The organism is Viridibacillus sp. NPDC096237 (genome assembly GCF_050278625.1).
In the GTDB taxonomy this organism is placed as follows: Bacteria; Bacillota; Bacilli; order Bacillales_A; family Planococcaceae; genus Viridibacillus.
This window is the reverse complement of sequence record NZ_JBNNTI010000009.1, coordinates 57,672-107,649: the sequence shown is the minus strand read 5'-3', so window position 1 is coordinate 107,649 and position 49,978 is coordinate 57,672. Positions and strand designations below refer to the sequence as shown.

Sequence of the window (49,978 nt, the reverse complement as noted above, 5' to 3'; positions counted from 1 at the left end):
AATATTCGAATTCATGGAACACTGGGCTATTTAACACCGGTGGAATTCAAGCAACAGTCCTTATAAAAGTTGTCCAGTTTAGTGTTGACACACCATATCACCGTCTACTAGAAGATATATATTGATGGAGATATTAATTTAGTACTAATCATCAAGGCTCTTGTTGATATACTAAACAACTAAATTAAAAGGAGAATGAAAACCAATGATAAATTTGTTTAAATTTTTTAATATAAAATCAGTTATTACTATTATTGTTTGCACGATTACATTAGGGGCTTTGAGTGGATGTTTTGGAAAACAAAAAACAGTTAGTAATCTTTCAACTGAAGAAATAGGAGAGCAAATTAAACATGTTACTAACTTAGAAGAAATGAAAGAAGGAGATCAAAAAAAACTTCAAAAGCTATATAACATTAGTGTTGATGAAGTCGAAGGTTTTATTCTTTATACCGCTCCTACAAATATCAAGGCTGATGAAGTGGCCGTGATTAAAGTTAAAGATACTAAGAATGTAGAAGGTATAAAGGGGGAGATTTCAAGTAGAGTTGAAAAGATGTCGAAAAGTTTTCAAGACTATCTTCCAGACGAACATTTCTTAATAAAAAAACACGTATTAAAAACGAAAGGTAATTATGTTCTTTTAGCAATATCAAAGGACTCTGATAAAATAGAAAAAACATTTGATGAAATTCTTAAGTAAAGAGGAATTAGTCATTTCCCTATAAACAGATAAGATATACAATAAAGGCATTTACATATTAATCATGTTTAACTTGTAAATGCTTTTATCTTTTAAGAATTTTTAGAAATCCGGTCTTGTTAATGTATGAAATTCCATTTTGTTGGCGGGAAGCCCTCTAAATTTTTCAAAGAGTGAAGATATTATTAGTATCTTCATATAACAACAAAAAAACTGCTACTAGCAAGCCAGTAAACAGTTTTTTTAAAGTTGAAAGGTAGATTATTTTATGCCAGTGTTTGCTTTAACTGTAACTTCAGCATATTTACGAGCGTCAGATTTAGCACCTACTACTGAACCAATCCATCCTGCAAGGAAACCAGCTGGAACAGAAATGATGGCTGGGTTTGTTAATGGGAATAGAGCAGTACCAGTGAAGATAGCAGTACCTTCTGGATTCCAAAGATTAGGACTTACTACTACAAGTACTAGAGCAGTAACTAGACCCGTAATCATTGCCGCCATTGCACCAGTTGTATTGAATTTTTTGTAGTAGATTGTGTAAATGATAACAGGTAAGTTCGCACTTGCTGCGATACAGAATGCTAAAGATACTAAGAACGCTACGTTCATTGTTTGTGCACCTAAAGCTAAAATGATAGAGAATACAGATACGCCGATAGAAGCAAGGCGAGCTGCTTTCATTTGCTCTTTTTCTGTTACTTTACCTTTTTTGATAATTTGTCCATAAATATCATGAGCGAAAGCAGATGCACCAGATAATACAAGACCTGCTACTACTGCTAAGATTGTTGCGAATGCAACTGCACAGATGAATGACATTAACATGTCGCCACCAAGTGCTTGAGCTAGAAGTGGTGCAGCCATGTTACCAGCTGCGTTGGCATCGATAATTTTCTCAGAACCAACGAATGCTGCAGCACCGAAGCCTAGAAGAATTGTTAAGATGTAGAAAATACCAACAATCCAAGTTGCGTAAACAACTGAACTACGAGCTGTTTTTGCATCTTTTACAGTAAAGAAGCGCATTAAGATATGTGGTAAACCAGCAGTACCAAGGACTAGGGCAATCATCATAGACATAGTATCTACGCCATTAGAATATTTTGCACCTGCAACTAAGTAATCTTCACCATGTGGAGTTGCTGTTTTCATTGTGTTGAACATTTCAATAATATTGAAGTTGAATTTCCATAAAACCATAACTGAAATAATAACTGTACCAATCATTAATAGAACAGCCTTAATGATTTGAACCCAACTTGTTGCAGCCATCCCGCCCCAAAGAACGTAGATCGTCATCATAACACCAACAAGAAGAACAGCAACCCAATAATCAATACCTAATAATAATTGAATAAGTCCGCCTGCACCAACAAGCTGTGCAATCATGTAGAATAATACAATTACAATTGTACTTACAGCAGCAGTTCCACGAACTTTCTTTTGATCAAAGCGAGCAGTAATCATATCTGCTAAAGTATAGCGACCAAGATTTCGTAATGGCTCAGCTACGATATATAAAACAACTAAGTAAGCTACTAAGTAACCAATACTATAGAAGAAACCGTCAAATCCAAATAGGGCAATTGCACCCGCGATACCTAAGAATGATGCTGCTGATAAGTAGTCACCAGCGATTGCGATACCATTTTGCCAGCCAGTTAAACCGCCACCCGCTGTATAGAATTCACTAGCTGAGTTTGTTTGCTTCGATGCAAGGTATGTAACGAATAGTGTTAAACCTACGATTGCTACGAAGAAAAAAATACCGATCATACTCATACCCATTAGTAATCACCATCCTTTACTTTCTCAATAATCGATTCTGCTTCTTTGTCAAATTTGTTTGCTTTGCTCACATATGTCATACATAAAATCCATGTCATAATAAATTGTGCTAAAGCAAAAATCCACACCAATGTGATTTCTCCAACTACTTTAACATTTAACACTGTTGTGAAAGAAGTTAAGACTGGTAGAGTGAAGTAGAAGAGTAAGAAAAAGATTGAGACCGGAACGATAAATGAATTCTTCTTTTTTACCAATGTCTTAAATTCTTGACTACCAGCAATTGCTACATAAGCATCCGAAGTAATCTCTTTGTTACGTTTTTCGGAAGATTTTTCAGAAGAATCTGAATTTTTCGCACCTTCGAGAACGCTTTCAATTTTGTGACCCATTGATTTTCCCCCTTTGTAAAAGTAAGAGCTAGCAGTGATTACCAAAACCCTTGAGATAATCATATTCAAATATGGCTAAAATAGCAATCTTTTTCTATGAAAAAATTAAAATAATTCTATATTGTGTTGTTTTTTTTCTGTATAAATCAAAAAAATCCTAATTTTAACATCGATTAAGATGAGAAAATTAGGATTTTTACTGAAAAAACACAAATTATTTATAAATAATAACGCAAAGTTATCATAAAAGTACATATGATAGTTCAATCGTAATGCTTAATTGGAAAATATATGTTTAAACGAGTAATTATATATATATATTCATGAAATAACAGGTTTTTCGCTTGCGTTTTTCGATGCTTTTTCTGGCGAAATATTATGAAAAAGTTTTTTTACAATTATTAGAGCGATTATTGTTAGACCTTCAGCTAAAGGAAAAGCCAACCAAATATATTGTGAACCAAAATAGTTAGGCAAAATCCAAAGTAAAGGTAAGAACAATACTAAACTTCTCGCCATGATGATAAACATAGATAATCGGATTCTCTTAATCGATTGATAATATTCAGCCATAATTAAGTTGAAACTTAAAAATAAGTAGCCGATGAAGAAATAGGAAATACCTTCTTTTGTAACCGCCATTACTTCTGGGTCCTTCACACCAAATAAAGCAACCATTGGATCTGCGAAAAACCACCCAATAAGTAAAATTGCTACGCCAAAGCCAATGCCTACCTTTAAACCTAGGTTTAAAAATAATTGTAAACGACTATATAGTTTGGCACCAAAATGAAAACTTACGATTGGTTGTAGGGCAGCACCTATTCCAAGGAAAACCATTAAAAAAACAACATGTAAGTAATTTACTATTGCGTAGGCTGTTACACCAATTTCTCCAACAAAATGACTGAATGTAATGTTATATGCCACGACAATAATTGCTGCGGAACCTTCAACAACAAAACTTGGAGAACCGATTTTCAGTATTTCTCCCATCGATTTATAATCAACTGAGAATTTAACAAATCGAAGTACACTTTCTTTACGAACAAAATGATACAATAATACAATTACACCAACTACTGTTGATAAAACAGTTGCATAAGCTGCTCCAGCTACACCCATATCCATCATGAAGATGAAAATATAGTTAAAAACAATGTTTAATACTGAAGTGGTAATTAAACCAATCATAGCTAATTTAGGATTTCCATCATTACGGATAAAAATACTTAGAATATTCTCCAATACGTAGACAATTCCAAATAGTAAAATGACATGTAAATAATCTTCCACATATGGAAGAATTTCATAACTAGCTCCAAATAAATATGCAATTTCTTGTTGTTTCCAAAGACTAAAAACAACTAAAATACCCACAATAGTTATAGCTAACACAAATGCCTGTGTAAAAATAGAACGTGCTCTAGCTATATTTCCTTGACCAATTGAAATGGAATAAAGTGTAGCTCCTCCCATGCCGATCCATAATGAAATCGACAAAAGAATGGAGAAAATAGGTACGGCAATGTTAACGCCTGCTAACGCTTTTGGACCTATACCATTACTAACAAATATACCATCCACTAAAATATTGATAGACATTAAAAGCATCCCTAAAAGAGAAGGGAACAAATAAGATGAAAAAACCTTTGGCACCGAATTATTTTGTAACTTAATAGTTGACTCTGACATCAAAAATACTCCTTAATAGCGAGAAGCACACATATCCGTTTATACTGTGGGGTTATATTATACAACTTTAACCATAATCTTCTCGTTGTGAACATCTAATTCACCATTAAATTCAAACCCAAATTTTTCATATAAATGAATTGCTCCTGGATTATCTTCATAAACACTCAAATATATTTTTTGACAATTAAATTCATTTATTAATTTACCGATTAATGCTTGAAGCATTATCTTACCGAAACCTTGCCCTTGGAATTTAGCATCAATAAGGAAACGATCTAACCATACTCGACCTTCATCCTCTTGGGAAATATGCATACATCGCAAAACCAACTAACTTGCTATTTGCGTATAATCCAACAGGGTGGTAATGTAAATCCTCTTTCGCTTCTTGTAAACATTCTAGAGGTGTTTTAATAAAACCTTCTTGCTCTTTTGCCACACTTAACTTTACTATGGCACTTTCATTTTCTTGCGTTACGTCATGAATCTCTATACTCATGACTATCAGTTCCCTTCAATAGAAAAAATTCTTTTTACTTACCATCTCGCGTGGTATATTAGCATAATAAGGTATATGGTAACCGTATAGTCAAGGGGGAAGACTTAAGTGAGCGAAAATTTACGTAAATACTTCACAACAGGTGAATTTGCAAAAATCTGTCACATTAAAAAACAAACGCTATTTCATTATGATGAAATTGGGTTATTAACACCTGAAATTAAAACAGCAAAAGGCTATCGATATTATTCTTACCAACAATATGAAGTTTTTGCTGTTATAGAGCTATTAAAAGAGCTAAAAATGCCGTTAAAAGAGATAAGAGCTTTTTTACAAAATAAGACGCCAATTGAATCAATTGAATTATTAGAACAACAAGCACAATTGATTGAAAAAAAAATTCAAAACCTAACACATCTAAGAGAAATACTTAATAAAAAGGTAGCTATTACAAAAAACGCATTGCAAACAGACTTTGAAAGCATTTCTTTAGTGCATTCGGAAGAAGAGCTTCTATTAATAAGTGAAAGTACTCTTGACACTACTGATAAAGAATTTCTTAATTCGGTTTCTAACTTTATCAACTATAGCGATAACTATGAGCTATATAGTGGCCATCCAATCGGAGCAATCCTTCACAAAGATAAAATGATTGCAAGAGATTTTGAAAATTATTCATTTTTGTACACTAAAATGAATAAAGATTGGCAGGGAGAGAACACTTGGACGAAACCATCAAGCTTTTATATCGTTGGATATCATATAGGCGATGAAGTCAACATTTTTGAAACTTATGATAAGTTGATTGCGTATAGTAAAGAGTATCAGTTACAATTAAATGGTTATTCATATGAAGAATATATTTTAGATGCAGTATCAGTTAATAATTTAGATAACTATGTCACTAAAATAATGATTGAGGTTAAAAAAAACTGATATCCATTGGCGCTATGGGGGATTCATCAATTGACAGTACAAATTCAACGACCAACGGACATACCCTTGCTAGCGGTATTTTTAGAAATGATGAATAATCGCAAGGAACATCATGTTGGCTTTTGTAGTTTAGAACGACATACTATTCATTCCAAACTTACTTATTATTTCTCTGACTTACCATTAAAAGAATCGTTTGTAGTGGCGTATGATAATGGAGAAATTGTCGGTGCACTTGGTTTCGATATTTATCTGAATTTGAACAAAGCAAAAGTTTGTGGCCCTTTTGTTAAATATCTTGACAAATATCCGTTTTTGGCAGAAGATATGTGGTTAGCACTAAATGAGGACATGCCAGCTGAGCTGGAAACATTTGAATTTCTCGTCAATGAAAATAATTTTAGTATTCGTCAATTATTATTAAAGCTACAGGCAAATGAAGTGAAACGAATGTTTTTTTCAAAAGCGATGAAAGATTCTATTGAAAACCTTTTTTATGAAGACACATCTGAAATACAATCGGATGTTCATCCATTTCATAAATCTTTTTGTAACTTCCTGCAAATAGAAGAGGATCAATGGCTTAATTTCACATCAACGTTAAATGAGGACCAAAAACTATTTTTCTACATAGATGAAGTACATAACATTTCGGGGTATGCATATATAAGAGTTGAACCCATTCACTATGTGGGCGAAATTCATCATTTTACATTTCAAAGCTTATCAAAAGAAAAGTGTACAAAGTTATTACGGAAATCATTGCAGCATATCTTTTCCTATCATCCATTTAAACAGACTGAACTGTTTCTTGACATAGATGAACAGTTGAATGTCTTTACAGATGCAGGTTTCAAAGTAACTGATGAAATGATCTATTATCAATTTATTAAAACGACTTAATAAGTCAGTTTAAGGTGGGCGTTTGTATTGTCAAAGAAAATAATCATATTAACAGGAGCACTATTAATTTTTGTCTTAGTAGGATATTATTTTTTAATTGTACATTCCAACATTACTAGGCATGCAGAACAAATGATTGAAGTGAAAATTCCCAAGGGTGCTGTACTTGTATCTAAAAGTGATAGACATAAGCAGTTCAAAACTAACGGAGAATTTTATGCTGAATATCATTTGAAAAGAAAGCAAATTAAGAAGTTTAAGGAATCAATTGCAGAGCATGACAAGTGGAAACCATTACCTGCTAATGAGGAGTTCCAACAATTAGTAGCTAAGCAAAATCAATACGTTCTACCAACAGATGAAAAGAAGGGCAACTACTACTTTAATAACAATGAGAATGATGATTCTATTCAGGACATTATAAAAAGTAAGAACTACGACTTTACAGTAGCTGTGTTAAATGAACAGTCTGGAAAGCTATATATTTTGAAAAAAGTAAGATGAAAAGGATAGCCATGAAGTTATACAATATCTCCACTATTTAACTATACTTAACTTAATTTCATACTACTAATGATATCTAAGTAAAAGCCAGTACTTTTCAAAACTATAAAAAAGACTGCTTAAATACTAAAGGGCACTAAAAAAGTCCATAAAATGAATGGCGGAAACGATTAATCGTTTCTGCCTTTTTTTCTTCGATGCCGTTAATTTCCGTTCCGGCAGACGCTTTCCTGGGGGCGAACCTTGAGCCTCCTCTTCGCTAACGCTCCTGCGGGGTCTCAAGATGTTCGCTAGTTCCCTAAGGAGTCGCCGCCTGCACTCCAATCAACTAGTTTTAAAGTTTTTCTGAGTTTTTCATTCTTTCCAATTCACACCTACCCCTTTATATAATAATAAAAGAAAAATTTCCATTAAAACCAACTTCAAATGAAATCACAGAGGAATTAGACTATTATCTTCAAGTCGTGGAAATTGTAGAAACAATCCAAAATCAGGTCCCTGCCGTAAAAGAGAAATAAACGTCCTCAAAGAAGTCATCGAAGATTATGACTTACAACTAAATTACTCCTACGATCCAGATGCTCGAATAGGACATAAATCAGCCGATTCTTCTTTCTTTGGATTCAAAACGCACATTGCGATGAGTGATGAACGAATTATTACAGCGGCAGTTGTGACAACAGGTGAAAAAAGTGACGGACATTACCTACAAGAATTAGTAGAGAAAAGTAAAGATACTGGCATGGAAATTGATACAGTTATTGGCGACACAGCCTATTCAGGAAAGGATAATTTATAGTATGCACAAACACGTAAGTTTTTCAGTGACCTCTAAATACTATAGCAATCTTTTTTGTTTTCATAATCATGAAATTTCTATACTATAAACGGTATAGTAAACATTCTTAGATAGGAAGTGACAGGTTTGATAAGTATACAGAAAAATTCTCGTTCAGTTTATCCAATCATTGTACCTACAAGGTATAGTAACGTAGGTACGATTAATAGCTATATATTAGATGACGGTGATTCACTATCATTAATAGATGCGGGAATTAATACAAAGAAGTATAAAGAAGCACTTACTTTAACATTATCAGAAAAAGGCTATCATATAAGTGATTTATCTCGCATTTTTTTAACGCATCACCATGAAGATCATGTCGGATTAGTCAATTGGATTCTACAGCAAAAAGACATCCCCGTTTATGCACATTATGAAGCCATTCCTCGTCTTATGGTGGACCAAGAATTTCTCTTAATGAGGAAGCAATTTTTTACTGAACTATACATATCAATGGGATGCATAGAAGAAGCGCAGCCCCGTCTTAAAAAACTGCAACAGACAATTGATTCTCAAAAAGAACAAGCTCTTCAAACGGTAATTCGACCATTAGGGGAAGGGGATAGCATCTTAGGCATGCAAGTTATAGAAACTCCCGGTCATTCTGCTGATTCTATTAGTTTTTATGACGAAGATAGGAAGTTGTTATTTGCTGGGGATGTTGTATTAAAAACTACTTCATCAAATGCAATTGTAGATCCAGATGTAAAAGGCAACCGTCTACATACTGTAAGTCAACTAAAGCATTCTTTAAAAAGAATACAGCATTTATATGTAGAATATCTTTTCGCGGGGCATCAAGAAATAATAGAAGATCATCAAAGTGTCATTTCAAATAAACTTGATAGGATGCAACATAAAGCGAACCGTTTATATTCAGTCATAAAAGAAGGAATACATCATCCGAAAGAAATTGCCCAAGATTTATATCGACACAAGTACAATTCAGAGTTTTCACTCGTCATGTCAGAAGTCATAGGCTACTTAGATTATTTAGAAGAAGAAGGACGTTTAAAGAAATCATTACAAAATGGCGTTTGGCACTATATAGCACTATAATTGTAAACCCCGCACTATTTTGTGTGGGGTTGTTTAGTATTACTCCCTCTTTTTGCATCTTTGTGTACAAAGGTTAAAATTTTCCTTCGCTTTGATCTCCACTCAAGATCCTTTTTTGGAAATTTCATCTCCATGATCATCGATTCAATTTCAATCTAGTCTGATCTTCCTATATTATTTGACTTGTCATTTATTTTTACATTTATAGTATTCATATATTTCTTTTAAAATAAAATTTCAGAATCCTTCATTCATAAATAACATTATTTATATTAAATTAAAATAAATTGTAAATATAGAAGTGAAATTCAATTATTATTTTTTATGTAAATTTAAGTATAATAATTACTAAAATATAAGTTATATTATTTTAACTTTTATAGAACATAAAATACACATATTGTTATAAAAGTTATTTATAACATTACGATCTTCTCCCTCTATTATCATCAATTATTGTAGTCAATTTTAGTTTATGAGCAACTTTAACTGCACCTATAAAATTCCCTTTTCCTAAATTAAATCGTATGTTTCTTGTGATTTTCTTGATACTTTCAAGCATGCCACAATCAACTTTCTTACGACTTTTCGAGAAAAACCTCATTTTGATACCTTTCTATTCTAAACACACATTCCAATTATTAACTAATATTAAATACTTTTTATATTTAACCTTAGTTAATACTAAAAGAGGGGAAAAAAACACGAAAATCTAATGCAATTCGAGACGGATAGTAATGTGGATTTTGTAATCTCGAATCGTCTGAGAGCAAATTTGAAGCAACCTAAATTTTGGGTATATTTGGTTGTTTTTGAAAGTAATATTCTTATAAAAAATGTTTTTTAAATAAGGTTCCCAAATACACATTTGGGAACCTTATTTGTGTTAAAATAGTAGTAAAAGAGGTGATGAATTTTGCCAATTACATACCCGAAAGTAATGAAAGATTTCTTAGTCTATTTAACAACTATTAAAGGTAAATCGAAAAGAACACGTGAAGAATACGAATATGACTTATTATTATTTTTTAGATTCTTAAAAGCAGTACAGAAAGATATGGATATAAAGTTTCTAAACCAAATTGATATATCAGATATAACAATTGATTTTATTAGAGAAATATCATTAGAGGACATGTACTTGTTTTTAGCATACTGTGAGGAGCAACGACATAATAGTGCTCATGCTAGAGCTCGAAAAGGAGCTACTTTAAAATCTTTTTTCAATTATTTAAAAACTAAACGTCATTTAATAGAAGAAAACCCTGCAAGTGAGCTAGAATCCCCCAAAATAGGGAAGCGACAACCGATATATATGACGATGGAGGAAGCTAGAGTTTTCATAGATGGTATAAAGGAATCCACACATTACTATCGTAATTATTGCATGATTACATTCTTTTTAAATCTAGGTATTCGTGTTACAGAGCTATGTAAATTGAATTTAACTTCTATTCAAGGTGACTATTTAACCGTTACTGGTAAAGGGGATAAGGAAAGGACGGTTTTCTTAAATGAAGCTTGTCTAAATGCCCTTTCTCGGTATATAAAGAAAGAACGCTATGCTATTAAAGGCGCTGATACCAATGAATCATTATTCCTTTCTCAAAAAGGAACACGCTTAACAAGACAACGTGTCGCGAAAATTGTAAAAGAGATTAACGAGCAATCGGGATTGAATAAAACAAAGTTAACACCACATAAATTACGACACACATCAGCGACGATGATGTATAAAAGCGGGGCAGATATACGTAGTCTGCAGCAAATTTTAGGCCATTCAAGCGTTTCTACAACGCAGATTTATACGCATGTAGAAGATAAAGAAATCCAGCAAGTGATTGAAAATAATCCGTTCAATCAGATTATTTAATGATAAAATACTGCAAAATCGGCACTTTAAACGACATTGTAGTTTTTGTATTTTATTACCATATAAATAGTTCTATAATATCACTATTACGTTTATATAGGAGGTTATTAATGTTTAGTATACAAATTGATGAGCAATTGCAACTTAAACTGTTGCAAGAGTATGATGCAGAAGAGCTTTTTACGGTTATGAAAGGGTCAAAAGAGAGTTTAAGAGAGTGGTTACCCTTCATAGATTCAAATGAAAGTGCAGAGGATACATTACAATTTATCCGATCAAGTCTAAAGCAATTTAGTGCTAATGATGGCTTCCAGACTGCCATCGTATATAAAGGTAAAATCGTAGGGGTTATTGGCTTTCACCATATAAATTGGCAAAACAAGTCTACCAGCTTAGGTTATTGGTTGTCAAAAGACTATGAAGGGCTAGGTTTTATGACCAAATCAGTTCGTAAGCTTCTAGATCATGCCTTTCACAATCTCAAGCTAAAACGAGTAGAAATTCGTGCTGCTATCGCAAACAACAAGAGTAGAGCCATTCCTGAGCGTTTAGGAATGACTTTAGAAGGTGTTAGTCGTCAATCAGAGTGGCTATACGATCACTTTGTAGATCATGCTGTTTATAGCATCCTTGTTGAAGAATGGAAAATACGTAGTTGAGACCATTGAAAATGGTCTTTTTTTCATTTAGTTTACATAATATTATTATGTAAACTAAATGAAATTATGATAGTTATTATTACCTAAAATTTTTGATTTTATATATATTAAGCTTAAATGAAATGGTTGTTAATTAAATGTTTTTTATAGGTAATAAAAAATTATAACTCACTAATTCTCTTTTCTACTTTTGCATTCTAGACAATGGAACTAGCTAAGTTTATTATTAATTTCATTTGATTTTTGTTGTTTTTGAATTATTTTACAGTTATAAACCTATATATTGTAGAAAATATACTTCTAAAATGCTACATATACTATAGTAAAGGTGTAAAAATTTGATAATAGAAATATTTTTCTTTAGCTCAATACACTTATGTTTTTTTACTTAGGACTTTTCGACTTTTGTTTTTATTTGGATAATAGCCTTATATTGGGTGTGGTAAAATAATACCAAGAGAGAAAGTACTCGAACAATGTCGAACTGATTAGGAGTGAGGTCATATGGACCAAAGTTATAGTCAAATGACAGGTCTAAGCCAACTTGATGATTCGTATACAGTCCAACAATTAATAGATATTCAACATGCATTAGACCACTCGATTATAGTCGCTATAACAGATAATCGAGGTATCATTACATTTGTAAATAATCATTTTTGTGCCATTTCTAAATACAGTAAAGGTGAGCTAATCGGGCAAGATCACCGTTTGTTGAACTCAGGGCATCATTCAAAAGCCTTTTTTAAAGAATTATGGTGTACAATTGGCAGCGGGGAAATATGGCGCGGTGATATTTGTAATCGTGCAAAAGACGGTAGTTTGTATTGGGTTCAGACTACGATTATACCGTTTTTAAACGATAAAGGTACACCTTACCAATATGTGTCGATTCGAACAGATGTAACAGAACAAAAAAATATTAAAAAGCTGAAATTCTTTGCTTATCATGACGATTTGACAGGCTTATATAACCGTCGGATGTTGAATATTCGATTGGCAGATTTATTTAAAAGCGCACATAAAGAAGATTTTTCATTGTCACTTTTAATGATGGATGTTAACCGTTTTAAGAGTATAAATGACGGATTAGGTTACTTAACGGGTGACTTATTTCTAATTGAAGTGGCGACTCGTCTAAAAAGACTCGGTATCGATGAAAAGTCACTGTTTCGATATAGTGGTGATAAATTCGTCATTATTATGAAGAATGAAAAGCATGCCATTTGGAAGGCGCATCAAATAATGGCTAACTTTGAAGACAGTTTTCTAATTGAACAATTTGAATTCTATTCTTCTGTCAGTATCGGCATATGCTCAAGCCCTTCTGATGCAAACACGCCAGAGGACTTAGTCAAAAGTGCGAACGTCGCATTGCTTGAAGCAAAAAAGCATAAATCTAGTTATTATATACAATATGAAAATACGATGAATAGTTCTCATTATCAATTTCTACTTTTAGAAACAAAATTGCGTCATGCAATAAAGCAAGATGAAATTCAATTGTATTATCAGCCGAAAATCGAGTTGGAAACTAATCAATTAATTGGTATGGAAGGTTTAATACGTTGGTATGATAATGATTATGGCTTCATCTCTCCAGCTATGTTTATCCCATTTGCAGAAGAATGTGGATTAATCAGTTCAATCGGTGTGTACACATTGAAAATAGCTTGTAAACAAATGAAGAAGTGGCTTGATGAATATGAACTAGATATTCGTATTTCAGTTAATATATCACCAATTCATTTGAAGGAAAGAAATTTTGTACATAATTTACGTAAAGTATTGCAAGAAACAGGTTTACCTGCTAGAAATTTAGAGTTGGAAATTACGGAAATGAGCTTAATGCATCAAACAGAGGAATTAATTGAAACGTTTAATCAAATAAAGGCGCTAGGTGTAATTATTGCAATTGATGATTTTGGTACAGGCTATTCCTCACTCAGCTATTTAAAACAATTCCCAATCGATATATTGAAGATAGACCAATCGTTCATACAAGGATTAAAAACAGGGCTTAGTAATGTTGCAATGGTGACAGCGATTATCAAATTAGCGCATGCTCTAAGTATGCAAGTGATTGCTGAAGGTGTAGAAACGGAAGAAGAATTGTGTATAGTTCGTGAAAATCTTTGTGACTTCGCCCAAGGATACTACTTCAGTAAACCATTACCAACAAATGAATTTTCAGCGAAATTACATGAATTGTATGTTTCTAGAATTTAATGAATTAACTTAAATAAGTTGAAAACAAAAAAATCACCTCTATACGATGAGGTGACCTCAGACTGTAGACAAACTCGAAAAAAACGAGTTTTCTACAGTCTTTATTTTTATACAGGATAGATCAGATTTTCCGAGGCTTATCGTTCATTTTCCGCAGGCGAGCGTACGCTACTCCAAACCAATAAAATACTACCTTCTACTTTTCTATCTACTCAATCATTTTTTGACCTTTTTGAACTACTTTTATTCGAAGTGAACTTTATAATCATCTGATTTAATAAGTTTAAATTTATGTTCAAACAGTCGAAGGAACATAACATTTAATACAATCGGCAATATGAAGAACATACTTAACATAACAGTAATATTGAATAGATTCCAACCGCCAGTAGCTAGGTTTATATAATTCAGAGGGCCAACTAAGCCAGCAAGGCCGAATCCTGCACTGATAGGGGTTCCAGCGACCTCTACAATACCTGCTAAGCCACCAAGGATAGCTGCTGTAATCATCATCGGTAAGGCAATTTTAGGCTTCATAAAAAAGTTGCGCATTTGAATCTTTGGAGAACCCATTACGTGGGCAAGAGCAGTGCCTAAAGAGTTTGCTTTATAGCTTGCAATACACATTCCTACACCAGAAGCTACAACACCAAGATTGGCAGCACCAGCACCGATACCTGAGAGCATAATAACAGTTGCAACTCCGATTGTCGATAATGGTGATAAAATTAAAATACTAAAGATTACAGCAATGGTTGAGCCCATTATCACGGGTTGTAAATGTGTAATATTATTAATAATAACACCAACATATCCTGACCCATTACGAACAAAAGGTAAAATAATAGTGCCTAATAACCCAGGGATGAAAATTGTTAATGCTGGTAGTAGTAAAATCGTGTAGTCCTTTAAACGTGTACCTACGTATTTAACAAATAACACAGCTAATCCTGCTGTAATTCCTGTATTTATCACAACGCCTATACCATTCAGTGTCATAACGCCGTCAGTTGATATTTGCACTACTCCGCTACCTACAATCGAAGCAAGACCAATACTAGCAGTCTGAATTGGCGTTAATTTAAATGACAGACCTACAGTTACACCGATAATGACAGGTAACATGCTCATAACGAGTACAGATATATCTAAAATATGTTGTAATATCGGAAAATATGGAATGATCAATTTTAATATTTCACCCACTAAAGCATTTGGAATGAGGGATACTACAATTCCCATACTCATACCAGTTAATAACTTGTTAAAAAAATCTTTCATACGACAAATCTCCAATCTCAAGTGAGTTAATGTTCTAAATTATATGAACAATTCAGACGGCGGTCAATGCAACCAATAGTAGCATTCTATTGAATAAACACATAAAAGAGTAAATATACAACATCAACTAGAATATTATTGATAAATTCGCACATTTATTTTATCTGACAATTCTATCATTTAAGTACTTTTTATAAGCTGATAGATGTGGACACAATAAATCAAAAAATAAATGAAGTAATTTATGAAGGAGAGATTACATGGATAATATGTTATTAATGTCTCACAGCATCTTCCCAACGGCCGATATATCCCGTACGTAGTCAAATGGACAAGAAGTTATACCAAATTAAGTTTTATATGGTTATGGGTATGATGCGTACTTTATAACAAACAATCATGCAATGCTTCAAGAGGAATTCATTAACTCTAGTGTGAAAATAGATCGCTCATTAAGTGATACCGATTACAACAATAAAGAGTTTGTTATCGAAGATATTGATGGTAGATGAATAGCATTTGGGATCAAACAAGGCTAAAAACGGAGCTTAAAGTTGTTTTTTTGTAATGAAAAGCTATCATAATTGCTAGTAAGAATCATATACTTAAAAGAATTTTCGAAATTTTATATTGACAATAGATTTCGAAAGTTGTAAATTTAGAAACAACAAAATAACTTTTTTCTTATCCAGAGAGGTGGAGGGACTGGCCCTGTGAAATCTCAGCAACGGACGCTGTACCGTGCTAATTCCAGAAGCGTATGCTTGAAGATAAGAAGAGTGCATGGACGTATCATCAACCTCTTCTTATCGAGAAGAGGTTTTTTGTTCAAAAAAATGATGAGGTGATGGATATGTCAACAGAATTAATCAATGCACTAAAAACGTTAAAAGAAAAGAAATGGATCGATTTAACACATACTTTTGGAGCAGATACACCACGATTTAATGCATTTAAAGGGTTAGAAAAGACAACGCTATTTTCACATGATGATGGCTTTTTTACTCAAAACTTTGCCTTTGCTGGTCAGTACGGTACACATTTAGATGCACCTATTCACTTTGTCCGTGATGCTCGCTATTTAGAAGAATTGGAGTTAAAAGAACTTGCATTGCCGCTCGTTGTAATAGATCATTCTAAAGATGTAGCCGAAAATCATGATTTCACGTTTTCAGTTCAAGATATTTTAAAATTTGAGGCTGAATACGGTGAAATTGAGGCAGATACATTTGTTGCACTCCGCACAGATTGGAGCAAACGTTGGCCTGATATTGAAGCATTTAATAACTTTGATGCTGAGGGTAATCCACATGCGCCAGGATGGTCAGTAGATGCATTGAAATTCTTATTTGAGGAGCGTCATATTAAAGCGGTAGGACATGAAACATTTGATACGGATTCTAGTGTATTATATCGTCAAAACAATGCTTTACTTGGTGAACTATATGTATTGGAACAAGATACTTATCAAGTAGAGTTGCTCACTAATCTAGACCTGCTACCTCCAAAAGGGGCTATCATTTTTAACATCGTACCAAAACCTGAGAAGGCTTCTGGCTTCCCAGTTCGATCATTTGCTATTCTACCTTAAATAATTTGTACCCACTCGTCTGAAACGGCATAGTAAGAAGTAATTTATGCTAGATACCGTTGGCTCCGGCCGTCATAGTATAGACGCAACTGAATAATAGAATCTAAGTCGTGATCCTTTTGGTTATTAAAATTGATGATTTGAATGGAATTGAAGTAGCGGAGTTATTGAATGAGCACCTTCAATGTATGGTACAAAATTCTCCTCCGGAAAGAATACATGCCTTAAATCTTGAGGAATTGAAAAAATCAGAAATCACATTCTGGAGTGCTTGGGAACAAGATACATTAGTTGGATGAGGTGCATTAAAAGAACTTAATGCTCACCATGGTGAATTAAAATCAATGCGTACTTCTTCATTACATTTAAGAAAAGGTGTTGCAAGATACATTCTTGAACATATCATTGAAGAAGCTAGGAATCGTGGTTATACGCGATTAAGTTTAGAAACAGGTTCAATGGAGGCTTTTGAACCTGCTAAGAGGCTATATTCTAAAATTGGGTTTCAATACTGTAAGTCATTTTCGAATTCTATTGAGGATTCAAATAGCGTGTTTATGACATTAGAATTATAAGTATACTGATTGAGCATTCTTTTAACAGATAGAAACGATAAAATACAAAAAGAGCATGTTTTGAATTTTTTTTTCAAAACATGCTCTTTCTCTTCGCCTAAATAGTAACTCGTTTAGTCTATTGCTCGCTCCTTTATTATTATTAAATGTTTGATGATAAGCGAACCGCTGTTGTAATGTTTTTGAGTTTTTGCTCTTTATCAATTAATGCTTGTTGAGCTTCTTCTAATGTTACGAGTTCGAATCGAATTTTAGCACCTGTTTGTAACTGTGCAAGACTTGCTAAATCAGCTGTGATGACTTGTATCATTTTCGGATAACCACCAGTCGTTTGACGGTCAGCCATTAAAATGATTGGTTTACCACTAGGCGGGATTTGCACTGTTCCAAATGTCACAGCCTCTGATAATAATTCGAATTTCTTTGTCAAAGATAACGCCGGTCCCTCAAAGCGATAGCCCATTCGATCAGCCTCTGTAGAAAGAGTATACTGATTGTTAGTTAAGCAATACTGACTTTCAGCGGTAAAACAACCCCACTCAGTTCCTTGCATTACACGAATTGTTTGCTGTTGTTTTAATGAGATTAATTCGTTGTAATTAACAGACCATGAAGTAGGACCTACCAGTTGAATTGCATATTGATGTATTTCTTTATTTTTTTTAGTATAAGGTCCGATATTTACTTCATCCAGCTTTTGTAATGCTCTACCTTCAAATCCACCCATGCCAGCTTTTAAATATGTACTTTTACTATTCATGATAGTAGGAACTTGAATCCCTCCAGCAAAGCTTACATAAGCGCGACAACCTTTTTGAGCTCGTTTAAACTTTAATACGTCTCCTTTTTTCACGATAAATGGACGCCAAAGTGGTACTGCTTCATTGTTAATGGTAGCTGTTAGATCCCCACCTGTAAGCGCAATGAGATGATCCTCATTAAATTGTAATATGGTCCCAAACAGTGAGATTTCAAGCACAGCTTCACCTTCTAAATTCCCTACAAGAATATTCGCAATTCTTAAGGAATAAGCATCCATTGCGCCACTCACGATGACCCCATATTTTTGTGAACCAAATCGCCCTAAATCTTGAATGGTAGTTAATAGCCCTGGTTTAATAACTGTAACTGTCATGATCTTGCCTCCTTTAATTGTTTGTATTCTTTTTCAGAAATTGGTTTAAAGCGAATACAATCACCTGCTTGCAAAAGGGAAGGAGGTGTTTCATTTGGTAAAAATAAATCGAGTGGCGTACGGCCAATAATCTGCCAACCACCAGGTGTTTCAAATGGGTAAATTCCTGTTTGTTTGCCTGCAATCCCAACTGAAAGTGCCGGAATAGCAAGTCTAGGTGTTTCTTTTCGAGGTGTTGCTATAGCTTCGTTCATGCCTCCCATAAAAGCAAATCCTGGTGCAAAACCTAGCATATAAACAAGACACTCATTAGCACTATGTAATTGAATGACTTCATCCTTAGTTAGGCCGTTGACTTTGGCCACATATTCTAAATCAGGACCATATTCACCACCATAAACAACTGGTATTTCAACAACTCTCTGAGAAGTTTGTTGAACTGTTGTCATTTGCGTAATAAGCTGTTGCACATACTGACATACAAAGCCAAATGATGTTACATTTTTGGACACCTTAAAAAGGGTATATGGATTATAGTAAATTGTAATATTTGTGTATGCTGGAACAGCTTCTATAAAACCAACAAACGGCTGTTCTTCAAGCATTGATGCTAAATTTTGTAAGATAGTACAGTTCGATGGATTTATTGTATTCCCGATCTGAACCATTACTGCTGAATCTCCTAAAGGTTTAAATTTTACATGTTTAAATTCTTCTCCCATAAATTACAACCCCTTATTTTGTGTTTTAAACATTATAATCATTATAGATATAGAATAGTAAATGACAAGTAAGATATTTACATTTGATATTTCATTATTGTGAGAAAGTTGAAAAGTAAATGTTTTCAGAATAATAATTTAGTGGTAGTATATGTTTTGTGTTAGAAAAACTGACATTACGCAACTAAAAAATTAAGGAGCTGAGAAAATGTTTCGAGTGGACTTGAATTGCGATTTAGGTGAAAGTTTTGGTCGATACAAACTAGGGGAACAAGAAGATATTTTAAATTATATAACTTCAGCTAATGTAGCGTGCGGTTTCCATGCTGGAGATCCTACGGTTATGAGAGAAACGGTTAAAATGGCTATTGCCAAAGGAGTAAAAATTGGCGCTCATCCAGGTTTACCAGATTTAAATGGTTTTGGACGTCGCCCAATGCAGATTACTCCGCAAGAAGGCTATGACATGGTCGTATATCAGATTGGTGCATTACAAGGTTTTTTAACTACATGTGGAGAAAAAATGCAACATGTAAAACCACACGGTGCATTATACAATATGGCCGCAAAAGACCAAGCGTTATCAGAAGCAATTGCTCAAGCAGTCTATGATGTTTCACCAAATCTTGTGTTATTCGGATTAGCTGGAAGTGAGTTAACGAAAGCAGGAGAAAAATTAGGACTTCAAACAGCACATGAAGTATTTGCTGACCGCACATATCAAGCTGATGGTTCACTTACTTCACGTACGCAATCAGATGCTTTAGTGACAGATGAGGAACAGGCTGTGAATCAAGTAGTAGCGATGGTTAAAGAAGGCTATATTCAGTCTCAACAACAAACGAAAGTATTATTACTAGCAGACACTGTTTGTATCCATGGGGATGGAGTACATGCTCTTGAATTTGCAAAATATATTCAAAACACATTGGAGAAAAATAACATTAACGTTCAAGCATTTCACATATAAAAAGGGGTTTTCATATGACAAAGCTTAGCTTAGATCAAGGGCAAGGTAGAAAGAAAGTAGGGCGTAGTGTCTTACTAGGAGCTGCCTTCCTAATGGCAACATCATCGATTGGACCAGGGTTTTTAACACAAACGACGGTCTTTACACAACAATTAGGCGCTAGTTTTGCCTTTGTTATTTTAGTTTCACTTATTTTAGATGTTTTCGCTCAAATGAATGTTTGGCGTATCATCGCAGTATCTGGCTTACGTGGACAAGAGATTGCCAATAAAGTCCTTCCTGGTTTAGGTCTTGTATTAGCAATCATGATTGTTATTGGCGGTCTTGCTTTTAATATCGGGAACGTCGCAGGAGCAGGTCTAGGATTAAATGCTATGCTCGGTTTAGACCCGATTACGGGCGCTGTTATAAGTGCAGTTTTTGCAATTTTCATATTCCTTGTTAAAGAAGCAGGTAAAGCGATGGACAAAGTTGCACAAGTGGCTGGCTTTGTCATGATTTTACTTATGATGTACGTTGCTTTTACAACATCTCCTCCAGTTGGTGATGCTTTAGCTAACACATTTATTCCGGAAAAAATTGACATCCTTTCAATTGTAACTTTAGTTGGTGGAACAGTTGGTGGATATATTGTTTTCGCTGGCGGACACCGCTTACTAGACGCTGGAGTTAAAGGTGTAGATTCTTTACCAGATGTAACAAAGAGTTCTGTAACAGGTATTGCTGCTACTGGTATTATGCGTGTGGCACTGTTTTTAGCTGTATTAGGTGTAGTGCACCAAGGTTTATCAATTGATCCTGCTAACCCACCAGCCTCTGTCTTTAAATTAGCTGCAGGTGAAATCGGTTACCGTATGTTTGGTGTTATTATGTGGGCTGCTGCAATTACTTCTGTAGTCGGTGCAGCATATACATCTGTATCATTTATTCGTTCATTCCACCCATTGATTGAAAAATATCATAACTGGGTTATTATCGCCTTTATCATTGTATCGACTATTACTTTTGCGTTCGTCGGTAAACCTGTTAATATTCTTATTTTAGTAGGAGCGATTAATGCAATAATCCTACCTCTTGCACTTGGTACTTTATTAATTGCAGCATATAAAAAAGATGTTGTTGGTAATTACAAACATCCAATGTGGTTAACAATACCTGGTATTTTTGTTGTAGTAGTTATGGGTGTACTTAGCGTTCGTACACTTATTGTCGAGTTACCAAAACTATTTAACTAATAGGGAAAGAGGCGACTAATATGACACAATTCGATAAGATGACTCCAGCTGCTATTCGAGAATTAATTCGTAACGGTGAATTGACTGGACCAACCGCAGGAATGGCTAAAGGCTATACTCAAGCAAACTTAGTCATCTTAAAGAAAGTTTACGCGTATGATTTCTTGTTATTCTGTCAACGCAATCCAAAATCTTGTCCGTTAGTGGATGTGTCAGATATTGGATCATTTACACCGAATTCTATTGCTAATGGTGCAGATATTCGCAAAGATATACCAAAATATCGCATTTATCGCGATGGTATTTTTACTGAAGAAGTAACAGATATTACGGATTACTGGGAAGATGATATGGTATGTTTCCTATTAGGATGTAGCTTTACTTTTGAAACTCCACTCCTTGCAAGTGGTATTCCAGTAAGGCATATTGAAGAAGGCTGTAATGTACCAATGTACAAAACGAATATTCCTTGCGAAAAAGCAGGTATTTTCGAAGGTCCAATGGTTGTTAGTATGCGCCCAATGAAACACGCTGACGCAATTCGTGCTGTACAGATTACTTCTCGCTTCCCTGCTGTACACGGTGCACCAGTTCATATTGGAGATCCAAGGCAAATTGGCATTACTGATGTAACTAATCCCGATTTCGGAGATGTCGTAACGATCAAAGAAGACGAGGTTCCTGTATTTTGGGCTTGTGGCGTTACTCCTCAAGCAGTAGCGATGGAAAGTAAACCTGCTATTATGATTACACATGGACCAGGCTGCATGTTCATTAGTGATTTAAAAGATGATAAATTAAGTGTACTTTAAGTATCAGAGCACTCCTAAGTCAGTTTTCTAACTTTGGAGTGCTTTTTTTTATAGTTTTTGATTAAATCGCTCCATCAAAAAAATTATCAACATCCGTAATGTATAATTTAAACTCCAATGTCATTTAAGTGGAAAAGTGTCGCAATAATATTTAGTTTACATAATAATATTATGTAAACTAAACTCTATACTTTCAATTTTCTAAATGAAAAAGTATTATTATAAAAGCAACTTATTTTCTATAAGTTGTGATTTATCATAAAGGAGATTGTTATATGAATGATAAGCGTTATAAAATTGCGCATCGTGAAGCGATCATTGGGGTAATACTTGTTATCATCAATTTTAGTATTTGGTTTGGCTTTGCTTATGGAATGGGCTCAGGAGATCCTACTTCTTATACATATGTGCTTGGTTTTCCAGCATGGTTTTTCTATAGCTGTATTGCAGGTACTATTTTCATGGTCATCCTTATAATTTTCGTCATTAAGTTCCTCTTCACTGATGTCCCTTTTGACGATGAGGAGGGTGAACACAAATGATACATTGGCAAGTGATTATTCCATTAATTGTTTTTCTAGTCCTTATTTTTGCGATAGGAATATGGGCGAATCGCCAAGTTATGCAATCAAATTCTTTCTTACAAGAGTATTTCCTTGGTGGGCGTGAAATGGGTGGCTTTCTGCTTGCAATGACAATGATGGCGACTTACGGTAGTGCTGGTAGTTTTATCGGTGGACCAGGTGTAGCATATAATACAGGCCTCGGCTGGGTGCTTCTAGCGATGGCGCAGTTACCTGCAGGTTATTTCGTTCTAATGATTCTCGGTAAAAAGTTTGCAATAATTGCACGTAAGTATCAGGCAATTACGCTAATTGATTTTTTAAGGGAACGCTATCAAAGTAAAACGGTTGTTATTGTATCCGCAGTCAGTATCATATTGTTCCTCTTTGCTTCCATGGCAGCTCAGTGGATAGGTGGGGCGCGGTTAATCGAGTCATTAACGGGTTTAAACTATTCTACAGCTTTGTTTATCTTTGCTGGGGCAGTTTTAATTTATGTAATAATCGGAGGTTTCCGTGCAGTTGCTTTAACGGATGCAGTACAAGGCTCTGTGATGGTTATTGGGACAATCATTTTACTTGTCGCGACGGTTATTGCTGGTGGTGGAATAACGAATATTATGAGTGATTTAGTTGTCGAAAATCCGAATCTTGTATCTCCATATGGTGCAGATCGTAGTTTAACTCCATTATATGTATCGACATTTTGGATACTCATTGGGATAGGAGTTATTGGTTTACCACAAATTGCAGTTCGTGCAATGTCGTATAAAAACTCTAAAGGCATGCATTCAGCCATTATCATTGGCACAATTGCACTTGCTACAGTTATGTTTGGGATGCATCTAATAGGTGTTCTAGCACGTCCTGTATTACCTGGAATAGAAATAGGTGATAAAGTGATGCCTTTACTGACGTTAAAAGTATTGCCACCTTATTTAGCAGGAATTGTTCTAGCTGCACCAATGGCAGCAATCATGTCGACGGTAAATGCTTTACTTATTTTAGTAAGTTCAACGGTTGTAAAAGATATTTACTTAAACTATATAAAACCGACTGCATCAGATGTACAGATTAAAAAGGCAAGTTTCTATGTAACAACAATTATTGGTATAGCAGTGGTACTAGTAGCTCTTCGTCCACCTGATTTACTTGTTTGGCTGAACTTATTTGCTTTCGGTGGATTAGAATCTGTATTCTTATGGCCTGTTATATTTGGCCTCTACTGGAAAACAGGAAACAAATACGGTGCAATTTCATCAATGATTATAGGAATCTCATCCTATATCTACATTGATCAATTTATGCCAAGAGTATTAGGTATGCATACAGTCACAATACCAATTATTTTATCCTTAGTAGCATTTGTAGTAATAAGTCTTGCTACTAAGAACAAAGTAAAGGCAAACTCATTGATTATTTGAAATGGAGACACCAAACTTTCAGAATTAAAGTTTGGTGTTTTTTTACTTACATAATTGACAGATAACTCAATCTGTTATATAGTAATTAAAATTAATTAAATTGTTATATAACAAGGGGTGATTACATGGAGATGTATAGAGAAGGATATGAAACGTATTGTCTAGCTTGTGAAAATTATGGTATGGAGTCGATGAATTATTATCTTTACGTGAGAAACTTAACAGTAGAGCAGTTAAACGCATTTAATCAACATACGAAGGGAAGCGATGATTACGAAGTCTGATGCCATAGGAATTTTATAAAAACCCTACCAGTTGTTAATAACAGGTAGGGTTTTGTTGTATTTGTCTTATTTTAAGGCTCTATCAATAATCAAGTTAAATAGAAGCCTATTTTAAAAGAAAAAAATCTGAATTTCACTAAAATATAAACGCTTAATATCGGACATTTGTTAGACAGTCATCCATATGATTTGAGCGGGGGAGAACAACAAAAAGTTGCTTTAGCTAAAGTATTGTTACTGAACCCTAAAATAATCTTACTAAACGTGTTTACAAAGGGCATCGATGCATATTCCAAGAAAATCTTAGCTGATGTGCTACAAGCGCTTAAAAAGCGTCGTGTGGCCGTTGTAATGGTAACTCATGATATTGAGTTTTCAGCTCAGTATTCGGACCGTTGTGCGATGTTTATGGCAATGTCGTTTCTGAAGATGAGCCTAAACTGTTTTATAGTGGAAATAATTTTTATACAACTGCAACGCATCGAATGTCGCGTCATTTATTTGATTTTGCAGTAACAAGTGAGGACGTAATTTCGTTATGCAAGCACAATCAACAGCTCGAACGAACAACTACTCCCGTAAACGTTTAATTTTTTCGAGCATCATCGTTTTCGTTATTATCCCAATTATTATGCTCATTGGGGGTGACTAAGTTCAATGATCGTAAATACAATCTTATATCAATGATTATCATCTTATTAGCTTGTGTGCCATTCATTGTTTCATTTGAAAGAAGAAAACCGCAAGCGCGAGAGATTTTTAACGATTGCTGTCATGTCAGCAATCTCTGTTGCAGGGCGTGCAGCATTCATTTGGATCCCGGCTTTCAAACCAGTGACTGCTATTACCGCCATTACAGGTTTTGCATTCGGTGCAGAAGCCGGATTCCTTACAGGAGCAACGTCTGCCATTGGATCGAACATCTTCTTCGGATACCATTCCAAATGTTTACTTGAGGTATCCTAGGTTTTATTGCTGGTCTGTTGGGACAATGAGGTTGAATGAAAAGTAAAATTGCACTTATTATTTATCGGGTCTTTGCAGGGGTTATGTATTCCTTTTGTATGGACATTTGGAAGGTCATTTCATATGATGGATTATTTTCATGGAAGAGGTATGTGATTGCCATGTCAACAGCAATTCCGTTTACGATTGTATATGTAAGATCTAATGTTGTATTTTTACTCGTATTAGCAAAACCGATAGGAGAAAAATTAGAACAAATTAAAGTGAAATATGGCATGTTAAATAACTAGAGTTGTAAAAGAACTGTTTTGAAAGTCATCAAATGAGACTTTTATACAGTTCTTTTTTATTTAGTTCTGTTAATATTCGGTAAAAAGGAATTAACGTTTTATAATATAGTTAAGAATATTTGTTTGGAGTGATTGGTTCTGTTTTCCGCATTTTGTTGGGACCCCCATCTAGAAATAGATGCTTTAGTAATCTCTAGTTCATAAAAAAGATTACTTATTTTTCGTCCTTCTCCAATCACTAGTTTAACGAAATAATCCCCATATTCTTGTATATTATGTTTTATTACTGTGAACACGTCCTGAAAATATATTTGAATTATTCGCTGTATCCTCATTTTTGCGTGACAAATTTTGATACTATCTTTATTTTATTGCAATAATTGAAGTTTTTTCACCAGTATCCAAAAAACTCCACATTAACTCCATATCAACTCCAGATAATTGATATATTATGAATATGTACCAAAAAAAAGGAGGAAGAAAACTATGAAAATGAACTGTAAATTAATAACGGCAACCGCTCTTGCAGCAACGATAGCTACAGGTGCATCAGCTGCATTACCTACTACATCGGTATTTGCTGCAGAAAAAGAAACTTCTATCCAACAAAAAGAATCACAAAGTAGTATTCAACCGTTTGCACAGAGTACTTTGGAAACAGCCGTTCAGGCTGCGTTACATGGTCCAGAAGTCAAAAAAATAAAAGTATTTGAGCATGAATTTAACGTAAAACCAATACAAGTAGTAAATCTAGGGGCAGGGAAGAAATATATTAAAGGACAAATTTCTCATCATTTAAGTTTCCGCCCAGATGATCAATTCTATTATGAGTTCACAGTGAAAGATGGAGAAGTAATAGGTAAGCCTGAATATTATATTGATAGAGGTGGTTTGACACCATTTGTTGCTCCACTTTTATCAATAATTGCTGCGTATAATGGGATTCCTGTTAATCCAAATGATTTAAATGCACTTGGTCAGCAGATTGGAAAAGTTATAGATGGAAGCTGGGAACATGCAGCACAATCTATTGCCACTGTAGTTAGTTTAAGTTTTAATGAGAAATAGGTGTGCGTAAACAATATACTCTATTATGAATATGAACAAAAAAAAGGGAGGAAGAAAACTATGAAAATGAAATATAAAATAATAACGGCAACTGCTCTTGCAGCAACGTTAGCTACAGGTGCATCAAGTGCAGTACATACTACATCGGTGTTTGCTGCAGAAAAAGAAGCTCCTATCCAACAAAAAGAATCACAAATTAGTATTCAGCCGTTTGCACAGAATACTTTGGAAACAGCCGTTCAAGCTGCGTTACATGGTCCAGAAGTCAAAAAAATAAAAGTATTTGAGCATGAATTTAACGTAAAACCAATACAAGTAGTAAATCTAGGGGAAGGGAAGAAATATGTTAAGGGACAAATTTCTCATCATTTAAGTTTCCGCCCAGATGATCAATTCTATTATGAGTTCACAGTGAAAGATGGAGAGGTAATAGGTAAGCCTGAGTATTATATTGATAGAGGTGGTTTTACACCATTTGCGGCTCCACTTTTATCAATTATTGCTGCGTATAATGGGATTCCCATTAATCCAAATGATTTAACCGCACTTGGTCAACAGATTGGAAAAGTTATAGACGGAAGCTGGGAACATGCAGCACAATCTATTGCCACTGTAGTTAGTTTAAGTTTTAATGAGAAGTAGGTACATCGAAAAACAGAGGTCTTGTTTAAGACTTCTGTTTTCTTTGTATAAAGCATGAATGGTTTCGATTCCTTTAAATCATGACAAAGACTTTGAAATCCTGTGGATTTGGAAAAATGTAGTTTTACATACCTATAGTCTTCTATAGTCCTGTTCTAAGAGATTTTTACATTTCCACATTTGATAGTTTAAATTTCCATATTCATGATGGTTATTGGGTGAACCGAAACACCACGTTCTTTCAAAATTTAGAGACGTCACGATAGCTTAAAGAAAAACAATTCAAAAAAATATCTTGTTTTAATTGTTTTTCTTTAAATTTAAAAACCTTTTTACTAATCGAAAACCTTATTCTATCTATTGAATATTTTAAAAATTAAATCTTTTTAAGCAGCATAGTTCATTAGTTCTGGAATAGAAGTGATGTATATGGTAAAAAACAGAAACTTATTTACGAGACTAGTCTGAATAAAAATTAGGAGAGATATAATGAAGAAAATAAAAAAAATCTTAAAAGGTGGAATCCTTACTTGTTTTACACTTGCAAGTTTATGTACGACTTCTACAGTATTTGCTGATAGCCATCCAGGTTATTCCTATGAATCCGATATAGGCTATCAAAATCCAACATGGATGTCAAAATTAGAAGATACAAAAAAAATAAGCGAGTTATCTATTCCAGGGACTCATGGTTCAATGGCTTTACATGGAGCAAGTTTTATTGATGAAAATTTGACAAGAAATCAAACAATGAGCCTATCTCAACAATTCAATGCGGGAATTCGTTATGTAGACATGCGTGTTAAACGTGTAAAAGATTCTTTTGCGATGCACCATGGAATTGTAAATCAAAAAGCAATGTTTGAGGATGTATTAAAAGAGACAATTCAATTTTTAAGAGATAATCCTAAAGAAACGATTTTAATGCGCTTAAAAGAAGAAACTGATCCTGAAAGTGGCTCACTATCATTCGAAGAAATATTTAAAAATTATAAAGACCGTAATGCTTCCTATTTTTGGGATCCAAATTCTGTACCATCTTCAGAAAGACATAATCCTAAGTTAGGAGATATCCGAGGGAAAATTGTAATATTACAAAACTTTTCGGCATCTCAAGAATACGGTATTAATTATGAAAATTTGAATACCCAAGATAAGTTTGAAGTTGGCAGCGGACCAGACGGAATGTATGAAAAATGGAATGCGGTAAAAACCCATCTTCTGCATGCAAATAATAACTCTAAAAATGGTGTGATCTATCTCAACCATTTCAGTGGCACGGGTGGTGCAGCAGCATTATTGAATAATTTTTACCCTTGGTTTGTTGCAAGCGGAAAAGATAGCAGGAATACTAATAGTAATCCACTGTTGATCCAAAAAAATCCAATAAATAGATGGGAGGATTTCCCTCGTGACATTAATGGACAAGTATTTTATGGCGGAATGAATACACTTGGGACTGAGATAATACAACAAGGTGGCATTAAGCATACTGGTATCATTGCAGCTGATTTTCCTGGACCAGGTTTAATAGATAGTATTATTAGATTAAATGGTATATTCTCTAGTGAAAAAGAAATATTAATTTCCCAAATTTCTTCTGAACCAAAGCCATTATCTGGACAAAAAAATCGATCAAGTCAAAACTTTAAGATTAATGATTTACCCTATGGAACAAAGGGCTTAAAATGGATTATCGAACCTACAGAAAAAGATAATTCTTCTAATATTTCCTTCAATGTTATGGTCGATGTTACCCTAGGAGTGGATTCTGTTCGTTGGGAAAAAATTTCGAATGAAACTAGGACTGAAGCATATACAAATTCTAAATATTATATTGCAAACCCAAGTGGCGCGACTAGCAAATTTACGGTAAAAATATACGCTATTACAAATTAACGTTTTAATTATAGTTTAACTGGATTTGATAAAGACGGTAAAGAAAAAGAATTAGAATTCAATACTCAAAAAAAACTTCGTAAAGAAGCATTCCTACGCTTCTACTACTCTGATAAAAAAGTTGAAGAAGATGTATCAGGTTGGGAAGAAGTGAAGCAGGACGAGATTCCTGCGAAAGTGAAAGAAAAACTAGCTGCGAAATAATAAAAATAAAAAGGGTTTGGCCTTAAAGGTCAAATCCTTTTCTGTTTTCAAAATCTTCTTCTGAAATGACTATGAATACATGTCTTTAAATAGAGCTGTTGTTACGCCGTAACCAGTTTGTTTATTTCCACTAATTACATAAGTCTTATCGTTTTTGCACCAGAACCGATACCCCTACATTTATCTGCCTCTTTGGTAAGGCATCGAATAATCCTTACTTATACCATCGCGATTTCTGATAACTTACATGTAGAGGTATCACTCAATATAACAAAAATGTAATGTTAATGAGATGTAATTCCATCGATACTATAAATGAAATTATATAAAATGAATTACATAAATGAATGGGAGTTAAAGAATTTTTATAATGAAAAAGGAGATGTATTAATGCGAAATATATTAAGTGTAGAAAAAATTGAAAAATATTATGGTAATAAAGATAATGTAACAAAGGCTATAGATAATATTAGTTTTAAGGTAGATGAGGGAGAATTTGTTGGGATAATGGGGCCTTCAGGAAGTGGCAAAACTACATTACTTAACTGTATATCAACAATTGATAATGTTACTACGGGAAAAATAATAATAAATAATAGTGACATTACTCGGTTAAAATCAAAGTCACTAGATAAGTTTAGACAAAATGAATTAGGGTTTATATTTCAGGACTTTAATTTATTAGATACCCTTACTGCTTATGAAAATATTGCCCTAGCGTTAACAATAAAAGGTGAGGAAAGTTCAAAAATTGATGGCAAAATACAAGCAGTTGCAAAATATTTAGACATTGAACAAGTATTAAGCAAATACCCTTATCAAATGTCAGGCGGACAAAAACAAAGGGTTGCTTCGGCAAGAGCTATCGTAACAGATCCATCTTTAGTACTTGCAGATGAACCAACAGGATCGTTAGATTCTAAATCAGCTAGATTATTACTCGAAAGATTTGAAAGTCTAAATAAGGATTTAAAAGCTACAATACTTATGGTTACTCATGATGCATTTACAGCAAGCTATGCTCGTAGAATTCTTTTTATTAAAGATGGAAAAATATTTAGCGAGTTGGTAAGAGGGAATGATTCCAGAAAAGAATTCTTTACTAAAATTATCGAAGTTATAACCCTTCTTGGAGGTGACGATAATAATGTATTCTAAGATTGCTATTGGGAATGTAAAGAAAAGTCTTAAAGATTATGCGATATATTTCTTAACATTAACACTGGCTGTTTGTATATTTTATAGCTTTAACTCAATAGAATCACAAAAGGCACTTATGGAAATTGACGCTTCAGGTAGAGAGTATGTGCCTACTTTAATGAAAGTTATCTCAAATGTGTCAGTATTTGTATCCGTAATATTAGGTAGTTTAATATTGTATGCAAATAATTTCTTAATCAAAAAACGTAAACAAGAATTAGGAATATACATGACTTTAGGTATGGGAAGAAGAAACATATCCAGAATATTAGTAACAGAGACATTTCTAGTTGGCGTTATATCTTTAGTGAGTGGGCTTATAATAGGTATTGGAGTATCACAGGGATTATCTACATTTGCATTAAAGTTATTTGACTTGCCCATCAATAAATATAAATTTGCAATTTCAACAGGTGCTATAGGTAAAACCGTATTATACTTTGGAATCATGTTTTTGCTTGTTATGTTATTTAATGTATATGTTGTTTCTAAATACAAAATAATCGATTTGTTAACAGCAGGTAGAAAAAACGAAGATGTAAAATTTAGAAATCCTCTTATCTATGTAATCACATTTATTATGTGTGTAGCATCACTTGGATATGCATATGTGACTGTACTAAAAATCGGATTAAATTTTAGAAATCCTATGCTCATGGTATCAATCATTCTTAGCATATTAGGTACATTGCTGTTTTTCTTTAGTTTATCTGGATTTATATTATATGTTGTAAAGAAGAATAAAAAAGTCTATTTTAAAGGGTTAAATATATTTATCATCAAACAAATAAATAGTAAGGTTAATACAAATTTTATATCCATGTCTTTAATCTGTTTAATGTTATGCCTTACAATGGTGGTTTTATCTACAGGAATAAGCTTTAAAAGAAGTATAGAAGCAACAATGAATGAAGCAACACCATTTGATGCCAGTATTATGTTGGTGAATAAGGATGAAAGTTACACTATAGAAGACGTATTAAATAAATCAAATTTTAAAATAAGTAATAACGAAAAATATGTATCTTATAATGTATATCCAACAGAGATGTTAGTCGGGGACTTTGTACCAGAAGTACCTAAAAATGATAAGAATAACGGTGTGGATTTCATTAAAGTATCTGATTATAATAAAATTTTAAATCTTAAAGGTGAAAAGGAAATCACTTTAAATAACAATGAAGTTTTACTTTTATCAAATAATAACCGGTTGGTTAATTCGATAAATGAAAGATTAAAAAATAGCAATAAGGTGAATATTAAAGAAAAAGAATATCTGGTAAAAAACGCTAAAGTTATACAAGAGAATCTTTACACTTCTGATGGGCAAACTAATTTTTTCACAATCGTTATAAATGATGAGTTTTTATCAGGCTACAAAATTATTGCATCCGTACTTAATGTAAATTATTTAGATGGAAATAGAGAAGAATATAATAAAAAATATGATAACGTTGCACGGGGCTTTTATGACGAAAATGGCCCAAAATTAAATATTGTTTATATATCAGGCAAATCAAAGGATGAAGTTCATGCAGAAAGTAAAGGATTAAAAATTATCATACTGTTTATTGGGATATATATAGGTATTGTATTTTTAATAACGAGTATGGCTGTATTAGCTCTTCAACAATTATCAGAAGCCAGTGATAGCATAGATCGATATAAATCTTTGAAGAGAATTGGTTCAAACGGAACAATGATCGACAAAACGATTTTTATTCAAACTTTCGTATACTTTAGTCTTCCAGTTATTCTTGCAATAATTCATTCTGTAGTTGGAATTTATATAGTCAATAATTTTATTAACGCATTTCAACAAACAGACATTATTTTACCAGCATTGATGACTGGCTTAGTATTTCTTGTAGTTTATGTAGGATATTTCTACACGACATATGTCGGGTATAAAAATATTGTAAAAAGTAATACTTGATTTTATAATGCTTATTAGGGCTATTACACCTTGTTTCTCAAGATGTAATAGCCTTATATTCTGTATAGGGAGGGAAAAGTCATGAAAAAAATTATTCTTATTGAAGATGATGAAATCATCAGAGAAGAATTACAAAATTTTTTTATAAAGTATGGATATGAAGTAAAGGCTCCCACAGATTTTAATCAGATTATCGAATATATAGAAAGTGAGAATGCAGACCTTATATTACTAGACATAAATCTTCCTGTGTTCGATGGCTATTATATATGCAGAGAAATACGTAAAACTTCAGATGTTCCAATCATCATGGTTACAAGCAGAGATAGTGATGTAGATGAACTAATAAGTATGAATTTAGGAGCAGATGATTTTATAACAAAGCCTTATAATGCAGAAATACTATTAGCAAGAGTAACAAACATTTTAAGAAGAACATCTGGAGATTTAAAGACGAATAATATCTTAATTTATAGAGATTTTAATTTAAATCTTTCAAATGCCACAGTTACTTATCAAGACAAGTCTGTAGAGTTAACTAAAAATGAAGTTAAGATACTCTCATGCTTAATAAATAATCGCGGTAATATTGTAAAAAGAGATTCACTCATGGAAACCTTATGGAAATCTGATTATTTTGTGGATGATAGCACCTTAACTGTTAATATAAATAGATTAAGAAAAAAGCTTGAAGAGATAGGTATAGAAAATCCAATTGCAACAAGAAGAAGCTTAGGGTATATAATGCCATGAATATAGGTGAATTTTTTAAAGATAAAATGGTAGTAATACTATCTAATGTACTGGTATTTATTATACTAGCAGGTATATTGCTGACTGCGAATGTACAGTTCATTATAATATTCTTTGTATTATGTATTTGGTTTTTTCCATTGATTTCATATATGGCTATAGAATTTATAAAATGTAAAAATTATTATAATGAGATTAATGGCATATTAGGAAACTTGGAGAAAAAATACCTACTTCCAGAGGTAGTAAAGGAAGCAAATTTTATACATGGGGAAAAGCTTAACGCTATACTGAAAGAAGTAAGTAGAGATATGCATGAAAATGTAAAATATTATAGAGATATGCAATCGGATTATAGGGAATATATAGAAACATGGGTACATGAAATTAAGACGCCAATAGCTTCTACAAAGCTAATAATTGAAAATAATCAAAATGAAGTAACTAATAAAATAGACTCCCAATTGGATCGAATCGAAGGGTTTGTAGAACAAGTACTGTATTATTCTCGAAGCAATAATGTCGGTAAGGACTATATTATAAAACCAATCAACCTTGATGATGTAGTAAGAACTGTAATTAAAAGAAATTATAGAGATTTTATTCATAAGGGAATAAAATTAGATATAAAAGATATTAATGAAATCGTATATAGTGATAGAAAATGGGTTGAATTTATTATTAATCAAATATTAGGAAATTCCATAAAGTACTCAAATAACAAGGAACAAATGATACGTATATACTCAATTAAGAAAGCTAACTCAGTAATACTAACTATAGAGGATAATGGAGTAGGGATAATAACTAAAGATATAAATAGAGTCTTTGAAAAAGGATTTACTGGAGAGAATGGAAGGAGATTTAGCAAAAGTACAGGAATGGGTTTGTATCTATGCGGAAAACTGTGCTCAAAATTAGGAATAAAAATTGGCATTGAATCTGAAGTGAATAAAGGAACTAGAGTTACATTAATATTTCCGTTGTCAGGTATGGTAACTTTTGATTCTTTTTTATAAAAGAGATGCTGCCATCTTTCCACGAATTTCGTATGAAACTTATAAAGAAATTTAAAACGGTATGAAAAGAGTAGAAATTCTCTTCATACCGTTTGTATTATTTAGCCATTTAACATATTGGTATATTTAATTGTGAATCGGATGGATGTTAATCTGGATTAGTCATTACTATTTTTGATGTCCACTAATACTTAACGTAAGATTTGGTTCGGTTGCTACACAGACCTCGTAAGCGAGAAATTGTACACTATATAAAACAGTAAAATAAATATCCGATCCCTTAGCGTACAAGGAATTGGATATTTTGTGTCTAAAATGTGTCCAAATGTATAATTTTCTTTTTTTGATATGGTGACCCCTAAGTACCAAAAAACGTTATTCTTTCTAAACAAGCAGCTTAGAACGGATAACGTTTTCTTATCTTAAAGAGCATATGCCGTCTGTAGTTCGGACATCTGGAGAATCGTATAGCTATGATAATTTAGCATTTTTATTGGCTGGCTATTGATAGAAAACGTAAGCGACCTTAGATTCGATTATATATGGAAAAGAATTTATTTAAGGGAAACGGCAAAAATGGCTAAAGAGTTCAATTATCCGATTCCCGAACCTTCTCTAGATTCTTTAGGTTCAACATTAAAGGTCGGAAATCTAGAGATTGAAATCTTAAAAATGATTAGAAAGTAAAAATTCTAGAAATTTTAAGCTTTAATATTTAGGATGTACTTATTATATATGGGGTAGCGAAAATTTTTAACCACCTTCTATAATCATGCGCTTTTAAACAAAAGCCTAATTTTTCATTACAATACCGAAAAATTAGGCTTTTTTATATTTCGATTTCCATAACATTGTAATACCGCATTTTCCTGACGTTACTCCATTAAGAAAAAGTAAGCAATTCTATCACTTTTTCTCTACCCACTGCACTAATAAGTAAAGGTATTCGAGGTCCACTACGTTCATTCATAACTAGCTGATAAATATTTTCAAATAAGTCTTTCTGGTATTCGCGCATTCTTTTTTTGTCATCCTGATGGCAGATAGCATATATTTTAGTCATTAGAGAATCGCCCATTAAATCAGGTTCACATGAGAGTAACTCAGCAAATTCCGTTAATTTTTCTCTTTGACCTTTATTTAGATTATTGTAGTACAAAGTATTTTTCGCATGATTAATATTTACTAAGCGATTAGGGTTCCAATATTTAATCCAATGTGCTACTCTGTCGCTAATACTTTTTACCTCTTCAATTGTATAATCTTCACCCGATTGACTTAAAGATGTTTGTAATAGAGTATCGTTAAATCTAATGAGAGAGAAAATACTTGCCACTTGGTTAAAGCTAGGTTGTCTTGTTATTTTATTTGTTCCCAGTAAATCTAAGGAACTTACAACATCTTCAGCTTTTAGAACCCCTCGTGCATAAGAAGATTGATACCGTTATTGTTATTGATAATAGCAAATATTCTTTTTATTTCAACCCAAATATAGGGATAAATTTAAAATATCAGAATAATATTTGTGTTCTCTTTTAATTCTTCTTCAACCATGAAGCAGGATTTTGATAGTGACTCAGTATAGCGTTAATCTACCCAATAGTTCAAGTTGAATACATCTAAAAGATGAATTTTAATATATTTAATTAGATATTAGAATTAAATATACAAATATATGTAAACTAAAATTATATTAGATTTGTGAAAGTCTTTTAAGTAGAATAAAATATACATATTGTTAAGTTTTATGCTATAAAAATAAAGAAAGGGGGTCTCATAACAGTGAAGAAACCTTTATGGAAAAATATTAGTATTTCATGTCTTGCTCTAACAGCTTTATGGACCTTATCTGATAACCATCAATCCGCTTACGCTGAAGAAAATACAATCAATGCGTTGATCTCATATAAAAATGAAGAAGGTAAGCAGAAAGTGTTAGGTGACGCGGAAGATGTCAATGAAGTACTGCACAATGTAGAAATGGTTGAGGCATCTTTAACAGAGCAACAATTGGCTGAATTGAAAAAGGACCCGAACATTGAATTTATTGATACAAAAGAAGCTCCAATGACTTTAGCTGATTTGGATATGCCATTTGAACCGAAACTAGTACCTACTTGGAATCTTAGTTTAATAAATACTCCAGTAGCATGGAGAAACGGTATTTTTGGCAATAAAATTAAGGTGGCGGTCATTGATACAGGAATAAACTTAATTGATGATTTACCGAATATTGCTGGCCGTATATCCTTTGTAAGGGATTTGCCAGAAACAGTTATAAAAGAATCAGACAATGTGGATCGCGGAGGTATAAGAGAGAATGGCCATGGTACATCAGTAGCTGCAGTCATTGGGGCAAGAGTAGGTGGGTATCTAAAAGACAATAAAACTAGTGACATTATTGGTGTTGCACCAAATGTCCAACTTTATTCTTTGAAATATGCGGACGGTACAACAAGCGGAACTACTACTGAAATCGTCAAATCAATTGATTGGGCAATTGCAAACAAAATGGACATTATTAATATTTCATCTGGTTTATACATCGATGTACCTGCACTTAGAAATGCTGTTCAAAAAGCTTATAATGCAGGTATTCTGATTGTTGCTTCTGCAGGTAATGATGGCAATCATAGAAATGTTACGTATCCAGCAAGGTATAGTCAAGTTATTGCTGTATCAGCAATCAGTGCTAAGCAAAAGATAAGTTATTTCTCTAATACAGGTTCATCTATGAATCTTACTGCTCCTGGAGAGGCTATACCAACGGTTAATAAAGATGGTAAATTGATTTATGCTAGTGGCACTTCCTATGCAGCCCCACACGTTACAGGCATTCTAGCTTTATTAAAACAGCAATATCCATTTTTATCAGCGAAAGAATTACGCGCTAAATTAGATGAAACGGCAACGGCAATAGATCTTGGTATAGCAGGTGTAGATAATTTATATGGCAAAGGGCTAGTTCAATACCCACAAGCTGAAGATTCCGTCATTGAAGATTTGGTTGATCCTCAAATAGAAAAAGTAACCGATCATACAGCGACTGTCAGCTTTTCATTACCAAATGATATGAATGCCGAAAAGGTAGCTATTTTTTTAGATGATAAACTTATAAAATCAACAACTTCAAGCAAATATTCAATCAAAAAATTACAGTCCTCAAAAGACTATAAAATTACTTTAAAAGTAGTGAGTCAGGATGGAAGAGCATCTAATGGCACTGATCTTCAAGTGCGCACGTTAAAAGATATTACGCCACCTGCAGAAGTGACAAAACTAGTAGCTTCATCAATTCAAATAAATGCGGTAACAGTTAATTGGAAAAAGCCATCAACGGAAGACTTTAAACAGTCCAATATATATGTAAATAATAAAAAAGTTGCAACGACTAAAGATTCTACATATACCATACGTAATCTGAACCCTAATCAAACGTATAAAATTGAAGTGAAAACAGAAGACGAGGCTAAGAATATTTCACAAGGGGTAGCACTTACTATTCCAACACCTGCAAAGAAAGTTTTACACTCACCTTCAGTAAAAAAAGTATCTGATCGTACAACAAATATTAGTGGTACTGCCAAAGCAAATACTACCTTATTAATTTATAAAGGAAACAAAAAAATAGCTCAAGCTTCAGTCCAATCAAATGGTATCTATACGGCTGCTATTAAAAAACAAGTAGCCCATAGTCAACTATCCGTCTATATTACAGACAAACAAGGCAATACCAGCCCAGTAAAAAGATTGACAGTAATAGATAAAACGGCACCAACAAAGCCAAAAGTCAATAAAGTAACTAGTGATTCGACAATCATAACTGGTACTGCTGAACCGTTTGCAACGATACGAATGGTTAATGGAAAAGTCATATTAGCGAAAACCAAAGTAAAATCTTCTGGTAAATTTACTTTGAAAGTTAAGAAGTTAAAGAGAAATTCAACTATTTCTTTTTACGCTATAGATCAAGCTAATAATCAAAGTAAAAGTACTTTAGTTAAAGTCCAACCATAGTAAACTGTGTGCTTCTATATTGGTCTCTCATACTCTTAAACCGCTTCTTTTAGTGGTTAAAAATATAAGGGTAGGGGAGTAAATGTGGGGGTACAATTTTTGTTGAATATATGGACTAGTGAGGTTTATAATAAATGTAAATAAAACCATTACATGGAAGGTGGTATATATGAAGGAGAAAACATTTCAACAAACGGTTGGATTTAGCATTAAAGACACAGTAGCACTATATTGGCTATACAAAACACAACAAACGGAATGTTATTCTGTAGAAATACATAAAACCTTTCAAAATGACTTCCCTGGACGTCCTGTTGGCTATGAATATGTAGCACGTATTGCTAAACAACTAGAAGCAGCTGGTGCTTTAAAAGTACGCCAAGAACAAAAACGGCTATTCTATCATGCTACTGAACTAGGTATTGAACGATTGCGCAGATACGAAAAACTCTATTTCCAGCAATTCCATGAAATCGTACTCGTATTGGATCGTTTTTATTATGCCTTAACAAAAAACGGGGAAATACCAGCAGCACCTAACCATCCGCTTCCTGAAGAATTTCGTGCTTATTTTTCGAAACTTATATCAGTAAAAGATATTGTACGTTATTTGGCACTTAAACTAAGTCAAACAAGATCGTCATTTTATATGGCAGAAGTAGGTCAACAACTTGAGGATGTATTTGGTTGGGCACCTTCAAATGGCTATTTATATCAAATTGCTCGTGAGATGGAAGAAACAGATTTGCTCATTGGTTATTGGCCAGATGAAAGACGAACTGTACGGAAATTAAAAGGAACAGACGCTGGGACGGCATTTTATGATGTCATTGCTAAATCTTTAGAAGAGCGAATAACGACTACAAGGCATTATTTACGTTATATCTTGGCATTTTTTACTGTGAAATCGTAGCATTCAAATCATATTTTACGAAGAAAGCCTAATTTCGGATTACAATACCGAAATTAGGCTTTTATTACGTCATTTTATCATTTGTAAGAGGTTTAAAAAACTCTAATACTATGAGGCATTATAAAATTTTCTCTTCTTAATGTAAAAAAACCTGGGAGCACTTACTCCCAGGTCAAAGTTTCTCTATACTAATCAATATATTTGTTCACAAATCCCCAGACCGTATTCCAATACTTCTCTGGATCTACTTTTTCAGCTTCACCGTGACCTGCACCGGGAATAATTAATTTTTCTTTTTCAACATTTGCCGCATTATAAACGTCATCTAGCATTTCATAAGGGACAAATGTATCTTTATCGCCATGGATAAATAGTATAGGTGTTTTACTCTTCGCCACTTGTTTGACGGCAGAGGCTTCAGTTAAATCGTATCCTGCACGAAATTTCGTTACGGTGTTAGCCGCGTTCATAACAGGGAATTTTGGTAAATTAAACAAGTCATCAAGCTGATATGTAAATACATCCATAACAGATGAATAACCACAATCTTCAACAATTACTTTGACATTGGAAGGTAATTTCTCGCCAGAGGTCATCATGACAGTGGCTCCACCCATGGAAATTCCGAATAAGACAATTTCAGCTTTTGGATCTTTATCAGTAATTGTCTTGATCCATAAAAGCATGTCTTTTCGATCATCCCAACCCATGCCGATGTAATCACCTTCGCTTTCTCCATGTCCGCGAAGATCAGGTGCTAACACATTGTATCCTTTTTCATAAAAATTGCGGATCCATCGAACCATTAGAGTGTTATTCGAAGTATACCCATGATTGACAATAACCCATTTATGATCCGAATTGTTGTTTTCATATAAATGTCCTTTTAATGTTAAATTATCCGAAGAAACAATACTTGTTGTAATAGGAGAATGTTTTTTCGAAAAGGTAACATCCGCTAATTCACTTGTTTTTGCTACTTCGGCTGAAACTGCTTTCGATTTAGCTAAATGCGGATTACCGGTTAAAAATTCTTTTTCCGTATTAGCATTTAATGCAAAATTGTAAAAGTAATTACCGACTAAGCCGTAAGCAATGACTAATATGACGATAATTACTGATGAAATAATACTGAATTTTTTCATAAGACACTTCCTTTATACTAAACTATTAAAATTTTATAGTTCAAAGTATAGCATATGTTGTTATTTGAAATAGTTTTATAAGATGCCTTTAAGCTATTTTATTGCCATGAGAGGTCCCTCTAAATTAATGATTGAATTATAAAACACTTCTCTTTATAATAAATGTAAGTAACATTTTTACACACAATTGTATAACAGAACTCGTAGATAAGGATTAGTACATAAGGAATGCGCGGATAGAGAGTCGGGTTTGGTGGAAACCGATACGTAGCAACTATTGGAATGGACCTTTGAGTGACTGCTTGAAAGTTGAGTATGGCAGTTCGATTAGCGAATCGTTATATCGCATATAGTGGTAGCGTTTTTTGCTGCAATTGAGGTGGTACCGCGGAATTTCCGCCCTCCATAGAGAATAGTCTCTATGGAGGGCTTTTTGTGTTACTTGAGATGAGCTGAGAAAAGGAGTTTGAGCAAATGACAGTTAAGGCGAGAGAGTATGAGATGGTAACACTTCAAGGGGATATGATGACACCGATTTCCATTTATCAAGCAGTGAGAGGTCGAAAGAAAATGCTTTTTGAATCGTCAGCTAAGCATGAAGAAAGTGGTCGGTATTCATTTATTGCCTTGAATCCAATCGCGGAGTTAAAGAGTAGGGAAAACGGTACAGTAATATTTCAAAAAGGGCAGCAGAGTGAAATACAACGTTCTCCAATTGACGTTTTAAAAGAAATGCTGCCATTAAATACGGAAGACTATCCATTCGCATTTTTTGGTGGAGCAATAGGTTATATCGGTTACGAAACCGCCTTTTATTTTGAAAAAATCGGTAACTCTTTGCAAGATGAGCTAGACATGCCGAATATGCATATGCTTCTTTACGATACATTTATTATTTATGATCATTTACAACAAACGGTGTCAATTGTTGCGATTGATTTGTTTAATAGTGATCGTAGTCCTGAAGATATGAAGGGAAGTATTCAAGAGATTGTATCAAGCCTACAAATGACGACTCTGTCACAGCCTGAAGTTGAAGAAGATACTTTAGTATTTAAATCATCAATGGATGAAAAGTCGTATTGTGATATGGTCAAAACAGCTCAGGAACATATTAAGCAAGGTGATATCTTCCAAGTTGTACTTTCACAACGTTTTTCATCGCCATTTTCAGGCAATCCATTTTCTTTATATAGGAAATTACGTACATCTAACCCTTCACCATATATGTTTTATATGGATTTTGAAGACTATATCATTTTAGGTACTTCACCAGAAAGTTTAGTCAAGGTTAAGAAAAGACTTGTTACCACGAATCCGATTGCCGGAACGCGTCCTCGTGGTAAAACAGCTAAAGAAGACGCTGCTCTTTCCAAAGGTTTACTTGAAGATGAAAAGGAGATTGCCGAACATCGTATGTTAGTCGATCTCGGACGCAATGATATCGGTAAACTATCCAAAATTGGCTCAGTGAAGCTACCAAAGTATATGGCTATTGAATACTACAAATATGTCATGCATATCGTTTCTGAAGTGACTGGCGAGTTAAAAGATGATATTCATGTGTTAGATGTATTAGCAACTTGCTTACCCGCTGGTACTGTGTCAGGCGCACCTAAAATTCGTGCAATGCAAATTATTAATGAGTTAGAAACGACGAAACGAGGCGTATATGCGGGTGCAGTAGGCTATATCTCAGTTTCAGGTGATATGGATATGGCATTAGCTATTCGTACAATGGTCGTACGAAATGGGAAAGCCCACGTGCAAGCTGGGGCTGGCATAGTTTATAACTCAATTGCGGAAAGTGAATACGTGGAAACGCTAAATAAAGCCAAAGCGCTTTTGGAGGTGCGAAAATGATCCTACTAATCGATAATTATGACTCATTCACATACAATTTATATCAACAAGTAAGCGCCTTAGGGAAAGAAGTTCAAGTCGTGCGAAATGACGCGCTGACAATATCTGATATCCGTAATAAGCGACCAGAGGCCATTATCATTTCTCCAGGACCAGGTACGCCTTCAGAAGCAGGTATTTCTGTACAGATTGTGCAAGAACTTTATAAAGAATTCCCGATCCTCGGCATTTGCCTTGGTCACCAATCAATTGCTGAAGCTTTTGGAGCTACAATTGTTCAAGCGAAGAACATCATGCACGGTAAATTATCTATGATTACCTACGAGCGAATAGGCTTATTCTCAGCCATTCAAGAACCGCTCTCTGTCATGCGGTATCATTCACTCGTGATTGAGCATAAAACATTACCACAAGCGTTTAAAGTGACTGCACTGGCCGCAGATGACCATGAGATAATGGCCATTCAACATGAAAAATATCCTGTCTATGGTCTGCAATTTCATCCAGAATCCATCGGTACTCCTAAAGGAGATAGCATGATTCAAGCGTTTATTGAATCTTATAGCATCGTTCAAAACGAATATTAATTATTAAAAGCCCAATTCTACCTAAATATAAGGGGAGAATTGGGCTTTGTTTTTAGTTCAAGTTCGATGTACTTCATTTTATGTTCTTTACAAATATTAAATCTTCTCTCATTACTGTATCGTATAAAATTTATTTCACTGAATGATTGGGAAAATATATATAAATACCTTGAAGTTGGAATAAAATTAAGGGATGGGGGGATTTGATGAAAGTAAATAAGAGAGTCTTTGTCATAGCTTTATCATTACTAATTGTATTATTCTTATGTTTTATCTTCTTTAACTCTATACGTAAAGATACTTTTAAAAGTGAGTTTTGGGATGATGTAGATGTTGAAGCAATAAGTCAAATTGAGCTAATAAGAGGATCGGATAGTAAGCAAATACTCTTTTCTAAAGCAAATGAGATTAAAGCATTTGTAGATACTATTTCGGAGGCGCGAATAGAACAAGTGAAAGCAAGTGAAACTAAAATAGAAGAATCATATTGGATTACTGTATGGATAGATGGGGAAAGAAAGTTCGGATTACGCATTGATAATCACATCTTGTCTGTGTTTAATTATGAGGGTGGTAAAAACAACTATAACCTTTATGAATTTAAAGATAAATCTATTTTTAAATACATTGAAAATCTATTTTAAGAAACAAGAACATCCTTATTCTTTGTGTTAAATAAACTTTAAGGATGTTTGAAGTTACCTATAATGCACAAAATCTAGCAGTGCGGAATATATTATGCCATCCTCAATTAAGTAATAAAATAATTTTATCCACTAACATCAAATTAATAAAAAGAAATTAGTTGTTTGTATTTTCAATTTTATTGCGTATAATAATTGGAAAAGGAGGGCTGTCGTTGGAAATATCAGATTATATTGAACAAGTTGATGAAAACAGGCGTGATGCGTTTCGAAAACTATTCGAAACGGTACAAGAAAATTTACCACCAGGCTTTGAAGCAGTAATGCAGTATACAATGCCGAACTTCGTAGTACCGAAGTCAATATATCCTAATGGCTATCACTGCAGTCCTGAAGAGCCACTACCATTCATAGGAGTAGCTGCTCAAAAGAATCATCTCACATTGTATCACATGGGGATCTATGCAAAGCCAGATTTACTAGAGTGGTTTATCGCAGAATATCCGAAACATATGACTACTAAGCTCAATATGGGCAAAAGTTGCATAAGGTTTTCGAATGCTAAAAAGATACCGTATGCATTAATTGCTGAGCTTGTTAGTAAAATGACAGTAGAAGATTGGATTGGATGTTACGAAAAGCAACTTACAAAAGCATAGAAGGGATGTTTTGAATGCAAACACGTATTGAGAAAATTGATGGACTTGTTGTGAAAGGTTTGAGTATTCATCATGGTAAAACATCAGATATTCCTGAGAAATGGGAGGAACTTGCGAATGTCCTTGAAGGCTATAACGTATCGCAGGATATATCATATGGTGTTTGTATTCAAATGAGTGAGGACGGCTTAGATTACGTCGCAGGTATTGACGATCATCTACTACCAGATGAAATTACAGCAGTGACTGTAAAGATTCCCGAAGGTCGTTACTTAGTTGGTAAAGTTGCAGGTGGAATCGGCCAGATTCAAGAGACATTCAGAAAATTATTCAGCAATCAGGAAGTTACACATCGTCCATCTATGAGTTTTGAAAAATATATCGGACAAGATGTACATGATATAGAAGTTTGGGTGCCAATCGTTTAAAAGTCAGACGTAGAGTATAACACTCTACGTCTATTTTTAAGTGATTTTGTGTATATATCAAAAGCTTTATTTTTAAAATTAATGTACAATAAGCTCGAGGTGACGGGTTTGTATTATTTAAGATTAGTTTTACTGTATTTATTTTTAGCGATAATCGGTTTCGTACTTGCTTGGTTTAATGCTCCTACATGGGTCATAGTTGTCGTCTTTATAGTTGCTGTGGCTGCCGTGATTTATAATAATGTACTGGTTATGTACTTATCTAAAGATGCGAAGAAAATTGAACGAGCCATGCGTAATCAACGTAGAAATCCACTTTTCGCACATGTTCTTGCAGTAAAAGAAGGCACGCTAGAGGATGAAATGAAAGAGATAGATCGTATCATAGCGAAATATAAGCAACCAGATCTTCGTAATAGCTTTGAATTTTTACGTAGTTATCGACTTGGGCAATATGAAAATGCGATTAAATTTGCTAAGGAAATTAAAAGAGAACCCTCTAGAAGCTACCATTTATCACTTGCTGACGTTTTACAAAAAAATTATAAGAAAGCACGCTCTTATAGTTTTGACCAAGCATGGATGGCACATGCTGTAGAAGCAGAAATTGCACTGCAATTGAGAAATCTAGAAAATTATAAAAAGCATATGCAACTAGCAATAGATGAATCAAAGGGAATGCAGCTTCTATTAAATCAAGCAACATTTGAAAAAGAGCTAAAAGCATTTAAAGTCGGCGGGAAAAAATAATATTTGTGCAATTGAATTTTAATGAAGCAGGGTAGCCACCCTGCTTTTTTATTTTCTTAAATATATAATCCAATTGCGTGTTTATAGTTTTAATTTTCTGATAAAATATAAGGGATAGTACATAAAGGAGAGAATACAATGGTGAAACTAGAACAATCAATAGATGTTTCAAAACATAATGATGTACAACTGGCGAATAGTACAATTGCACTTGGGCCGGTGAAAATGAATGTGTTTAGTTTTGCAGTAGACGGAGTATTGATTGATACAGGCGCACAATCATTGTTTCCTTCATTTCGTTCTTTTTTCGAACAAGCTGATTTTGAGCAAGTGATGCTTACGCATTTCCATGAGGATCATATTGGCTGTGCGGCATGGATAAAAGTACAGCGTGATATCCCTTTTTATATTCATAAAGACTCCGTTGAGCGCTGTAGTAAAGACTATATTTATCCAAAATATCGTCAGTTCTTTTGGGGTCAAAGCGAGCCATTTCAAGCCAAAGCAATCGGAGAGACGTTCCAATCAAAAAATGCGACTTGGGATGTAATTACTACACCTGGACATACTCAAGATCATTTAGCCTTCCTAAACAAGGAAACTGGTGCATTGTTTACTGGTGATTTGTTTATTCAGGCAAAAACAAAAGTGATTTTAGCAGAAGAAAATATCGTCGATACATTGCAGTCATTACGTAAATTATTAACCTATCATTTTAAAGATATGTATTGCTGTCACGCAGGTTATATAGAAGATGGTCATAAGCAAATAAAGAACAAGATCGAGCATTTAGAAGAATTACAATCGAAAATTATTGACTTGCATAAGAATGGATTGTCAGTTGAAGAAATAACAACTCAGCTTTTTCCAAGAACTTATCCTATTGTTAAAACATCTGGAGGTGAATGGTCAGCCATTCATATTGTAAGAGGGTTTGTCGAGGGAAGCGGGCAAAGGTAATGTTAAGACGCTCGGAAGCAACGATTTATGTGCTCTGATTTTTTAGTTAATATTTCGTCTTACTCTTGTTATCATTAAGCCTCTTTGTAAATATGGATAAAGATACTGCAATACCTTCAGTTTTTAACGATTATTAAATTTAGCTAAATCCGTGTTCCTTTACGAAAATAACGAAAATACGGAGTAACGAGCTGTGAAAGTTGATTATTAGAAACACGAATCATAAACCTCAATATGATTGTGGAGTTGCAATACAAGGCGGGGACAGAGGACTTGTTGGAACAAGAGAAGGAACTTATATTACTGCTTTCGTAGAACCATTTCCGAAAAATCCTAACACTTTCATTCGTGGGGAAGATAAAACCGTTGCAGAAGCGGAAACTAAATCTTGGGAAAAATATCAGCGGATTATAAATTGTTCAAAACTCGCCTTTGAGCGTAGAGGTTATAAAAATGGTGCTTAAAAGAGTTTTTTAGAAATACTAAAAATCTTGTAGCGATTGAAACATCACCAGTAACGATAGATCAAGTAAAGCAAATACTACTAGCTGGTGAAACTGGTGATACCTCCTAATATAAATTCGTTTAAGTTTCACTATTGCGAGTTCTTTTATCACTAGCTAAAGTCAACAGTATGCTTCCAGAGCCAATAGAGAAAACCGCGAAACTAATTACATTAAACATGAATAATACAAAACTCAGAATTAAAATGAATATTCTCCAACTAAACACAAATTTTTTTCGAATATTATCCCTCCTCAATACATACTATATATATTTCTCAAATCTTAAATATATTACTAGGAATAGAAATTTTTCCATATTTTATTTAATATAATAAGTGTTTTGTTTTATATATTTACATAAATATCTGTTTTAATAGCAAACTTCGCCTCACATTAACGGCTCGTACTTGAACAGGTTCATCATTCATATACATGGAACACTGGGGCTATAAGAGTATATTTATAGGATGATAAGTCTTGATAATGTATTGAACTTGTTATCCTTTTTACGAGGTCTTTCACTTATTGGCAAAGATTATTTAATAACTGTAAATTTATTCTTTTCATTTTTTCTGTCCTCAACATCCGAAATTACTTCGCTAATTCCTTCAATACGGTTTGCTATTCCTAACTGTATACTTATTAGATTGTTCATGATAACCTAGAAATCACCATTTTGGACCTATGCAAAAATATTATAGAAGGTTCTGGAATCAGTCTAGCCTAACAAAACAATTACTCAATAAAATGGGTGGCTCTATAAAGGTTTCAAGCGAGCTAGGAAAAGGAAATGCGTTTACTGTATCTTAAACCTTGTGAATACATCTAAGGTGTCTGTATTGGATAAATAAGTTAGGTAGAATAAACGACAACATAAAAAGCAGCCTGGGAAGAAAGAAATCCCGCGCTGCTTTTGTATTATTAAGATGAATTTGTATTAAAGTATTTTCTACACCTTAATTAATATTAATAAATTCAACATGCCAACCCTACATGGTTAATGACATTCTTTCCTAGTTCTTCTTGTGTATCCGCTTCCGCATATCCATCATCCTGATGTGTCGGCTCATGATGGTAGCAAGATGGAAATTTTAACCAAGTAAAATTAAATAAAAAAAAGATTGAAGCAATTAGCCTCAAAAACAAACTTTTCCATGCATTATCTTGCATTGTAGAAACAAATGCAAATAAACTCAATTCCTTGATAATACTATCTTTAAAGCATTAATTTTAATTTCCTCTTGTACCCTTCCTGTATTTTGATTTTTAATTTCATATAAAAATTTTATAATTAATATTTTTATTACGGTCGCTAGTCTATTTAAATAACAGTTCTTTTACTCAAAAAATGCCGCACTAAATAAGGCGATTGAGGGAATGCTAGGCCTAATTGCCATATGCCTATTCCTTTTAATCGGTAATCTACGACCATTTGAAGCTTTAGTGCACGAGATCTTGAATCTTCAAACCAAATAATATGCCGATTGCCTAATGCGTCCCAATACTCAAAGTGGGCTTGCTGGTAGTGATTAGAGTATTGAATCGGTACTTGATTTGTCATTGCGGTATTCACCGCATCACCTACAGAAATGGCGCTAGCACTAATGACAGAACCATCTCCAGCCATAGTCCAGTCATATCCGTAATTTGGAACACCTAAAATAATTTTATTGGCACTCATATGATTTTTGGCATATTGAATTGTTTGCCGCACCTCATTTTCCGGTGCTACAGGGCCGGGTTCACCACCTCCATGATGAAAATCATAGGCCATCAAAAAGACGAAATCAGCAGCCTCACCAATACCTTTATAATCATAACCTTTTGTCCATGGAGTGGTATCATCCGTCTTAGCCTGTAATGCAACAGACGTAGTATAACCTTCTGGACTTAAACGATCTCTCACCATTCGGATAAAAGTCACATAATTAGCTGCATCATAATCCTTCAGCAATTCAAAATCGATATTGACGCCCGCAAAATTATTATTTTTTACTATGTTATAAATATTATTCACTGCTTGCTGTCTTATAGTCGGATTACTAATAATACTTCTTGCTACAGCTGAACTAAAACCTGTTTCCGTTAAATTTGATATAACAGCAATTGGCGCTACTTGATTTTGCCGACTTAATGTATTAATGCTGTGAAGGTACAATGGACTTAATGTACCGTCATTTGATATATGATATTCAAAGACACCATAATAAGAATTACTATCTGAAAATTGATTAATCAATTCTATATCTTTTGTTGGTGTTGTTGGAGTTAAATAGCTGAAATTTGCAGCCCTATATTTCTTTCTAGGTGGCAAATATATACGCATACCTACGGACAAATTATTCGAATGCAAGCCATTATAAAGTTTAATCGTTTCAACAGGCACTAAAGCCATTTGGCCAATTTTATATAAGGAATCTCCAGGTTGGACAATATAAACATCTGTTGGAATCAGCAAATCTTGCCCCGGTACTATATTTGGTATTTTCAATCCATTTGTAATCCGGATGCTATCCATATTTACTTGATACTTTGATGCCACGGAAAATAAAGAATCTCCCGCTTTCACTACATATATAAACAATGATTCACCTCAGTTTAAATGTATTTAACCCTTTATTATATGCATGTACTGATTAAAGTGTTAAGCAATCAAATATAGATGGCTAGAATAAAAATTATTGGCCATATCGAATAATACTAATACTATAGGATGAGTTATATCACTTAAGGGATTTTATGTATTCATCAACACATAATGGATAAAATTCACAATCAACAATCGGTATAATAATACATAAGCAAGCTATACTATTTACGATTTCACTTATAAATCCAACATGACTA

45 protein-coding genes, 4 pseudogenes, 1 riboswitch and 1 other annotated feature are annotated in these 49,978 nt (G+C 33.7%); of the genes and pseudogenes, 39 read left to right on the top strand and 10 right to left on the bottom strand.

All coding sequences use genetic code 11. The features are described from left to right. Window positions 1–3: 3 nt before the first annotated feature. Both ACQKMD_RS07935 and ACQKMD_RS07930 read left to right on the top strand, forming a co-directional pair. A complete protein-coding gene (locus tag ACQKMD_RS07935; protein ID WP_427417267.1) occupies window positions 4–66 on the top strand; it encodes a hypothetical protein in 63 nt (20 codons plus the stop codon). Window positions 67–205: 139 nt separating this feature from the next. After that, window positions 206–703 (top strand): DUF4358 domain-containing protein, encoded by a 498-nt coding sequence (locus ACQKMD_RS07930; RefSeq protein ID WP_427750944.1) that lies wholly within the window; start codon window positions 206–208, stop codon window positions 701–703. A gap of 261 nt (window positions 704–964) precedes the next feature. Here ACQKMD_RS07930 and ACQKMD_RS07925 read toward each other — a convergent pair whose 3' ends face one another. The 4 genes and pseudogenes from ACQKMD_RS07925 to ACQKMD_RS07910 form a co-directional block, all read right to left on the bottom strand. Next, the gene (locus ACQKMD_RS07925) at window positions 965–2,488 is read right to left on the bottom strand and encodes a solute symporter family protein (protein ID WP_427750954.1); all 1,524 of its coding nucleotides are present in this window, start codon (window positions 2,486–2,488) and stop codon (window positions 965–967) included. Between the two features lie 5 nt (window positions 2,489–2,493). Then, window positions 2,494–2,886, bottom strand: coding sequence for a DUF485 domain-containing protein (locus ACQKMD_RS07920; protein WP_427750942.1), 393 nt, complete (start codon window positions 2,884–2,886; stop codon window positions 2,494–2,496). Window positions 2,887–3,207: 321 nt separating this feature from the next. Beyond that, window positions 3,208–4,581: an MATE family efflux transporter gene (locus ACQKMD_RS07915; RefSeq protein WP_427750941.1), complete on the bottom strand. Its 1,374-nt coding sequence runs from the start codon at window positions 4,579–4,581 to the stop codon at window positions 3,208–3,210. Between the two features lie 57 nt (window positions 4,582–4,638). Beyond that, window positions 4,639–5,083: pseudogene (locus ACQKMD_RS07910) on the bottom strand (GNAT family N-acetyltransferase). 108 nt (window positions 5,084–5,191) lie between these two features. Here ACQKMD_RS07910 and ACQKMD_RS07905 point away from each other — a divergent pair. The 8 genes and pseudogenes from ACQKMD_RS07905 (at window position 5,192) to ACQKMD_RS07870 (ending at window position 14,090) form a co-directional block, all read left to right on the top strand. Further along, entirely contained in the window at window positions 5,192–6,019 is an 828-nt protein-coding gene (locus tag ACQKMD_RS07905; protein ID WP_427750938.1) for a MerR family transcriptional regulator, read from the top strand. 30 nt (window positions 6,020–6,049) lie between these two features. Continuing rightward, window positions 6,050–6,922 carry a hypothetical protein gene (locus ACQKMD_RS07900; RefSeq protein WP_427750936.1) on the top strand — a complete coding sequence of 291 codons (873 nt, stop codon included), beginning with the start codon at window positions 6,050–6,052 and terminating at the stop codon, window positions 6,920–6,922. A 27-nt stretch (window positions 6,923–6,949) separates the two neighbouring features. Then, complete coding sequence (locus ACQKMD_RS07895) at window positions 6,950–7,426, top strand: hypothetical protein (protein ID WP_427750934.1); 477 nt, start codon at window positions 6,950–6,952, stop codon at window positions 7,424–7,426. Window positions 7,427–7,818: 392 nt separating this feature from the next. Then, a pseudogene (locus tag ACQKMD_RS07890) lies at window positions 7,819–8,222 on the top strand (transposase); the annotation flags it as partial. A 129-nt stretch (window positions 8,223–8,351) separates the two neighbouring features. Further along, window positions 8,352–9,329 (top strand): MBL fold metallo-hydrolase, encoded by a 978-nt coding sequence (locus ACQKMD_RS07885; RefSeq protein ID WP_427750933.1) that lies wholly within the window; start codon window positions 8,352–8,354, stop codon window positions 9,327–9,329. 916 nt (window positions 9,330–10,245) lie between these two features. Continuing rightward, window positions 10,246–11,202 (top strand): tyrosine recombinase XerC, encoded by a 957-nt coding sequence (locus ACQKMD_RS07880; protein ID WP_427750931.1) that lies wholly within the window; start codon window positions 10,246–10,248, stop codon window positions 11,200–11,202. 110 nt (window positions 11,203–11,312) lie between these two features. Then, window positions 11,313–11,861, top strand: coding sequence for a GNAT family N-acetyltransferase (locus ACQKMD_RS07875; protein WP_427750929.1), 549 nt, complete (start codon window positions 11,313–11,315; stop codon window positions 11,859–11,861). 504 nt (window positions 11,862–12,365) lie between these two features. Next, window positions 12,366–14,090: a putative bifunctional diguanylate cyclase/phosphodiesterase gene (locus ACQKMD_RS07870; RefSeq protein WP_427750928.1), complete on the top strand. Its 1,725-nt coding sequence runs from the start codon at window positions 12,366–12,368 to the stop codon at window positions 14,088–14,090. Between the two features lie 243 nt (window positions 14,091–14,333). Here ACQKMD_RS07870 and ACQKMD_RS07865 read toward each other — a convergent pair whose 3' ends face one another. Further along, complete coding sequence (locus ACQKMD_RS07865) at window positions 14,334–15,371, bottom strand: PTS transporter subunit IIC (RefSeq protein ID WP_427750926.1); 1,038 nt, start codon at window positions 15,369–15,371, stop codon at window positions 14,334–14,336. Window positions 15,372–16,052: 681 nt separating this feature from the next. Continuing rightward, a riboswitch (SAM riboswitch) is annotated at window positions 16,053–16,148 on the top strand. Between the two features lie 76 nt (window positions 16,149–16,224). On the opposite strand from ACQKMD_RS07865, the gene ACQKMD_RS07860 reads away from it, so the two are divergent. Together ACQKMD_RS07860 and ACQKMD_RS07855 are read left to right on the top strand one after the other, a co-directional pair. Beyond that, complete coding sequence (locus ACQKMD_RS07860; RefSeq protein ID WP_427750925.1) at window positions 16,225–16,962, top strand: cyclase family protein; 738 nt, start codon at window positions 16,225–16,227, stop codon at window positions 16,960–16,962. 119 nt (window positions 16,963–17,081) lie between these two features. Then, window positions 17,082–17,537 (top strand): annotated as a pseudogene (locus ACQKMD_RS07855) (GNAT family N-acetyltransferase). Between the two features lie 142 nt (window positions 17,538–17,679). On the opposite strand, the gene ACQKMD_RS07850 reads toward ACQKMD_RS07855, so the two are convergent. Together ACQKMD_RS07850 and pxpB are read right to left on the bottom strand one after the other, a co-directional pair. After that, entirely contained in the window at window positions 17,680–18,672 is a 993-nt protein-coding gene (locus ACQKMD_RS07850) for a biotin-dependent carboxyltransferase family protein (RefSeq protein WP_427750923.1), read from the bottom strand. Then, window positions 18,669–19,394: a 5-oxoprolinase subunit PxpB gene (gene pxpB, locus ACQKMD_RS07845; RefSeq protein WP_427750921.1), complete on the bottom strand. Its 726-nt coding sequence runs from the start codon at window positions 19,392–19,394 to the stop codon at window positions 18,669–18,671. The genes ACQKMD_RS07850 and pxpB overlap by 4 nt, the downstream gene beginning before the upstream one ends. Window positions 19,395–19,602: 208 nt before the next feature. Here pxpB and ACQKMD_RS07840 point away from each other — a divergent pair, with 208 nt between their 5' ends. The 17 genes and pseudogenes from ACQKMD_RS07840 (at window position 19,603) to ACQKMD_RS07760 (ending at window position 34,659) form a co-directional block, all read left to right on the top strand. Further along, a complete protein-coding gene (locus tag ACQKMD_RS07840) occupies window positions 19,603–20,364 on the top strand; it encodes a LamB/YcsF family protein (RefSeq protein ID WP_427750919.1) in 762 nt (253 codons plus the stop codon). 14 nt (window positions 20,365–20,378) lie between these two features. After that, the gene (locus ACQKMD_RS07835; RefSeq protein WP_427750918.1) at window positions 20,379–21,599 is read left to right on the top strand and encodes an NRAMP family divalent metal transporter; all 1,221 of its coding nucleotides are present in this window, start codon (window positions 20,379–20,381) and stop codon (window positions 21,597–21,599) included. Window positions 21,600–21,619: 20 nt separating this feature from the next. After that, window positions 21,620–22,411 (top strand): putative hydro-lyase, encoded by a 792-nt coding sequence (locus tag ACQKMD_RS07830; protein WP_427750916.1) that lies wholly within the window; start codon window positions 21,620–21,622, stop codon window positions 22,409–22,411. A gap of 275 nt (window positions 22,412–22,686) precedes the next feature. After that, window positions 22,687–22,953, top strand: a complete 267-nt coding sequence (locus tag ACQKMD_RS07825) for a YhdT family protein (RefSeq protein WP_427750914.1) — start codon at window positions 22,687–22,689, stop codon at window positions 22,951–22,953. Beyond that, entirely contained in the window at window positions 22,953–24,398 is a 1,446-nt protein-coding gene (gene panF / locus ACQKMD_RS07820) for a sodium/pantothenate symporter (protein ID WP_427750952.1), read from the top strand. Before ACQKMD_RS07825 ends, panF begins: the two co-directional genes overlap by 1 nt. A 125-nt stretch (window positions 24,399–24,523) precedes the next feature. Further along, window positions 24,524–24,682, top strand: coding sequence for a transcriptional regulator (locus tag ACQKMD_RS07815; protein ID WP_427750913.1), 159 nt, complete (start codon window positions 24,524–24,526; stop codon window positions 24,680–24,682). Window positions 24,683–24,847: 165 nt separating this feature from the next. Further along, window positions 24,848–25,198, top strand: coding sequence for an ATP-binding cassette domain-containing protein (locus ACQKMD_RS07810; protein WP_427750911.1), 351 nt, complete (start codon window positions 24,848–24,850; stop codon window positions 25,196–25,198). A 258-nt stretch (window positions 25,199–25,456) separates the two neighbouring features. Further along, on the top strand, window positions 25,457–25,648 hold the full coding sequence (locus tag ACQKMD_RS07805; RefSeq protein WP_427750909.1) for a hypothetical protein: 192 nt from the start codon (window positions 25,457–25,459) through the stop codon (window positions 25,646–25,648). A gap of 35 nt (window positions 25,649–25,683) precedes the next feature. After that, window positions 25,684–25,938, top strand: a complete 255-nt coding sequence (locus tag ACQKMD_RS07800) for a hypothetical protein (RefSeq protein WP_427750908.1) — start codon at window positions 25,684–25,686, stop codon at window positions 25,936–25,938. A 486-nt stretch (window positions 25,939–26,424) separates the two neighbouring features. Continuing rightward, complete coding sequence (locus ACQKMD_RS07795) at window positions 26,425–27,006, top strand: methyltransferase (protein WP_427750906.1); 582 nt, start codon at window positions 26,425–26,427, stop codon at window positions 27,004–27,006. A 60-nt stretch (window positions 27,007–27,066) separates the two neighbouring features. Then, window positions 27,067–27,648: a methyltransferase gene (locus ACQKMD_RS07790; protein ID WP_427750904.1), complete on the top strand. Its 582-nt coding sequence runs from the start codon at window positions 27,067–27,069 to the stop codon at window positions 27,646–27,648. 489 nt (window positions 27,649–28,137) lie between these two features. Then, a complete protein-coding gene (locus ACQKMD_RS07785) occupies window positions 28,138–29,547 on the top strand; it encodes a phosphatidylinositol-specific phospholipase C (RefSeq protein WP_427750902.1) in 1,410 nt (469 codons plus the stop codon). A 3-nt stretch (window positions 29,548–29,550) separates the two neighbouring features. Further along, window positions 29,551–29,751: pseudogene (locus ACQKMD_RS07780) on the top strand (YxeA family protein); the annotation flags it as partial. A gap of 390 nt (window positions 29,752–30,141) precedes the next feature. Continuing rightward, window positions 30,142–30,909 carry an ABC transporter ATP-binding protein gene (locus ACQKMD_RS07775; RefSeq protein ID WP_427750900.1) on the top strand — a complete coding sequence of 256 codons (768 nt, stop codon included), beginning with the start codon at window positions 30,142–30,144 and terminating at the stop codon, window positions 30,907–30,909. Beyond that, window positions 30,899–32,887 (top strand): FtsX-like permease family protein, encoded by a 1,989-nt coding sequence (locus ACQKMD_RS07770; RefSeq protein ID WP_427750898.1) that lies wholly within the window; start codon window positions 30,899–30,901, stop codon window positions 32,885–32,887. Before ACQKMD_RS07775 ends, ACQKMD_RS07770 begins: the two co-directional genes overlap by 11 nt. Before the next feature lie 81 nt (window positions 32,888–32,968). Further along, entirely contained in the window at window positions 32,969–33,640 is a 672-nt protein-coding gene (locus tag ACQKMD_RS07765) for a response regulator transcription factor (RefSeq protein ID WP_427750896.1), read from the top strand. Then, window positions 33,637–34,659, top strand: coding sequence for a sensor histidine kinase (locus ACQKMD_RS07760; RefSeq protein WP_427750894.1), 1,023 nt, complete (start codon window positions 33,637–33,639; stop codon window positions 34,657–34,659). The genes ACQKMD_RS07765 and ACQKMD_RS07760 overlap by 4 nt, the downstream gene beginning before the upstream one ends. Window positions 34,660–35,542: 883 nt before the next feature. Here the strand turns inward: ACQKMD_RS07760 and ACQKMD_RS07755 are convergent. Further along, complete coding sequence (locus tag ACQKMD_RS07755; protein ID WP_427750892.1) at window positions 35,543–35,995, bottom strand: hypothetical protein; 453 nt, start codon at window positions 35,993–35,995, stop codon at window positions 35,543–35,545. A 446-nt stretch (window positions 35,996–36,441) separates the two neighbouring features. Here ACQKMD_RS07755 and ACQKMD_RS07750 point away from each other — a divergent pair, with 446 nt between their 5' ends. Beyond that, entirely contained in the window at window positions 36,442–38,676 is a 2,235-nt protein-coding gene (locus ACQKMD_RS07750) for a S8 family serine peptidase (RefSeq protein ID WP_427750891.1), read from the top strand. Between the two features lie 169 nt (window positions 38,677–38,845). After that, complete coding sequence (locus ACQKMD_RS07745) at window positions 38,846–39,589, top strand: hypothetical protein (RefSeq protein WP_427750889.1); 744 nt, start codon at window positions 38,846–38,848, stop codon at window positions 39,587–39,589. 188 nt (window positions 39,590–39,777) lie between these two features. Here the strand turns inward: ACQKMD_RS07745 and ACQKMD_RS07740 are convergent, their stop codons facing one another. Further along, entirely contained in the window at window positions 39,778–40,734 is a 957-nt protein-coding gene (locus tag ACQKMD_RS07740; RefSeq protein WP_427750888.1) for an alpha/beta hydrolase, read from the bottom strand. Between the two features lie 195 nt (window positions 40,735–40,929). Next, window positions 40,930–41,141: a binding site (T-box leader), on the top strand. A 67-nt stretch (window positions 41,142–41,208) separates the two neighbouring features. Here ACQKMD_RS07740 and trpE point away from each other — a divergent pair. The 8 genes from trpE (at window position 41,209) to ACQKMD_RS07700 (ending at window position 47,089) form a co-directional block, all read left to right on the top strand. After that, window positions 41,209–42,597 carry an anthranilate synthase component I gene (trpE, locus tag ACQKMD_RS07735; RefSeq protein ID WP_427750886.1) on the top strand — a complete coding sequence of 463 codons (1,389 nt, stop codon included), beginning with the start codon at window positions 41,209–41,211 and terminating at the stop codon, window positions 42,595–42,597. Then, window positions 42,594–43,184, top strand: a complete 591-nt coding sequence (locus ACQKMD_RS07730; RefSeq protein ID WP_427750884.1) for an anthranilate synthase component II — start codon at window positions 42,594–42,596, stop codon at window positions 43,182–43,184. The genes trpE and ACQKMD_RS07730 overlap by 4 nt, the downstream gene beginning before the upstream one ends. A 206-nt stretch (window positions 43,185–43,390) precedes the next feature. Continuing rightward, window positions 43,391–43,828: a hypothetical protein gene (locus ACQKMD_RS07725; protein WP_427750882.1), complete on the top strand. Its 438-nt coding sequence runs from the start codon at window positions 43,391–43,393 to the stop codon at window positions 43,826–43,828. A 215-nt stretch (window positions 43,829–44,043) separates the two neighbouring features. Beyond that, complete coding sequence (locus ACQKMD_RS07720; RefSeq protein WP_427750881.1) at window positions 44,044–44,487, top strand: DUF1801 domain-containing protein; 444 nt, start codon at window positions 44,044–44,046, stop codon at window positions 44,485–44,487. Between the two features lie 14 nt (window positions 44,488–44,501). Then, complete coding sequence (locus ACQKMD_RS07715; protein WP_427750879.1) at window positions 44,502–44,915, top strand: GyrI-like domain-containing protein; 414 nt, start codon at window positions 44,502–44,504, stop codon at window positions 44,913–44,915. 108 nt (window positions 44,916–45,023) lie between these two features. Further along, on the top strand, window positions 45,024–45,665 hold the full coding sequence (locus ACQKMD_RS07710; protein ID WP_427750878.1) for a hypothetical protein: 642 nt from the start codon (window positions 45,024–45,026) through the stop codon (window positions 45,663–45,665). Between the two features lie 138 nt (window positions 45,666–45,803). After that, window positions 45,804–46,625, top strand: coding sequence for an MBL fold metallo-hydrolase (locus ACQKMD_RS07705; RefSeq protein WP_427750876.1), 822 nt, complete (start codon window positions 45,804–45,806; stop codon window positions 46,623–46,625). A 200-nt stretch (window positions 46,626–46,825) separates the two neighbouring features. Continuing rightward, a complete protein-coding gene (locus ACQKMD_RS07700) occupies window positions 46,826–47,089 on the top strand; it encodes a hypothetical protein (RefSeq protein ID WP_427750874.1) in 264 nt (87 codons plus the stop codon). 1,363 nt (window positions 47,090–48,452) lie between these two features. Here ACQKMD_RS07700 and ACQKMD_RS07695 read toward each other — a convergent pair. Further along, window positions 48,453–49,673, bottom strand: coding sequence for a glycosyl hydrolase family 18 protein (locus tag ACQKMD_RS07695; RefSeq protein ID WP_427750872.1), 1,221 nt, complete (start codon window positions 49,671–49,673; stop codon window positions 48,453–48,455). Window positions 49,674–49,978: the final 305 nt, after the last annotated feature.

Excerpts from the sequence above, each read along its gene's own strand:
- ACQKMD_RS07930 (WP_427750944.1), top strand. The coding sequence starts at position 206 with ATGATAAATTTGTTTAAATTTTTTAATATAAAATCAGTTATTACTATT.
- ACQKMD_RS07925 (WP_427750954.1), bottom strand. The coding sequence starts at position 2,488 with ATGAGTATGATCGGTATTTTTTTCTTCGTAGCAATCGTAGGTTTAACA.
- ACQKMD_RS07920 (WP_427750942.1), bottom strand. The coding sequence starts at position 2,886 with ATGGGTCACAAAATTGAAAGCGTTCTCGAAGGTGCGAAAAATTCAGAT.
- ACQKMD_RS07915 (WP_427750941.1), bottom strand. The coding sequence starts at position 4,581 with ATGTCAGAGTCAACTATTAAGTTACAAAATAATTCGGTGCCAAAGGTT.
- ACQKMD_RS07875 (WP_427750929.1), top strand. The coding sequence starts at position 11,313 with ATGTTTAGTATACAAATTGATGAGCAATTGCAACTTAAACTGTTGCAA.
- ACQKMD_RS07870 (WP_427750928.1), top strand. The coding sequence starts at position 12,366 with ATGGACCAAAGTTATAGTCAAATGACAGGTCTAAGCCAACTTGATGAT.
- ACQKMD_RS07865 (WP_427750926.1), bottom strand. The coding sequence starts at position 15,371 with ATGAAAGATTTTTTTAACAAGTTATTAACTGGTATGAGTATGGGAATT.
- ACQKMD_RS07860 (WP_427750925.1), top strand. The coding sequence starts at position 16,225 with ATGTCAACAGAATTAATCAATGCACTAAAAACGTTAAAAGAAAAGAAA.
- ACQKMD_RS07850 (WP_427750923.1), bottom strand. The coding sequence starts at position 18,672 with ATGACAGTTACAGTTATTAAACCAGGGCTATTAACTACCATTCAAGAT.
- pxpB (WP_427750921.1), bottom strand. The coding sequence starts at position 19,394 with ATGGGAGAAGAATTTAAACATGTAAAATTTAAACCTTTAGGAGATTCA.
- ACQKMD_RS07840 (WP_427750919.1), top strand. The coding sequence starts at position 19,603 with ATGTTTCGAGTGGACTTGAATTGCGATTTAGGTGAAAGTTTTGGTCGA.
- ACQKMD_RS07835 (WP_427750918.1), top strand. The coding sequence starts at position 20,379 with ATGACAAAGCTTAGCTTAGATCAAGGGCAAGGTAGAAAGAAAGTAGGG.
- ACQKMD_RS07830 (WP_427750916.1), top strand. The coding sequence starts at position 21,620 with ATGACACAATTCGATAAGATGACTCCAGCTGCTATTCGAGAATTAATT.
- ACQKMD_RS07825 (WP_427750914.1), top strand. The coding sequence starts at position 22,687 with ATGAATGATAAGCGTTATAAAATTGCGCATCGTGAAGCGATCATTGGG.
- ACQKMD_RS07815 (WP_427750913.1), top strand. The coding sequence starts at position 24,524 with ATGGAGATGTATAGAGAAGGATATGAAACGTATTGTCTAGCTTGTGAA.
- ACQKMD_RS07805 (WP_427750909.1), top strand. The coding sequence starts at position 25,457 with ATGTCAGCAATCTCTGTTGCAGGGCGTGCAGCATTCATTTGGATCCCG.
- ACQKMD_RS07800 (WP_427750908.1), top strand. The coding sequence starts at position 25,684 with ATGAAAAGTAAAATTGCACTTATTATTTATCGGGTCTTTGCAGGGGTT.
- ACQKMD_RS07795 (WP_427750906.1), top strand. The coding sequence starts at position 26,425 with ATGAAAATGAACTGTAAATTAATAACGGCAACCGCTCTTGCAGCAACG.
- ACQKMD_RS07790 (WP_427750904.1), top strand. The coding sequence starts at position 27,067 with ATGAAAATGAAATATAAAATAATAACGGCAACTGCTCTTGCAGCAACG.
- ACQKMD_RS07785 (WP_427750902.1), top strand. The coding sequence starts at position 28,138 with ATGAAGAAAATAAAAAAAATCTTAAAAGGTGGAATCCTTACTTGTTTT.
- ACQKMD_RS07775 (WP_427750900.1), top strand. The coding sequence starts at position 30,142 with ATGCGAAATATATTAAGTGTAGAAAAAATTGAAAAATATTATGGTAAT.
- ACQKMD_RS07770 (WP_427750898.1), top strand. The coding sequence starts at position 30,899 with ATGTATTCTAAGATTGCTATTGGGAATGTAAAGAAAAGTCTTAAAGAT.
- ACQKMD_RS07765 (WP_427750896.1), top strand. The coding sequence starts at position 32,969 with ATGAAAAAAATTATTCTTATTGAAGATGATGAAATCATCAGAGAAGAA.
- ACQKMD_RS07760 (WP_427750894.1), top strand. The coding sequence starts at position 33,637 with ATGAATATAGGTGAATTTTTTAAAGATAAAATGGTAGTAATACTATCT.
- ACQKMD_RS07745 (WP_427750889.1), top strand. The coding sequence starts at position 38,846 with ATGAAGGAGAAAACATTTCAACAAACGGTTGGATTTAGCATTAAAGAC.
- ACQKMD_RS07740 (WP_427750888.1), bottom strand. The coding sequence starts at position 40,734 with ATGAAAAAATTCAGTATTATTTCATCAGTAATTATCGTCATATTAGTC.
- trpE (WP_427750886.1), top strand. The coding sequence starts at position 41,209 with ATGACAGTTAAGGCGAGAGAGTATGAGATGGTAACACTTCAAGGGGAT.
- ACQKMD_RS07730 (WP_427750884.1), top strand. The coding sequence starts at position 42,594 with ATGATCCTACTAATCGATAATTATGACTCATTCACATACAATTTATAT.
- ACQKMD_RS07725 (WP_427750882.1), top strand. The coding sequence starts at position 43,391 with ATGAAAGTAAATAAGAGAGTCTTTGTCATAGCTTTATCATTACTAATT.
- ACQKMD_RS07715 (WP_427750879.1), top strand. The coding sequence starts at position 44,502 with ATGCAAACACGTATTGAGAAAATTGATGGACTTGTTGTGAAAGGTTTG.
- ACQKMD_RS07705 (WP_427750876.1), top strand. The coding sequence starts at position 45,804 with ATGGTGAAACTAGAACAATCAATAGATGTTTCAAAACATAATGATGTA.